Source organism: Hyphomicrobium sp. (genome assembly GCF_041659645.1).
Lineage (GTDB): Bacteria > Pseudomonadota > Alphaproteobacteria > Rhizobiales > Hyphomicrobiaceae > Hyphomicrobium_B.
In genome coordinates this window covers 170,974-228,644 of record NZ_JBAZXX010000005.1, presented here as the reverse complement: position 1 = coordinate 228,644, position 57,671 = coordinate 170,974, and the positions used below count along the sequence as shown (strand labels likewise).

The window sequence follows — 57,671 nt, the reverse complement described above, 5'->3', positions numbered from 1 at the left end:
TCGCGAAAAGCTTCGCTCATGATTCGGAACGCTTGCGCCGCCTTTTCGAGCGATCTCACGTTGTTTCTCTCCGTCCATCGAAGCAAAACCGCGTTTTGATGTTTTGTCCTCTTCCGCCATCGCTACTCACTTTTTGTTTGCATGGTCCTTTCGCCTCGCGGCAAAAGTCGCTGTCAGGCAGCAACCATTTCGAACCGAGCCTGGCCACTGCTTAGTCAACAGTCCCACAGGAATGCGGTTCCGGCCCTTTTTCGCTAAGTCCGGACCGGCACAAGCATACGCGTCCGCTGGAAACGGCTGGAAAGCAAAGCGAGGGATCGGCGAAGGGAACGAAACGCATCATCATGCGTAAAAGGCGGCCGAGTCGAATATTCAGCCGGCTCGGGCGACGCACTCAGTCGGTACTCGCGTCACCACCAGATTCCTCCGCCCGCCGTTCCTCGCGCTACCTTGCCCGACGAACGGCGGCATCAGAGGATCGTTAATCGCTCCTAGACGTCCATGCTGTCGTCGTCGGTCCACGCGTCGTCGTCATCGTCCTGCGCGTCCTGCATCCGATCGAGTTCTGCATCGTCGGCCGCGAGATCTTTTTTATCCTGATCGGCGTCATCGCGCGCGTCCTGCGCTTCATCTTGCAGACGATCGATCGTCGACTGGTCGCTCGTGCCGCCAGACGCGTAGGCGCTGTTTCCACCACCAAAGAGACTGCGGATGCCATCAGCAAGGAAGACGCCACCGGCAACGCCCGCAGCCGTCGTCAGCGCCGACGATAGAAATCCTCCGGCCCCGCCGCCTGCTCGCGCCTGAGAAGACCACGGGCCACTCGGAACCGATGCGGGCTCCGCCATACGCTGCTGCGGCGTCTCGCTACCAAACCGGCCGCCCGCCGACGGGACTGATCCGCCCGAGAGGAAGCTTCCCCCACGCGACGCAGACTGCTGCGGGCGAGACGCGGCCTCTTCGAGTTCGCTCATACGAGCCTCTGCCCGCTCCAGGGCCTGCTGCTGGATGATCACCGTCTGAGCGAGATAATACGGGGCGTCCGGCGACCGGCGAATGAGATCGCTGATAAGCGCCTGCGCATCCGGATCCTTGCCTCCAGCGCCACCGAAATTGCGCAGGCGTGCAAACAAGTCTTCGATAAGTTGCTGTTCTTCCCTGTTCATGGGATTCGCCTCCGCTAAAGCTCGCCGCAAATGGCTGAGCATTGTGCAACGCCCAAGATGTAGGAAATGGACCGCGCAAGTGACATGGGGAGCCGGTTACATTTCCGTCACTTTTTCTTTCCGATCCAGACATCCGGCGGACGGCGAACCTAACGGACGAGAAATGGCGCGCTGATGAACGGCGCGGCGAAAATTCAAAACGTGACGAAAGGCCCGGCCGGACCGAACAGCCACCGGCCCGATGGAACCCAATAAAAGCGGCGCGGCGGACGACATGAAGCCGCGGCATCGGCCATTCGTCATAGACCGTGGCGCACCTGGCATGGCGCAACCCGCGGGCACCTCCATAACCACGTTTCAGCCGGTACCAAGCTTCTCAGGTACAGAATGGTCGTATATTGAATCAGCGTCCTCTTTCTTCAATCTGGGAGCGCTAAAATGGATAAAGCCGCCATCACGTTGTGGTTCCTTCTCACCATCGTGATCTGCTTGACGGTATTTCACATGGCCGACGGACAGTTCTGAGCCCGCGCCATCGCCACCGCGACGCAAATAAAGAAGCGGCGGACTTTGCAGTCCGCCGCATCAAGTTTCGGGATGGGTCGTAGAGGCAGAGATCAGTCTAGAATTTCACCTTCACACCGCCATAGGCAGCGAACGGTATAGCCGGAACGACAGTGCGCGGATTGTCGCCGAGGTTGACGTTGGCGACACCGGCAGGGCCCTCCGCGTCCTCGACGCTATAATAGGTTCCATACAGCGAGTAGTCCTTGTCGAGCAGGTTCTCGAACAAGCCGTAGATCTGCACGTGATCGGTGATGTCGTAAGACGTGTGCAGGTTGACCTTGGCATACCCCGCTAGCGGACTGTTGAGGTTCGCTTCGTCGCCGAAGAAGATTTGATCGCTTGCAGCCACTAAGTCGGTTCCGACTTTCCACTTTGGCGTCATCCAATAGTCGAAACCGGCTTTGAAGGTATGAGCAGGGATGCCAGGAAGGCGATCGCCTTTGTGAACCAAGAAGCAATTGCCGGGACCATCGCCACCACCGCCATCGGCACCACACGGGACGTTACCCTCCAGAGGATTATTCGGTGATGGGAAGATGGCATTCGTATCGAAGGTCGCGTCCGTATAAGTGTAGTTGGCGTAAGCAAACAGCCGTTGCGACCGGTACGAGATGTTCGCTTCGACACCCTGGCGCAGCGTCTTGCCAACATTTTGGAAGTAGCCGTGACCGGTCTCTGTCGACGCCGCGTCGAAAATATCGTCGGTATTGAGAGTGCGGAACAAGCCAACGCCCCAATTCCATTCCGTCCGATCCCAATTTTTGATCGTACCACGGAAGCCCGTTTCCCAAGTATGCGACACCACCTGTTTCAACGGCGGATCCGCAGTCAGGAAGCTTTCGATCAAGCACGGTTTTTCAGGGTCGGAGCAGGCAAGTTCAGCTGCAGTCGGCGCGCGATTGGCTTCCGAATACCCGCCGTACCAGTTGAGGCCTGGGTTGAACTTGTAGGTCAGACCCGCCGACGGATTGAAGCGGTTATACTTGTTCGTCGCATTGAGATCGTCATTCTCCGGGCTTCCGGTATTCTCGATTTGAATTCGGGCGTAGTTGTAACGGCCGCCAACCGTCAACGCCAACTCATCGGTGATATCGAATGTGTTCGTGAAGAATGCGCCGAAATAATCGTTGGTCGTCGTTAGCGAGCGTGGATTAAAGTCCGTAGACCCCGTCAGAATAATGCCTTGACCGTCAACGACGAACTTAGGTTGGAAAACGCCGAGCTCGCTCTCGGCCGTATAAGCTACGCGCCCATGATCGTAGCTGACGCCCGCGATGAACTGATTGTTGTGTCCGAAGAGTTTGGCTTTCTCTTCCCCCTGCAGCGTGACGCCCTCGCTATCCGCGTTCTGCGACGTCTGATCGATCGAACCATAAACCGCGTCAGGATCGAATGGGATCGAATTGCCGTTCTTTGCATTCGATACCGGATCGCCACCCGAGCAAAGCGTCCCGTCTCCGCAATCGCTCGGATCGTCAAATAGATTGCCGTCGAGATGCTTCTGATTGAAGTGGCGATAATACGTGACGCCGGAGAATGTCAGCGTGTCGGTTGCCCGCACTTTGCCGTTCACCGAGTACATCTGCATCGTATTTTCGGTCGTCTGCGGCGACGTAAACGTCAGGCTCCGGTTGATATCGAGCAGCGATTCCGGAGCCGCGGCCGTGACGCCGACATTGTTGTCCGCACCGGTGAAGTTGAAGTGGAACTCGGCGTTGTCGCCCTTCACGCCCAAATCGAAGTAGCCACGGCGAACCTCGGCTTCGGAGAAATCGCGGAAGCCGTCGTCGTTGATCGCTTCGAACGCGCCGTAAGCCGCCCAGTTACCGCTGCGGTATCCGGCTTCGGTCGAAACCTGCTTGCGCCCGAACGACCCGAACATCGTGTCGACATCCCACCCCTGGAAGTTGAAGCCGTCCTTCATATCGATGACGACTGCACCGCCCAAAGCATTCAAGCCGAACACGGGGTTTCCAACCACCACGGCAACATTGTTGATCGCGTTGGACGGCAGGAAGTCCCAGTTGACGATATCGCCGAACGATTCGTTGATGCGCACGCCGTTCTGGTAGACCGCTAGGCCCTGTGGAACGCCGTTAACGGGCGATGCCTCAAAGCCGCGAAACTGAATACTGGTTTGAAACTGGTTGCCCTGAAGATCGTCGAGGATCAGGCCCGGCACCTGCGTTTGCAGCGCCTCCTGAAGCATCCCAGTGTTGCCTCTCATCAGAGCTGCCGAATTCATCTGATAGACGCTGCCGGGAACTTTCTCGACGGGGATCGTGCCGCCAAGCGGGGACATCTTTACGGTATTGGCTTCAACCGGCTCGGCAAACTGCGGCGGTTCGGCTGACGGCTCAACGGCGACAGCGGCCGCCGGCTTGGGTTTCGGCTTGTTGGCCTGCTTGACAGGCTTCGGCGTGGGCGTTGGTTGCTGGGTAACTTGGACATCCGGGAGTTTTTGGCTCTGCGACGGGGTGCTTGCCGCCCCGCCTGCTGGCGGGTTGGTCGTCTCCGGCGGCGTTTGCGTTTGTGTTCCGCCCGCGTCCTGCGCGAATGCCAAATGCGAACCGCCTGCCGCCAATAGTGCAACAGCCGCAGCCGAAGCCAGTAACTGACGCATCATCCCCCGGTTTCCTTTTCCGCGCGCTCCAATTCGATGCCGTCGCTCGAATTGAAACGCGATCATTCCCAATGGTCTCGACTCGGACCATGTCCCCAAGACCAGCAAAATGGAATTTGACGCAGGGGGTCAATCCAATGACCGGCCTGACTTTTTCCCGAACGTGACGTTCCAACGCCCCCGTGACATTGTGGCAACGCAATCGGGAAAATTCGGGAAAAAATCCCGATCACAGCGGGAAGACTGGCGCAGCCCTAATGAACAGGGAGATCGATTCGGGACCCCACAGGGCACCAAAACCTCGGGCGTGAGGCGCCGACGGCATTCGCGGATCTTTGAACTGTGGATTTAGCTCGATTTTCCCAGATCGGAGCGCGAAAACGTCGAAAACGGCGACGCCCCCTTGAACGGAGCAGCCGCGCTCTCCGCCGCCCGGTCGTAGCAGGCAAGACGATCCGAGTTTCCGGCAATGTGAGCGCAGAGAGCAGACCCGTCATTCCGCTTCTGAGGAAAGAACAATCCGAGCGAAAGACCGGAAGCCACGCACACGGCGATTATTGCCGTGAAAATCAACGCCGATTTCCCAACATCCTTGTCCGACAGACCGACGTTTTCCGTGACCGCCTTAGACGCGGCGAAACGCCGAACCTCGTCGAACTCTGTTCCCGTCCACCGCGCGCCGGCCTGACCAGCGAAATCGGTTTCTGTTCCTGCTTTGCCGGTGTCCTCAATCACGACCGACGCCTCCATCACGAGCCACGTCCTGAGATTAGGAAGCTCCCCATAGGGATTCTATGTGGCTCGGCACTGAATGATATAAGAAATGGGCCTCCCCTCGCGACGCGACTCGGGAAAGCCCAGGTACTTTTCTCAGAGCGGCATAATCTTGGAAGCCACGGAAAAGTTCACTCCGCGGGCATCACCTTCTCATCTCCAGAGAGAGTCGCCATCGTCTCGAAGACGCCGTCACGCCTGACAAATGCGTGGAACAGCGCCGCTGCGATATGCATCAAAACCAGAGCAAAGAATGCGAACGCGAGATAGTAATGGGCATTCCACAGGAGCGCATGAAGACTGTCACTCTGCGGCAGGATCGGTGGCAGCCGCCAGCCGCCAAACACCACAATCGGATACTCCGCTGCCGACATCATCGCCCAGCCGATCAGCGGCATGCCGATCATCAGCGCATAGAGAGCGTAATGCGAAAGCCGCGCAGCGATCTTCATCGGCTCGGGCAAATCCAAAGGCAACGGTGGCGCGCCGTGCCGCAACCTTACGACCAAGCGGATCAGCGCGAGCGCAAGAATGGCGATGCCAAGCGACTTATGAATTGAAACCAGCGACAAATATTTCGGCATGATGGTCGAGACCATCCCGACGCCGATGAATAACATCGCAATGATGCAGATCGCCATGAGCCAGTGCAGCAGACGCTGCAACGGATTGAAGCGTTGGTGGGCTTGGGTCATTGCTTGTCTCCCGGAGCTGTGTGCGGATAATCCTTGGCTTCAGCCGTCCGAAGATCATACGACTTCGCATACGCCGCAGACCGCGCCGCAGGAAATGGATCGTCCGAAGTCGTGATACCGGTCGGCAGAATGGTCGGATCGAAGTTGATGTCGCGGCACGGACCGTCCCGCTCCTGTTCTATTTTCTCGACGGTTAGCGTACCGGCCTCGATTTTTCGCCGATCGGCCGGCCATTCCTTGCTCGGATCGGCAGTCGGATCGTTCGGATCAGCCATGGTCAGCATAAGCTTCCAATGCTGCGGCGCCGACGCGACACGCTTGGTAATGTCCTCCTCGAGGAAATTCGGATCGCGCTTTTTGAGTTCGTCTTGCGAAACGGGAACGGCTTGCGCTTCCGGCAAGAGCGACCAGCGAACAGTGTGCTGAACGCCATCCTTGCCAGTCATGACGAAGCTATTGAGGCTGTTGTACGGCTCCTCGGCGTAACTGCCGGTCCACGGCGCGCTTCCCGCCCAGGCGGCGAAATTCCCGAATTCTGGATTGGCCGCGATGAACTTTTTCATCGCATCGGGTTCCTTGCTCTTCGAAACCTCCAGCAGACCGTAAAAGGCTTGCGGCGTCGAAACGGGAAAGAACGGCGCATTGATCATCGCGCTGCGCCAGACCTGTCCGTCGGGAGTTTTAAATTGCAGGCCAAGACCGCGCACGCGCACGGTCGCATCTTCTACATCCGGGTTTGGCGTACCGAGATTGAAGCGTCCGAGCACGGGATACTGACCTTGAGCGAAGACAGCAGCTTTTGAAACTTCGGCTCCCGCACCGTTCGACTCGAACATGCCGGTGAAGCAAATGCCCTTGGCGTGGTTGCGCCGGTGCCCGAGTGCCGGGCCGCCCGGCGGAGCGAACGCCGCGACCAACTTATCCGGGGTAAGACACTTCGGCGAAAACCATCCGGCCGTGTAGGCGAACGTGGCGGCGGAGGCACCTATGATGATGGCAATCAAAGCCAATGAGCCGTAGGGCGGCGCGCGGGGAGTGTCTGGCATAGAGAGACCTCGCTGTGACGTGAGAACCAGCTGCTTGGGATGAAAATATTCTTCATCCTGGAACAGGCATAGCCGTTTAGAGCGAATGTAATCTTTCGCCAATCGATCGGAAATTTCGAATTCGCACGATTTACCGATTTTAACGTGCGGAGCGCCCTGCCTTCGCGCCGTTTCCGAAATCGGGATGAGCGACCTTTACTCCGTCGCGGAAAGGAGCGCGGCAAACCTCGAAGTTCGCTATTTTTTGACCTGAAGGAGCGCCTCACGGATGCAGCCCTCGACGGACCCCACGGCTTCTTCAATATCGAAACGTGAGATCCCCTCGCGCCACGCGTCGTGGAGACACTTCGCTTCAAGCGCCGGAATATCTTCCGCACTCGCGACACGTCCCACGACATGCCAGCGCAGCCAATCCGTCAGAAACTTTGTCGTCTTCGTCGACATCGAAGTCCGGTCACGAACAGAGCTGAGATATTCGGCATCCGGGATCGCACCGCGGCGAGGCCACGAAGCATCTCCGCGCCGATCGTCGAGCGAGGAATAATTCGCGCTTACGCGCGCGTTCGAACCCGGACGGGACTTCGTGTGTTTCTTCGGCGTCGTGCAACGATCCATCCGCAACCTGCAAACCGTTGTGCCGTAACTATTTCAATTGCTGATCAAGACGGCGGCTGCGCTAATGGCTGATCATCCAAGGGCGGGCCGCCGGAAAGCTCTTCATCGCGGCCGGACCGTTCTCTGCGGCCTTCGACTTTTTCCCACCGGAGCAACATCCGCACCCCGGAGCGTGACTCGCTGATTTCCGTGGCTCGTGCGACGATCGCTCGTTGGTCTCTGCCGCCACACGCCGCGCGCGGCTCATTCCCGAAATCGCGGGCGCCGTCAGGATAACGCGCTCCGCTTCCGACCCGCAGCCAGGGCAATCATGCGGCAGCTCGAACTCAGCCATAGAGCGCAGCACCGCGAATGTTCCGCAACTCGGACAGTCATAATCATAAATCGGCATGGGCGGTTCCCCTAAACCTCGGTTGGCCGCATCGGCCAACCGAAAACGCGTGAACTTCGCAAATGTCTTACAGGTCGAGCGCAATCGGCATCTGGATCGAACCGTCGATGTATTTCGTCGGGCCGGCGGCAGACGGATTGATGTCGAATTCGAAAATCTTGGTCGGCAGCCACAGCGTCGCGCAGGCGTTGGGAATATCGACGACGCCGGAAATGTGCCCTTGCACCGGAGCAGTGCCGAGGATCGAATAGGCCTGGGCGCCCGAGTAGCCGAACTTCTTTAGATATTCGATGGCGTTGAGGCAGGCCTGCCGGTACGCAACATGCACATCGAGATAGTGCTGCTTGCCCTCTTCGTCGACAGAAATGCCTTCGAAGATGAGATAGTCGTCGTACTTCGGCGTAATCACCGACGGCTTGAAGATCGGATTCTTGATACCGTACTTCGACATGCCATCTTTGATGATGTCGACTTTGAGATGCAGCCAGCCGGCCATTTCGATGGCGCCGCAGAACGTGATCTCGCCGTCGCCCTGGCTGAAGTGAAGATCGCCCATCGAAAGACCGCCGCCCGGAACGTAGACGGGGAAGAAGACCTTCGAGCCTCGCGACAGATCCTTGATATCGCAGTTGCCGCCATGCTCGCGCGGCGGAACGGTGCGCACGGCTTCCGCCGCGGCCTTATCCTTTGCATCGCCCTTGAGGCGGCCCATGTGCGCGGTCGGCGCGAACGGCACGGTTCCGACTGGCGGCACGGCGTCCTTGTGCGCCTCGACGAATGGAATTTCGCGGTCGTTCCACGTCTTCAGCAGATTAGGGTCCGGCAAGCAGCCGATCAGGCCCGGATGGATGAGCCCCGGAAAGCGCACGCCCGGAATATGGCGCGACTTCGTGAACATGCCCTCAAACTCCCAGATCGACTTCTGTGCCGACGGATAATGTTCCGTCAGGAAACCGCCGCCGTTATTCTTCGAGAAAAAGCCGTTGAAGCCCCAATTGCTCTCGGGCTTTGCGCCGATATCGAGGATCTCGACCACGAGCAGATCGCCAGGCTCCGCGCCCTTGACGCCCACCGGCCCCGAAAGGAAGTGGACGATCGTGAGATCGATATCGCGAACGTCCGAAGCATCATCGTTGTTCTTGATGAAGCCGCCCGTCCAATCGTAGGTCTCGATAATGAAGTCGTCGCCGGGTTCGGTCCAGGCGACAATCGGAATGTCCGGATGCCAACGGTTATGGACCATATCGTTCTCATACGCGGACTTCGATAGGTCTACTTTTATGAGCGTTTCGGTCATTCCAACTGCCCCTTCTCGTTTCGGATACGGAATTCGAATTCAGACTGAGAGATATTTCGAAACCTTGGCTTCATCGATCGCGGCGCGCGGTTCGTCGTGGACGATTTCCCCATTCTCGACGACCAGAACTCGGTCGGCGACGTCGAGCGCGAAGCTCAACACCTGTTCCGACACGACGATCGAAAGTCCGCGCTCGTCGCGAACACGTCTCAATGTGCGTGCCATTTCGCGGATGATTGACGGCTGGATGCCTTCCGTCGGTTCGTCGAGCAGCAGAACCTTCGGCTTGGTTGCAAGCGCGCGCGCGATCGCGAGCTGCTGCTGCTGGCCGCCTGATAGATTGCCCCCACGCCTGTCCTTCATTTCCAGAAGAACTGGGAACAACTCGTAAATGTCCGTCGAAACGGCTTTGTCGCCGTGCGCGACAAGTCCCGTCTCGATGTTCTCCTTGACCGTCATGGTCGAAAAAATCATTCGCCCTTGCGGAACGTACGCAAGACCCTGAGCGACCCGATCATAACTTTTGAACTTGGTGATATCCGTGCCGTTCATCGTCACCGACCCCGACTTGGTCGGCAGAATGCCCATCAACGCCTTCATCAGCGTCGTCTTGCCCATACCGTTGCGGCCCATGATCGCGACGATCTCATTCTTCGCGACCGATAGGTTGAGCCCGTGCAGAACTTCGCTTTGGCCGTAGGCGACGTGAAAATCCGCGATATTCAGCATCCGTTCGCCCTCCTAGTGGCCGAGATAAACTTCGATGACCTTGGGGTCGTTCTTGACCGTTTCCATCGATCCTTCGGAGAGAATTTTGCCTTGGTGCAGAACGATCACCTTGTGCGCGATGTCCTCGACGAACTTCATGTCGTGCTCGATCACAAGAACCGAACGACCTTTGATGATCGTGTGCAGCAGTTCCGCGGTCTTCATGCGCTCGCTGACGCTCATGCCGGCCACCGGCTCGTCGAGCATCAAGAGTTCTGGATCCTGGATCAGCAACATGCCGATCTCGAGCCATTGCTTCTGGCCATGACTGAGCAGTTCCGCGCTCGTCTCAAGTTTGTCTTTAAGGAAGATCATCTCGGCGATTTCCTCGACACGCTCGCGAACGGCCGCGTCGCGCTTGAACGTCAGCGCGCCGAACACCGTCCGGCCTCGCGGATAGGAAATTTCGAGATTCTCGAACACCGTGAGGTCGTCATAGATCGATGGCGTTTGAAATTTGCGCCCGACGCCCGCTTGCACGATCGCGTTTTCCGTAAGCTTCGTAAGCTCCTTGCCGCGAAACTCGATTGAGCCTGAGGTGGCCTTCGTCTTCCCGCATATCAAATCGAGCACCGTGGTCTTGCCCGCCCCGTTCGGACCGATGATCACGCGGATTTCGTCCGGGTCGAGGTAAAACGACAAATCATTGACGGCCTTAAATCCGTCGAAGGACACCGTCAGTCCGCTGACGGCGAGGAGAAACTCTTTAGGTTGCGTACCGATCTCCATGTCGTTCTCCTATTCTGCCGGAGCGCCGTCGATGAGCACGCCGCGGACCGATACGGATTTGCTCTTCCGGCCCGCGAGGATGCGATCGACGTGAGGCTGTACGTAATCCCGCCACGCTCCGCCAAGCCCGTTCGGAAGCAACATGACGACCGCGATGAAAAGCGCACCGAAGGCGAGCTGCCAGAGTTCCGGGAATGATTCCGACAAGCTGGTCTTGGCATAGTTGACAAGCAGCGTTCCGTAGACCGCGCCGAAGATCGACAAGCGCCCGCCGACGGCGGCGTAGATCACCATCTCGATGGAGGGCACGATGCCGACGAACGACGGCGACATGAATCCGACTTCGAGCGTGAATAGGGCGCCGCCGATCGACGCGAACACGGCCGCGAGGCAGAAAGAGAAAATCTTGAAGTTCGCGACGCTATACCCGGAGAACCGAACCCGGTCCTCTTTTTCCCTCATCGCGACCATGATCCGGCCGAGCTTCGAGTGCTTCACGAACAGAGCGATGAGGATGCAGGCAAACAGGCACGCGACCTCGACGAAGTAGAGTACGACCTTGGAGTGGTCGGTGCGGATATCCCAACCCATCAGCGTGCGTAGATCGGTGATGCCGTTGATGCCGCCGGTATATCCTTGCTGACCGACGATCAAGATCGTCATGATCGCCGCGATCGCCTGAGTGATTATCGCGAAATACACGCCGCTGACTCGGCGCTTAAACATCGCCGCGCCGATGATGAAGGCGAAGATGGCGGGCACGAACAATACCGCGAGAATGGCAAAGGTCAGGCTATGGAAGGGCTGCCAGAGCAGCGGCAGCGACGTGATTTGATTCCAATCCATGAAGTCCGGGATGCCGGGCGTCGACTGGATCTTCGTGTTCTCGATACTCGATGCTTCGAGCTTGAGATACATCGCCATGCAGTAGCCGCCGAGGCCGAAAAAAACGCCCTGACCAAGGCTTAGAATGCCGCCGTATCCCCAGCACAACACCAGTCCGAGTGCGACGAAAGAATAGGTCAGATACTTGGCGACGAGGTTGAGCCGGAAGTTGTCGAGGCCCAGCGGCAGGATCACAACGAGAAGCAGTGCCAGAACCAGCAGACCCAAGAACTCGGCACGATTAAAAAAACGAGGATTGGAGTTCATTTATCGTATTCCCCGCGCGTGGTTGCTGAGCGATGAGACGGCGATCATTTGCGAACCTTGAGGGCAAACAGACCCTGCGGCCGCAGCATGAGAATTCCGACCACCGCAAGGAGCGTGATGACCTGCGCCATCGAGCCCGACAGGAAAAATTCGAGAGTTGAGCGTGTCTGCGAGATCGTAAAGGCCGATGCGATCGTCCCAAGCAGGCTGGCCGCGCCGCCAAACACGACGACGAGGAACGTATCGACGATATAGAGCTGGCCAGACGTCGGGCCTGTCGAGCCGATCATGGTGAAGGCGCTGCCGGCTACACCCGCAATTCCGCAGCCAAGTCCGAACGTATAGCGGTCGACCTTCTCGGTATTGATGCCGACGGCGCCGGCCATGACGCGGTTCTGCACGACGGCGCGAACCTGCCGTCCCCAACGGGAGAAGTAGAGGATATAGGCAACGGCAATCGTGATGAGCAACGTCAACGCCATCACGAACATGCCGTTGATCGGAATCTGAATGCTGTCGGTGGCCTGCCAGGAACCCATCATCCACTCGGGCAGCTCGACACCGACTTCACGCGCACCAAACACCGTGCGGTAAACCTGCTGCAGGATGAGGCTGAGCCCCCACGTCGCCAGCAATGTATCGAGCGGACGCTTATAGAGGTGTCGTATCAGCGCCCATTCGACCAGCATCCCCAGCGCACCGGTCACGATAAACGCCAGGATCATGGCTATGAAAAAGTAGATGCTGAAAAGCGCAGGTAGATGATCGTGGAAAAACGTCGACGTCAGCCAGGTCACGTAGGCGCCGAGGATCATGAACTCGCCATGCGCCATGTTGATAACGCCCATCTGGCCGAAGATAATGGCCAGTCCGAGCGCCATGAGCACAAAAACCGAAAACAGGATCAATCCCGCGAAGCCTTGCATCACGAAGATCGAACCGAGGTCGCTGAACGAGTAATCGCCGAACATTGCGCGCTCCGGAGTTGCCGACGTTGACGACTTCGCGCCGCGAAACTACGAGCGGCGCGAAGCACTCAGGCGATGCAGGCCATTGGGCCCGCCGGAAGGGCCTTACTGGTAGCCCTTCGGGAACGGATTGGGCTCGATGAGCTCAGGCGTCTCGTAGACGACTTCAAACTGACCATCGGTCTTCGCGAGGCCGATACGCGATCGGCTCCAAAGATGGTGGTTCGGGTGAATCTTGACGTAGCCTTCCGGAGCGCCCTTGAACTCGATCCCAGGCGAAGCCGCCGCGATCTTGTCGACATCAAACGACCCGGCCTTCTCGGCCGTCAGTTTCCACAGGTTCGGACCGAGATACGCCGCCTGGGTAACGTCGCCGATCACCGTCTTGTCGCCCCACATCTTGTGGAATGCCGCGACAAACGCTTCGTTGTTCGGGTTCTTGAGAGACTCGAAATACTTCATCGAAGCATAGGCGCCCGCAATGTTCTCGCCGCCGATGCCGTCGATCTCGTCTTCCGTAACTGAAATCGTTAGCAGCAACTGCTTGTCGAGGTTGATGCCGGCCGCCTTGAGCTGCTTATAGAAGGCGACGTTCGATCCGCCGACGACGTCCATGAAGATCACGTCGGGCTTCTTCAGCTTGATCTTGTTGATGACCGAGTTGAACTGCGTCGCGCCGAGCGGGAAGTACTCCTCGCCGACGACCTTGCAACCCTGCAGATGCCCTTCGATATGCTTGCGGGCAATCTTGTTCGACGTGCGCGGCCAGATATAATCCGAACCGATCATGAAGAAGGTCTTGGCGCCCTTGGTCTTGTGGATCCAATCGAGGCTGGCCAGAATCTGCTGGGTAGCCTCCTGGCCGGTGTAGATCACGTTCTTCGACTGCTCGAGACCTTCATAGAAGGTCGGGTAGTAGAGCATGCCGTTGTACTGCTCGAGAACCGGCAGCACTGCCTTGCGCGATGCCGACGTCCAGCAACCGAAGATCGCCGCGACGTGGTCGTTGACCAGAAGTTTTTTGGCTTTTTCGGCAAATGTCGGCCAATCGCTGGCGCCATCTTCCTGAATGATCTTGATCTTGCGGCCAAGAATGCCGCCGGCATCGTTGATCTGCTGGATCGCGAGCTTCTCCGCCTCGACCGACCCCGTCTCGCTGATCGCCATGGTGCCGGTAACCGAATGCAGGATGCCGACGGTCACTTCGGTATCCGTGACGGCTAGGCCTGTCGTATTGATCGCCGACGTCGCCGGCACGTCTGCGAATGCTGCGCGCGGCAGGAGCCCCGCAAACGGCGCCGCGGCCATACCCAACAGGAGGCCGCGCCGAAGCCGCGATTGAGGTCCTTCATCTTCCGTCGCCATCAAGATCCTCCGTTCGAACTGCCCACCCCGGACATCGTTCGAACATTGGAACCGCATTTTGCGGCGCAGCACATACGTCAGTTAACGTATATGGTGCGTCGCACCAGCTGCGTAGGGTCATACGCGCGCGATTTAATCCGGGCGCGCGAATCCGCGGAAGCACCGCAGGCCAACCTCATGATTGAAATCGTTTTAAATCGAACCGGGCAGAAGATAGGATAAGCCGCAGCCACAATTTTGCGACGCAATATGGTTACCAAAGGGGGAGGCAGTTTGAGTGAATGACTAACCGGCTCCGGATCGTTCCTGTTCGCCGCAGCTATAACCAGTGGGTCGCCAACGAAACGCTGGAAGATTACGCGCTTCGTTTCACCGCAAAGCGGGCTCGCCGGTGGACGGCTGCGCGCGTCGCCAACACTGCATTCGGAACCGTGTCCTTCCTTGCGCTGGAGGCGATAGGCGGCGCCATCACGATCAGCTACGGCTTTTCAAACGCCCTCGTTGCCGTGCTAGCCGTCTCGACGCTGATCTTCCTCACTGGACTGCCGATTGCCTACTACGCCGCCCGCGACGGCCTCGACATCGACCTGCTGACACGCGGTGCCGGCTTTGGATACATCGGCTCGACGATAACCTCGCTCATCTACGCGTCGTTCACGTTCATATTCTTCGCCATCGAAGCGGCCATCATGGCCCTGGCGCTAAGCGTATGCTTCGGCTTTCCCCTGTGGGTGGGCTATATCATCAGCGCCGTTGTCGTCATCCCAATCGTTACGCACGGCATTACCTGGATCAGCCGATTTCACCTCTGGACCCAACCCTTCTGGATCCTGCTGCAGCTTACTCCCCCGATCATCATCGTTTTGCAGCATCGCGAGAATTTCGATGCCTGGGTCGGCTTTCAAGGCAGTCTCGTTCCCGGCACCAGCTTCAACCTGCTTGGCGTCGGCGCCGCTGGATCTGTGGTCTTCGCCCTGATCGCCCAAATCGGTGAGCAGGTCGACATTCTGCGCTTCATGCCCCCGAAAGAGAAATCCGGCCGTTTGGCGTGGTGGACCGCGCTCCTGATTTCAGGTCCCGGCTGGATCGTTCCCGGCGCCATCAAAATCATGATCGGATCGTTTCTGGCGGTGTTGTGCCTGCGCAATGGCATTCCGTTGGCGCAGGCGGGCGAACCGATGCAAATGTATCAGGTGGCCTTCGGCTACGTGACGACATCGCCGCAAGTCGCTCTCGCCCTCGCCGGCACCTTTGTCGTGCTGTGCCAGATGAAGATCAACGTCACCAACGCCTATGCCGGATCGATCGCTTGGTCGAACTTCTTTTCGCGGCTGACGCATGCTCATCCCGGCCGCATCGTCTGGCTGTTTTTCAACGTCGCAATTGCACTCCTGCTGATGCAGGCCGGAATTTACAAAACCCTCGAACACACGTTGGGGCTCTATTCCGTGGTCGCCGTCGCGTGGCTCGGCGCCATCGTCGCCGATCTGTGCATCAATAAGCCGCTGGGCCTCAGCCCGAAGCGGATCGAGTTCAAGCGCGCCCACCTCTACGACATCAACCCGGTCGGGGTCGGCTCGATGCTGATCGCGACGATCGCCGCCATACTGTCCTACGGCGGAACTTTCGGCATCTATGCCCAATCGCTCGCGTCGCTCGTCGCGTTGGTCGTCGCCCTCATAACCGCGCCGATCATCGCGTATGCGACCAAAGGAAAATATTATCTCGCACGTAAGCCGAGGGCGGCATGGGATCAGAAGTCGTCGATCCGCTGCATCATCTGCGAACACGAGTTCGAGCCTGAAGACATGGCCCACTGCCCCGTCTACTCAGGCCCCATCTGCTCGCTCTGCTGTTCCATCGATGCCCGCTGTCGCGACGGCTGCAAACCACACGGCCGCTTCCAGGTGCAACTCGTCAACCTCCTGCGCGCCGCCCTGCCCCGACATCTGGTGACGGGCCTCAACTCGCGCACCGGCCATTTCTTCGGTGTCTTCACCCTCTTCTGCAGCATACTCGGCTTGGTCCTGCTTCTCGTCCATTACCTCGCAACGACCGCCGTTCCCCACGACGCGAGCGCAATTGCCGGCACCCTCTGGGCCACGTTCCTCATCCTCGCGATTATCGCCGGCGTCGCCAGTTGGCTGTTTGTGCTGGCACAGGAGAGCCGCAAGATCGCGCAGGACGAATCCGCGCGCCAAACGACACTGCTGACGCGCGAAATCGAAGCCCACAAACGCACCGACCGTGCGCTTCATAAGGCCAAGGAAGTGGCCGAAGCCGCAAACCTCGCGAAAAGCCGGTACGTCGTTGCCATCAACCATGAGCTTCGCACCCCGCTCAATGCCGTGCTCGGCTACGCCCAGCTTCTCGACGTCGACAATGCATTGCACGCCAAGGCCCACAAGGGTGTCCGCGTCATCCGCCGCAGCGCCGAGCACCTCTCCGGCTTGATCGACGGCCTGCTCGACATCTCGAAGGTCGAGGCGGGACGGCTCGAACTCTCTCTGAGCGAGGTCCGCATTCGCGAATTCCTTGATCAACTCGCGGATATGTTTCGCCTGCAGGCCAATTCCAAGGGGATTGAATTCGTCTTTGAAGGAGCGACATCGCTACCGCCCGTCGTCCGCACCGACGAAAAGCGTCTTCGGCAGGTCTTGATCAATCTCCTCTCGAATGCGGTCAAATTCACGGACACGGGCCGCGTCGCGCTTCGCGTCGCCTATCGCAGTCAGGTCGCGGAATTCGAAATCGAAGACACCGGCATCGGCATTATGCCCGGCGACATCGAACGCGTTTTCGAACCATTCGAGCGCGGCGAGATCATGCGCGCGAAACTGCTGCCCGGGATGGGCTTGGGTCTCACGATCACGAAATTGCTCGTCGAGATCATGGGCGGAGAAATTTCGGTGAAGAGCATTCCCGGTATGGGCAGTTCGTTCCGGATAAAGCTCATGCTGGCGCACGTCGCGGATGCGCGGCCACTTCCAAAGCTGCAAGAACGCATCGTCGGCTATCTCGGCAAGCGCAAGCTGATCTTGGTCGTCGACGACGACAGCGACCATCGCGAATTGATCCGCGAAGTGCTGGAGCCGATCGGATTTTCCGTCATCTCCGCGCCGGACGGCCCGTCTGCCCTCACCATTGCGGAAGAATGTGCGCCCGACCTTTTCATTCTCGACATCTCGATGCCAGGGATGCGCGGCTGGGACGTCGCCCGGCACCTACGCGAGACTGGCCACACCGCGCCGGTGCTGATGATGTCAGCCAACATCGGCGAACAGCCACTGATGATCAACGATCCACCCGATCACGACGGCGCGTTATCGAAACCCGTCGATATGCAAAAACTGCTCGGTCTCATTCGCAAATTGCTGAACCTCCGCGTCGTGACGTCGAACAACGCCCCGGAGTACACCGTCTCACCGTTGCCAATCCGCGACGCCACCCTGCCAGCCGCAAGACATATCGAGGAGCTCACGAGCCTTGGGGAAATCGGTTTCGTATCCGGCATCGAGTCCAAGCTTGACGATCTGGAGGCCGCCGGAGACGGCTCCAGCATCTTCATTGCCGCAGCGCGCGAACGCATCCGCGCCTTCGATCTCCGCGGTTTCATGGCGCTCCTCGAACGGCCGGTCGAGCCCGAGCACGCCGATGAGTGAGGCCGAGGCGAGAACGGTCGTACTGGTCGTTGACGATAGTCCCGACACTCTCGCAATGCTTACGGCCGCATTGGAGCAGATTGGCGCCCTCGTCCTAATTGCGACCGACGGTGAAAGCGCAATGACCACCGTCACACGGATAGTTCCGGATATCATTCTGCTCGACGCCGTCATGCCGAACATGGACGGCTTCGAAACCTGCAGGCGCATGAAAAGGCTACCGACGCTCGCGGACGTGCCGATCATTTTCATGACGGGCCTCAGGGACACCGACCGTATTGTCGAAGGCCTCGAAGCTGGCGGCGTCGACTACGTGACCAAGCCCGTCGTCATCGAAGAGCTCCTGGCTCGTATTCGCGTCCACATCGGCAATGCCAGGCTTTCGAGAAGCGCCCGCGCCGCGCTCGACACGACCGGCCGCTACCTCTTTGCAACGGACTCGTTGGGTCGCGTCTTGTGGTCCACGCCGCAGGCTAGCAAACTTCTCGCCACCGTCTTCGAAGACTTCGACGACCGGAACTTCACGTTTCCACCGGTCGTCGTGAAATGGCTCGCTGCCCGGACCGAGAGCGGCATAGACCAGCTCACCAGCACCCTGACCATTGGACCCGAGCAAAAAATGCTCAGCCTTTCATTTATCGGGCGCATGACCGGAGACGAGCGGCTCTTACGCGTCGCGGAAGAAAGTTCGTCGGGCGACGCGGGGTTCCTAAAGGAGAGATTGGGGCTGACGACGCGCGAAGCAGAAGTCTTGCTTTGGATAGCGCGCGGCAAATCCAACCGCGACATCGGCCAGATCCTCGGCATGAGTCCGCGCACCGTGAACAAACATCTTGAGCAGATCTACGTTAAGCTCGGCGTTGAAAATCGCGCGGCCGCAGCCGCAATCGCTGTCCGGCACCTGCCCTAAGAGCAATGAGAATGCCGCGCATAACGTTGAGCCCCAGCGTACCGCATTCAATCCCGCGGCTACTGCGCCGCGCTTTCGCCTGACTTGGCCTCGAGCGCATCGACGCCCATCACACGATATACGATCGTCGATATGGCCCAGCTTGCGATGAAGATGCCGACGACCGCAAATCCGAAGTTCGCCAGATTGTCGTTCAACGCGCTGACGAAAGCCCAGAAACCTTCCGTCAAGCCGAGCTTGTCGCCGATCAAGCCCAACGCTTCGATGCCGCCGATAAAGATCGCAACGACAACCGAAGCCGACGTGATCGTTAGATTGTACCAGAGCTTTCGGATCGGATTGACGAACGCCCAGCCATAAGCTCGCGTCATCAGCACGCTATCCAATGTATCCATCAGCGACATGCCGGCCGTAAACAGGGCCGGGAAAACCAGGATCGTCCAGAACGACATTCCCTGAGCTGCTTGTGCCGCCGATATCCCGAGAAGACCGATTTCCGTGGCGGTATCGAAACCGAGGCCGAACAGGAAGCCGACCGGATACATGTGCCACGACCGCGATACGACCTGAAACAGCGGTCGTAGAAAGCGCGAGAATACGCCGCTTCCAGCAAGCAAAGCATCGAGGTCTGCGTCCGCAATCTTTTCACCGCGCCTTGCCCGGCGAAAAGCCGCCCAGACATCCCTCAGAATGAAAAGATTGATGATGCCGATAACAAGAAGGAATACAGCCGACACCGTTGTTCCGATCACGCCGCCGATATCGTGAAACTGTTCAAGCGTTCCCTGCATGGCGGCGGCCGTCGCCGCAATAACGATCGACGCGACAATGACAATGCTCGAGTGCCCGAGCGAAAAGAAAAAACCGACCGAATAGGGCTGCTTGCCGTCTCGCATCAACTTTCGGACGACGTTATCGATGGCCGCAATATGGTCGGCGTCGAACGCATGCCGAAGCCCGAATACATAAGCCAGAATGGCCGTGCCCATCAGAGTGGGGCGGTCGGAAAAAGCAACGAATGCCCATGCCCAGGCGCCGATGTTCGCCGCAATCAGCAACGCGTACATCGTCACTGATTTCGCTTTGCCGTCGGTAGGTCGGTCGTCGAAAGGATTTGCAAGCATGTCACATCCCCACCGAAGCTGATGATTTTCCCGCATCGAGCCCGCCGGCGCGAATCAGGAACTGCACCACGTCTTCAGTACCCTTGCCATCCTTGATGTTCGTAAACACGTATGGACGTTCGCCGCGCATCCGCTTCGTATCCCGCTCCATGACGGCAAGGTTGGCTCCGACATAGGGCGCAAGATCAATTTTGTTGATGACGAGAAGATCGGACCGCGTGATGCCCGGTCCACCCTTGCGCGGGATTTTCTCGCCCTGCGCGACGTCGATGACATAGATCGTAATGTCGGCAAGTTCCGGAGAAAATGTCGCCGCCAGATTATCGCCTCCCGACTCGATCAGCACAAGATCGGCATTCGGAAACTTGCCGCGCATTTCCGCAATCGCCATCAGATTGAGCGAGCAATCCTCTCGTATCGCCGTGTGCGGACAACCGCCTGTCTCAACGCCCATGATACGCTCGGCAGGCAACGCGCCTGCGCGCGTCAGGATCAACGCGTCTTCCTTGGTGTAGATGTCGTTCGTGATTGCAATGATATCGAGAGTGGAGCGAAAGCGCTTGCACAGTGCTTCCATCAACGCCGTCTTTCCAGCTCCGACCGGGCCGCCAATCCCGACGCGCAGAGGACCGTGATCCGAATTCGTCATGAGCGAAAAAGCCTTGAATATTGCGTTTCGTGCCGAAGCGAAGCGATGTCCGATTGAAACGCCGCGCCGCCGATATCGTCGAGAGTAGCAGCTTCTGTCGACAGGGCCAGTCTTCCAACCCCAGGAAGAAGCGCGGCGATCGCGCGCTGCCCATCGGTGTGCCCGATGACGCTTAAGCGGATAATCGCCGACACGAGATTCTGCACCTGAGCCAGTACGTACGATCGCAGCATATCTCTCGATGAGACGCCATGCGCGGCGCACGTCAATCCGACTGCAACGGGATACGCAACGTCGCCTTGCAACGCATCCACTCCCCAATCGAACGTCGGTTCGCGCCACGCTTGCCGAATGATCGCGACAAACGCATTGCCTTGTGCGGTCGTCTCCAAATGCCGTTCCCTCGACCCCGCCGTGGCGAGTGCCAATGCATTAACCTCGCGAAGACCATGCGCATCGCGTGACGTCGTCGCACGCCACGCGTAGATCGCGAAGATCGCATCGTTACGCGGCGCGCCATGCTCCAAAAGAGCGTCGAGCCAAGAGATCACTGTCGCAACGTCGTGAACGTGCCCGGCATGGACGGCCCATTCCAGCCCATGGCTAAACGCGAAACTCCCAACCGGAAACGCTGGCGACAGCCAGATCAACAGCCGCGCCGCCGCATCCGCCGAGCGCACCTCAGCTTCTTCCGGATTGGCTTCGCCCCGCACGCTAGCCGAAATCGAACGGCCAAGCCGCTCGTCCTTCACATCTTCCGATTCATCATCCATGATCGTGATCTTGTTCGTCATCGTGGTGATGATGGCGGCCGGCGCCAGCGTAAGCCCCGTCCTCCGGATCGAATGGCGCATCGATCAACTTGACGGACGCCCCCAGCAGCCGAACCATGTCCTCGATGACGTGATCGCGACGGATCAGAATACGACCCGGCAATAGCATGACCGGCAGATGGCGATTGCCAAGATGCCACGCGATCCGCACGAGATCTGCATCCGTCGGCGCGTTAATTTCCGCAAGCGGCTCCTTTGCGGCGACAACACGGACCCGCCTCCCGTCCTCCAGTAGCAGCGTATCGCCCTGCTTGATCCGGCGTGCGCGCGGCAAGTCGAGAAGGAATTCAAGACCGCCCGCGCCCGTCATGGCGAGGCGCCGCCGATGCCGGTTATCGAAATCGAGGGTAACCTCGTCGTCGATCAATCCGTGACGCGCACCCCGCGGCTCACATACTGTTGCTCGAAGCATCCGTCGCCTCAGAAAAGAAAATATCGCTGCGCCATCGGCAGTTCTTTGGCCGGCTCGCAGACAAGAAGCTCGCCCTCCGCCGTCACCCGATAAGTTTCGCTGTCGATCTCGATATGCGGCGTCGCGCCGTTGTGAATCATACTTGCCTTCGATATCCCGCCGCGCACATTTTCAACCGCTACCATCTTCTTCTCGACCTTGAGCCGATCCCCTAATCCTTTGTCGAGAGACGTCTGCGAAACGAAGATCAGCGAGCTTTGCGTCAACGACTTTCCGAATGCCGCGAACATCGGACGGTAATGAACCGGCTGCGGCGTCGGGATCGAAGCATTCGGATCACCCATGGCCGCCAGTGCAATCGATCCGGCCTTCAGGACGAGATCGGGCTTCACGCCGAAGAACGCGGGCGACCAGACCACGAGATCCGCGAGCTTCCCGACTTCCACCGAGCCGATGTGCCGCGAGACGCCATGCGCGATTGCCGGATTGATGGTGTACTTCGCGATATAGCGCTTCGCCCGTTGATTATCGTTATCGCCATCGCCCGGAAGCGAACCACGCTGCTTCTTCATCTTGTCGGCCGTTTGCCACGTGCGAATGATCACCTCGCCGATACGGCCCATGGCCTGACTGTCTGACGACATCATCGAGAGCGCGCCGAGATCGTGGAGAATATCCTCGGCTGCAATCGTCTCCTTGCGAATGCGGCTTTCCGCGAACGCCAGATCTTCCGGGATCGATGAATCGAGATGATGGCAGACCATCAGCATGTCGAGGTGTTCGTCGAGCGTATTCACAGTGAACGGCTTCGTCGGGTTGGTCGACGACGGCAAGACATTAGAAAAACCGGCGATCTTCATGATGTCCGGCGCGTGTCCGCCACCCGCACCCTCGGTATGGAATGCGTGGATCGTGCGGCCCTTGAACGCCGCAATCGTATCCTCGACGAACCCGCTTTCGTTCAGCGTATCCGAATGGATCATCACCTGAACATCGTGCTGATCGGCAACGGATAAGCAGCAGTCGATCGCGGCGGGCGTCGTCCCCCAGTCTTCATGTAGCTTCAGCGCGCAAGCTCCGGCTTCGACTTGCTCCACCAATGCTGTCGGCAACGACGCATTGCCTTTACCCGCGAAGCCGAGGTTCATCGGAAATGCGTCGGCCGCTTCGATCATGCGCTGGAGATGCCAAGGCCCCGGCGTACACGTCGTCGCGTTCGTGCCGGTCGCCGGCCCGGTGCCGCCGCCGAGCATCGACGTGATGCCTGCGGCTAGAGCTTCGTCGATCTGTTGCGGGCAAATGAAATGAATGTGCGTATCGAACGCACCCGCCGTAACGATCTTGCCTTCGCCTGCGATGACCTCCGTGCCCGGCCCGACGATGATCGTCACGCCCGGCTGCACATCGGGATTGCCCGCTTTGCCGATCCCCGCGATCAGGCCGTCTTTCAATCCGATATCGGCTTTGACGATGCCCCAGTGATCGACGATCAAGGCGTTTGTGATGACGGTATCGACGGCGCCATCCGCACGCGACACCTGCGATTGGCCCATGCCATCGCGAATAACCTTGCCGCCGCCGAACTTCACCTCTTCGCCATAGATCGTGAAATCCTTCTCGACCTCGACGATGAGCGACGTGTCGGCCAAGCGAACCTTGTCGCCAGTCGTCGGGCCGAACATGTCGGCGTAAGCGGCGCGAGAAATCCGGCTGGCCATCAGAGTTTTCCCATCACGTCTTGGCGGAATCCATAAACAGTGCGGCTGCCCGAATACGGTACCAGCGTCACGTCCCGCGTCTGGCCCGGCTCGAACCGCACCGCCGTTCCCGCTGCAATATCGAGACGCATGCCGCGCGCCTTCTCGCGTTCGAATTCGAGCGCCGGATTGGTTTCGAAAAAGTGGTAGTGGCTACCCACTTGGATCGGACGGTCACCCGTGTTCGCAACTTTGAGCGTCACCGTCGGCGCACCTGCATTGAGTTCGATGTCGCCATCCGGTGTGATGAATTCGCCCGCCACCACCGTCGGCGTCCGGCTGACGCCCCTGATCGGCTCATGAACCGTGACGAGCTTAGTGCCGTCGGGAAATGTTGCTTCGACCTGCACGTCGTGAATCATTCCGGCGATGCCGTCCATCACTTGATCGGGCGAAAGCACGCGCGCACCAAGTTGCATCAACTCGGCGACGGACTTCCCATCTCGTGCGCCCTCGACGACGGCATCGGTGATGAGAGCGATGGCCTCCGGGTAGTTGAGCTTGACGCCGCGCTCCAGCCGCCGTCTCGCGACATTCGCGGCCATCGCAATGAACAGTTTATCTTTCTCGCGAGGCGTTAGCAGCATCTCGATCCTCTATGCTAAATCGACCAGACTCTTGGCAACGCGGCTCGCGACAAGCGCCGCAAGACCTCCGCAACCGCATTTCGAACGTCCAATGGCTCACGCGCTGCAAATCGCACGACAAGCATGCCGTTCCACGCGCTTGCTCCGCCATCGATCACCTTCGCATCGAGAACGGTGCGCACGGATTGCAGGCTCTTTTCGGCTTTCGAAGACAAATAAACGAGCGTCGCGATAGCGCAGACGCCATTCCCGACCGCTGCCTTCTGCACGATATCCGAAATCTCGCCTTCGAGCCGGACATCGTCGGCAAATACCAACGAACCGCCACGACGAATGCGCCAGCGATCGCGAAACACACCGGCACCCAATCGCTCTCCGCGTGCGACCCGCCCAAACACCGTGATCTCAACGGCAATGACCGACGCGCTTTCGCTCATGTCGATATGAAGCGAGCGGCTCAATCCGCTGCCGTTGAACAGGATCGTCTCTTGCGGCATCCAGAGGAGGTTCGCGCCGTCGCCGACATCGATCTTCGCCGCGACCACCGCAGGCTTATCATCGGCTCGATAAATTTTCTCGGCCGATTGCGTCGTCAGGCAGACGTTGGACTTGCGGCCCAGCGCGAACGAAAGATGCGCTTCATCGCCGCCCGCCAAGCCGCCCGCCGTATTCAGCACGACCGCTTCACAACGGTCATCGGAATTCGGAATTCTAAGGCGCAGGCCGCCGGTCTCGAAGGTATCGATCAGCCGCGTCTTGCGTCCCGCACGCTCGAACACACCGCGAACTTCGGCGCGTGCACGCACGTAAGAGGGAATTTCCGGTCGGCTAGACTGAGACGCGTTGACGAACATCTGGCGATTGCAACTCTACTTGGCCACCGGACATCACGATAGATCCCCGCTCCATAACCGCAAAGCGGTCCGCAAGCTCTCGCGCGAAATCGAAATACTGCTCGACCAGGATGATGGCCATCTCGCCCTTGTTACGCAAATAGGAAATCGCGCGTCCGATATCCTTGATGACTGACGGCTGGATACCCTCTGTCGGCTCGTCAAGAACGAGCAGCCGCGGCTTCGTGACCAGCGCCCGGCCGATCGCGAGTTGCTGCTGCTGCCCGCCGGAGAGATCCCCGCCTCGGCGATGAAGCATGGTTTTCAAGACCGGAAACAACGTGAAGATTTCATCCGATATCTTCCGGTCGCCGCCCTTGAGCGGCGCGAAGCCCGTTTCAAGGTTCTCGCGCACCGTCAACAACGGGAAAATCTCGCGCCCCTGAGGCACGAATGCGATGCCGCGCCGGCAACGCTCATAGGGCGCGAGCTTGGAAATGTCCGCGTCCTCCCAAACGATTTTGCCCGATTGAATGGGATGCCGCCCGACGACGGCGCGCATCAGGGACGTCTTGCCGACGCCGTTCCGTCCAAGAACGCAGGTGATCTGCCCCGCTTTGGCATCAAGGCTGACGCCACGAAGCGCCTTGCCCGCACCGTAAGAAAGATCGATGTTTTCAACACTGAGCATCGGTCGCTCCCATCATCGGCCAAGATAAACTTCAATCACGCGCTCGTTCGCAGTGACCTGATCGAGCGGACCCTCTGCCAGAACCGAGCCCTCGTGCAAAACCGTGACACGCACGCCAAGCGCGCGGACGAAATCCATGTCATGTTCAACGACAACCACCGAATGATCTTTGGCGATGTCGCGCAGGAGATCGGCGGTTTGCACGGTCTCGGCGTCGGTCATGCCCGCGACTGGCTCGTCCACGAGCAGCAGCTTTGGGTCTTGACCGAGCAGCATGCCGATTTCAAGCCATTGCTTCTGACCGTGCGATAACGCGCCCGCTTGCCGCTTGCGATGCGGACCGAGTTTCGTGACTTCGAGAATCTCGTCGATACGCTCCATGTTCGCGGCACTCGTGTGCCAAAACAGCGTCGGCACGACGCGCCGGTCGGTCTTGAGCGACAGCAGAAGATTATCCTCGACCGTATGCTGCTCGAAGACGGTCGGCTTCTGGAACTTCCGGCCGATGCCGAGATTGGCGATGTTCGCTTCGTCCATCTTGGTAAGGTCAACACGGCCCCCATCGAACAGCACGTCCCCGGTGTCCGGCCGCGTTTTGCCGGTGATGATATCCATCATCGTGGTTTTCCCGGCGCCGTTCGGTCCGATGATCGCGCGCATTTCTCCCGGAGCGATCTCGAGCGAGAGATTGTTGATGGCGCGAAACCCGTCGAAGCTCACGCTGACTCCGTCGAGATAAAGCAGCGACTGCGAAACCTTGTGATCTTCAGCGTAGCGCATGATCGGTCGACCTAGTTAGCGGGCTGAGATGGAGATTCGGCTTCGAGTGACGGATCGAGCTCTTCGTCCTTGGCCCGCTTGAACTTAAGCTCGGACAAAGTTCCCAAGACACCCCTCGGCATGAACACCGTAACGAGGATGAAAATGCCGCCGAGAGCGAAAAGCCAGTACGGCGCCAGCATACCTGTCGTGAAAATCGTCTTCAGGTAATTGATGAGAACGCCGCCGAACGCCGCCCCGACGAGCGTTGCCCGGCCACCAGCGGCCACCCAAATCACCATTTCGATGGAATTTGCTGGCTGGAATTCGCTCGGATTGATGATGCCGACTTGCGGTACGTACAGCGCGCCAGCGACGCCCGCCATCATCGCCGACACTGTGAAGATGAATGTCTTATAAGCCTCGACCCTATACCCCATGAACCGCGTCCGGCTCTCGGCGTCGCGAATGCAAATCAGGATTTTTCCGAGCTTCGATCCGACAATCGCTTTCGCGATGATGTAGCCGAGCATCAACGCGATCGCCGAAAGGGAAAAAAGAACGGCGCGCGTCCCCGGTGCTTGTACCGAAAAACCCGCGATATCCTTGAAGTCGGTCAGACCATTGTTTCCGCCGAAGCCCATGTCGTTTCGGAAGAACGCAAGCCAGAGCGCATACGTCAGCATTTGCGTGATAATTGACAGGTACACGCCCGTGACACGCGAGCGGAAAGCAAACCAGCCAAAGACGAACGCGAGTGCGCCCGGCACCAACACGACCATCAGAAGCGCGAACGGTAAGCTGCTGAACCCGTACCAATACCACGGCAGATCATGCCAGTTCAGAAAGACCATGAAATCGGGAAGGTTCGGGTTGGCGTAGGCGCCCCTCGCCCCAATTTGGCGCATGAGATACATGCCCATCGCATAGCCGCCGAGCGCGAAGAAAGCTGCATGGCCGAGCGAAAGAATACCGCAGTAGCCCCAGATGAGATCGAGCGACAGCGCCACGAGCGCGAAGCAAAGATACTTTCCGAACAGCGCGACGCTCGTCGTCGAGACATGAAAAAACGACGTCTCCGGCACCACGAGATGAAGTACCGGCACGATGACGGCGAGCGCGGCGAGAATGCCGAGAAAGATCGGGCCGGTCCACCCATCCGAGAAAAGCGTGTTGCGTGTAATCATGCCTCGATCGCCCTGCCCTTCAAGGCGAAGAGGCCTCGCGGACGTTTTTGAATGAACAGAATGATCAATACGAGAAGGATGATCTTGCCGAGCACTGCGCCGGCCGTCGGCTCCAAAAGTTTATTGGCAACGCCGAGTGTCAAAGCGCCGACGAGCGTTCCCCAGAGATTGCCGACGCCGCCGAAGATCACGACGAGGAAGCTGTCGATGATGTAACCCTGACCGAGATTGGGCGAGACATTGTCGATCTGCGACAGCGCGACGCCCGCAAGTCCAGCAATGGCCGATCCGAGCCCGAAGGTCAAAGCATCGACGGCTCCCGTCCGAATGCCCATCGAACTCGCCATTCGGCGGTTCTGAGTAACGGCGCGCATTTGAAGACCGAGGCTCGTATATTTCAACGCCAGCAGAAGCGCCGTGAAAATCAGCCCCGCGAAAACGATGATCCAGAGCCGGTTCCACGTGATCGCCAGTTGCCCAATCGAGAATGTTCCCGACATGAACGACGGCGCGCCGACATCCTGATTGGTCGGCCCGAAAATCGTACGCACGGCCTGCTGCAAAACAAGGCTCACGCCCCATGTCGCCAGCAGCGTATCGAGCGGCCGCCCGTAGAGAAAGCGTATGACCGTGCGCTCGATCAGAACCCCAACCAAACCCGACACCAGGAATGCGAGCGGGATCGCGAATGCCAATGAATAATCGAAGAGCTGCGGCGCCCAGGACCGAATGATTTCCTGCACCACAAAAGTCGTGTACGCCCCGAGCATGACCATCTCGCCGTGCGCCATATTGATGACGCCCATGACGCCGAACGTAATGGCAAGGCCGATCGCCGCCAGCAGCAGAACCGAACTCAGCGATAATCCGTACCACAGGTTCTGCACGAAATTCCAAATCGTCACCTTGAACTCGACGGACTGCACCGCGCTGTCGGCAGCCTGCCGGATATCTCCCGGCGCATTCGCGGGCACCGACTGTAGAAGAACCAGCGCCTCCTGACCGCCTCGCGCCTTCAACGCCGCAATCGCCGGGAACGCGAGAGCCCTATCGTTCGGCGCCGATGTCAGGACAATCGCGGCTTTCGCCTCTTCAAGCGCCTGCTTGACGTCCCCATCATGTTCGCTCGCTAGCGCCGCATCGAGCGCCCCCAGTTTGCTCGCATCCCGCGATTTGAAAATCGAAGCGGCGGCTTCGAGCCGCTTGGACTTATCAGGCGATTTGAGCATCAGCGCCCCGAGGGCCGTATCGATCGTACCCCTGAGCCTGTTGTTCAGACGAACGGCCTTCGCATCTGCAGCGGGCGAGGCAATCGGCTGTCCCGTTGCGGCATCGAAATACTTGTCCGACAGATCCTTGTAGAAAACCACTTTCGTCGACGGACTGAAGTAAAGTCGACGTGCAGATGCGGCTTCGAGAATGGCCTTGGCCGTCGGCGCTCCGGAAACTGCAATTTCCGATATCGCCGCCTCGGATTCGGAAAAACTGTCAGCAGCAAATCGCGCCAGCGCTGTCGCAGGAAACGCAGCTTCATCAGCCCGCGCAACCGCACCCAGCAGGCCGAAGAAAATTGCAAAAGCGAAAAAAAATCGAATTTGAAAGAACATTACTTTTCCCTTTTTGGGAGGGAAACGATGCCGGAGCTTCCGCGCTCCGGCATCATCACGACTCTAGCTCATGACTTTACTGTGCGCCGCACGTCTTGGTGACGGTATTATAATTTCCGCACTTCAGAGTAACCCAATCGGATACGAGGTCCTTGGAACCCGGGAGGAAGTCCGACCACGCATCGCCGGGGACGAGATCCTTCGTCTGCCAAACGACGTCGAACTGACCGTCATCGCGAATTTCGCCTATCATGACCGGTTTCGTGATGTGATGGTTCGGCAGCATCTTCGCGATGCCGCCCGTAAGGTTGGCCTGCTCGATACCCGGAAGCGCAGCGATGACCTTATCCGGATCCGTCGACCCCGCCTTCTCGACAGCCTTCACCCACATGTTGAAGCCGATGTAGTGCGCTTCCATGGGATCGTTCGTAACGCGCTTCGGATTCTTCGTGAAGGCGTGCCACTTCTCGATGAACTCTTTGTTCGCGGGCGTATCGACGGACATGAAATAGTTCCAAGCGGCGAGATGGCCGACGAGATTCTTGGTATCGATGCCCGCAAGTTCTTCCTCGCCGACCGAGAAAGCGACAACCGGGATGTCGGTCGCCGAAACGCCCTGGTTCGCAAGTTCCTTATAGAAGGGCACGTTGGCGTCGCCGTTGATCGTCGAAACCACCGCCGTCTTCTTGCCGGCCGACCCGAACTTCTTGATGTCCGACACGATCGTCTGCCAGTCGGAGTGACCGAACGGCGTGTAGTTGATCATGATGTCTTCTTTGGCGACGCCCTTGCCGAGCAGGTACGCCTCAAGGATCTTGTTCGTCGTCCGGGGATAGACGTAGTCGGTGCCCGCAAGAACCCACCGCTTAACGTCGCCGCCGTCCTTACTCATCAGATAGTCGACAGCAGGAATGGCCTGCTGGTTTGGCGCGGCGCCGGTATAAAACACGTTTCGCTCGCTCTCCTCACCCTCATATTGCACCGGGTAGAAAAGGATCGAGTCCAGCTCCTTGAACACGGGAAGCACCGATTTCCGCGACACCGATGTCCAGCATCCAAAAACGACGGAGACCTTGTCCTGCGCGATCAACTCGCGGGCCTTCTCCGCGAAGAGAGGCCAATTGGATGCCGGATCGACGACGACAGCTTCGAGCTTCTTGCCGAGCAAGCCGCCCTTTTTGTTCTGCTCGTCGATCAACATGAGCATGGCGTCTTTCAGCGTCGTCTCGCTGATCGCCATCGTGCCCGATAAAGAATGAAGGATGCCGACTTTGATGGTGTCTTCGGCGTGTGCGGAAGCGGCAAAACCCGCAGCCAGCACCATACCCGCAAGAAATTTTCCGAGGCTACGATACAATGCACGAATGTTCATTGAGTAACTCCGTTATGAATACGCCAAAAAATGGAAGGAGACATGCGAACCTCCCGGGAGAAGGGATGAAGGCGCATGTCTCCAGACCCAGAAATTAAGTCCGTCTTAGAACTGAAGCTGAATGCCACCTATAAATCTGTTGATGTCTTCGTGACCGGCATTGTCGACATTCTGTTTGGAATAGAGAGCGGACAGCCGCGCGTCGTGTCCTTTGAGGATGTAGTTCGTACCAACCGAATATTCGCTGATATCCGGACCGTGATCCTGATCGAATTCCTGATAGCGGAACACGGGCTGGAATTTGCCTGGGCCGATTTTCTGGTTGATCAGGTAGCTCGTCAGAAGCATGTAGCTGTTGCCGTCGGCTAGCCCGTTGCCGACCAGATCGCCATCGATATTCTTCGCGCTCGTGTTGACGCCGCCGGTATCATAAATGTAGTAGGCGCCCTCAAGCGTGAAGACGTCTCCACCGAAGACCTTCTTCTGCATCAGGGCGTCGACGTTGAAGCCCGAGAAATCGCCCGAATTCACACCATCGGTGGCCGCGTCCTTTTGGAACTGACCGACGACTGCCAAAGAAAGGATTTCTTTCTCGCCGTAGTAATCGCTCGACGTGTAGTAACCGGACTCTTTATCCCAGAAGTCATATTGCAGACGACCTGCGAACAGCGGACCGCTCGCATCGGGATTGCTGCAACTGTTGTCGCCGGCCGTGCAGCCCTGAAAACCGCCAAGCTCATACTTGAACTTGCCGATATCACCCCACACCGCGCCACCGTTGTCGCGGCCAGCGAAGATCGCGGGATAGGCGCTGACGAATGGGTATTCCCAGGTGCCGAGGTAGTACGGACCGTCGAGGTTCGCTCGATCGCTCGGCGCCAACATACGGCCCGCCCAAACGTTGAAAGATGGCGTGAACTCGATCCGAAGAATGGCGTCCAGAGTCCGGATCCGCGAAATGTCGTTATCATTCGGATCGTGGTCGATTTCGGTGTTGTACGTGAACCCTATAATCTTCGTGAACTGTCCGTTCGCGTAGATACGCGCGCTGTTCAGCGAAAATTCGTTACTTTCATTGGCATCGGGATCGTGGATGTACTGCGCCCTGAGCCCGGCACCGATGCTGACCCACGAGTCATCGTCCCAAAGCTGAAACTTCTCTCCTGCAAAAGCGGCAGAACCACTTCCGAGAACCAACGCGCAGGTGGCGGCAGCCAATCCTCGCTGAATACGTGTCATAAGAAAATTCCCCCGGAATTCGACGAGAAGCCAAAGCCCAAAAATTCGAAGCAGAGCAAACACGACGCGAACTTGAGACGGTTGTGTGCAACTGCAGCATCATGACTCTAGTCACGATTTCGAAAATTCCGAAGCAAATCCAGGGACTTGGATGCGCGATTTCGCGCCAGAACATGCTCAACTTTCCGCCACCGCAAAAATGCACGCTGGCAAAAGACGAAAATTATTCGAATTCAGATGGATGCACGATTTTTATAATGTCGAAGCCGAAGACAGGACGTGCAACGCTGATCAAAGTCGGGGCATATGTCCGCTGGCTGATTAAACATCGAGTTGGAAATTCGCACCGCTGCCGTGGTCGATTTGTGACACGCTAACATCGCGCTTCGGTCGTCGAATGTCACAGATCACGAATCATCCGCGCCGACGAATAAGTTTCACCCTCACTCATCCAGATCGACGTCCGGCTGGTTCAAAAAGACGAGCACGGCCAGCACCGACACATAGAACCGGAACGCGCCCTGCTGCCCATTCCAGGCCTGCGATTCCCACATCGCGAACCATTCACCGCCCACGACCATAAAGCCGAAAAACCAGATGAGAAACGCGAGGGTCGCCGCCGCGACTGCGTAGCTCTTGGCCGCGTTGAATATCGAAGCCGGCGCCTCCCGAACGCGCCAGAGCGCGGCGGATCCGGCGATAAACAGAATGCCCGCTAAGCCCTCTGCCGCGATGATCGCCGTATAGGCGAGCTGCCAGAGCTCGGGACTGGAAATCGCCCGGTACTTAAGCCCGCTGTCGGGTAACGTGGTGTCCATGCTCAAGACATGTTGCACGAACACATAGTTGGTCGCGTAGTCCGTAATGTTATTGAACGTGACCAATAGGCAAAACAGGCCGAGCACGAAACACATGACGATCTTGGCGTAGCGCGTGACCCGCATGGCGAAACTCGATGTTCCCGATGACGTGCCGGATCATACCGCAACCCAAACCGGCGCAATGCCTTATCACGATTTGAGCCATTCGCCGAAGCCGTCTTCACGCCGCTCTAGATTTCCAGACCTCGTAGCGGATACGCGCGATTTTGTAGGCATCCGGAATTGAGAGCGCCCACACGAACAGGCCGCCCGCTGCACGGCCGACGAACGACTGTTCCGGCGTCGACAGATGCCAAGTCAGGATCGCGAGCAGCAGAGTGAAGAACGCGAAGCGTAGCCCGCGTTCCGGTTCGCCGATCGCGACGTGCCCCGCGCCGGGAAGAAGAATAGCGATGCCGAGAACGAGATAAGGATTGAGCGGCGGACGCCCGATGACAGAGTTCATGCGGCCCTCATTTTCCATCGTTCGTCGAGCGATGAACTGAGTTCGTCGAGATCGGAAAACAAACGGGCGAGCGTCCCAGGATCGACGCCCGCGTTCTCAAAACGGCATTGCCGAAAAAGTAAGTGCTCGCCGCGATGCCCTTCGGCCGCTTGCCAGATCAGGCGAACCCCCTTGCGCGTTACAGCCGCTTCCTTGGCGCGGGGATCGGAGAATATCCGCCGTAACGCCGATGACGACGCGTCGAGCGCATGTTGCGAATCCGGCCGATCTCCCTTCGCGACGATCTCCGTCGTCACGCCAGCCGGAGGCTCCAGAATGACGGAATGATGCCCCGTCAACGAATAGAATTCCGTTCCGCTCGGGCGAACGAGCAGCGAAAATTCCGGATGCGCCGGCCGCGCCTCAAGGCGTGTGAGCTTCAGCCAAAGTTGAGGCAGCCTGCGGATCGTCATGGTGTCGGGAAGAAGTTCGACCCGGATGAAACGGCCGTCGTGAAAGCCTTCCAACGTCGGGAACCCGTCACCGCCATGAGTAATGTCCGAACCCGAGAGTAAATCCGCGCAACGGTCCAGCAACGTCCGGCGTGCCGCCGTGACCTTTGCGTGTTCGCGCATCGCAACCGCCGCCGTGGTCGCCAGTCCGATGCCCGCGAGAGCAAGAGATAGGGTCATGCGAACTCCTCTGAATGAGAACGAGAACGGCGCGCCTTACCGGCCGCCGTTCTCCGCTTTTTACCTCAATAGCCGACCGGACGCGGCCACTGCATCGTGAACTGATCGCCACGCCGCACATATTGATAGCGGTGGAAATGGAACCACAGCGACGCGACGACGAAGAAGATCAGCATCGCGACAAGCTGCGTTCCATATCCGAGAAACACCGCAAAATAAGTTGCAGAACAAAGGATCAGCAGAACGATCGCGGGTAGCGGATGGAAGGGATGGATATAGCCCCGTTTGATCGTCCCCAGAGGCCACTTCCTCCGGAAAAGGATGACGTTGAAGGACATGTACGTGTAACCAAGCAATCCCGACAAAATCGAGAACGTGATCACCTGATCGAGCGGCGCGAAGTAAGCAAAGACAAGCGCCACCGGAACGAGGAACACGATCGAACGATACGGCGTGCGATTTTTCGGATGTACCGCGCCGAACCATGTCGGCAAGTAGCGGTCCCGGCCCATCGAGAACCATGCCCGCGACGCATCGTTGATGCAGCCGTTGGCCGATGCCAGCGTCGAGAAAACAGTTCCGACGAACAGCAGAACCATCAACGGCATCGAACTCGTCAGCCGCGCGGCGTCGAACAGCGGCGTTACGGCTTGGCCGAGATATTCCCAAGGCATCAGCCCGGAACAGACGTACCAAGTCATGGTCGCCGCAATCAGCAGCGTCATGATGCCGGTCATCGTCCCGAGCGGCAGCGAACGCGCCGGGGAACGAACTTCTTCCGCGGCTTGGCACGTACCTTCGATGCCGAGGTAATACCAGAGACCGAAGTGCAGCGAGGCGAGAACTCCGAGCCAGCCATAAGGAAGACCGGCGTTGAGCATGTCTTTATGGTTGAGCAGTTCGTGCGACCACGGTTTGACCGCCGCGAACAGAATGACGATCGCGATGAAAGCGATGGCCGTTAGAACCAGATTGACCGTCAACGTCGCATAGACGCCACGATAGTTGAGCCACGCCAGAAACACGATTGTCAGCACGATGAAAGGCTTGTCGTGGACATCCGAGAAGCCCGCCATCGTCCCCACGGCTTGCACCAGATAGCCGAGCGTGATCGCGTTGGCGGCTTCGAGCATCGTGTAGGCAAACACGAGATAGAGTCCGACATTGAACGCCATCAGCGGCCCAACGATGTGTTTTGCCTGAGCGTATTGACCACCGGCCGCCGCGACGGTCGATGTAACCTCGGAATCGATCATCGCGACGCAGGTATAGAGAAGGCCGGCCACCCAGCAGGCGATCAGTGCGGCGATCATGCCGCCTTTGCCGACCGCGAAGTTCCACCCCATGTACTCGCCGACAAGAACGATGCCGACACCGAGCGCCCAAACGTGCCCCGGCCCCAACACGCGAAGCAGCGAGATCTTCTCGCCATGAACGGCTGTTGTCTGGCTCATTTGTGCCCCCCTTGATGCGTCGGATCGATCACGAGCGTGTCGTCGATCTCGCCTTCCTTCGATGAGGTCAGAAGATCCTCGTCGTACGATTTGTCCGTCTTGATCATATCGAAGAGCATCCACAGGCCGAGAATGGCCGAGAGCGCCCAAGCGACGTATTCCAAAAGCTGGAAACTATTCATTGGCTGCCCTCACTTCTTTCCGAACCGTTCGTCGATGACTTCGCGATATTCGCTGCGTGAGAAAATGAATAGCAGCGCGAAGTATCCGACAATGACGATTGCGGTGATGGCGAGTTCGGCCACGTTGAAGCTGTAATCGAACCGCGACGTTATGATCGATGCCGCAGTGTCCGGCGTGAAACCGAGCTTCTCCCATTGCACTTGCTGCGCGGCGTTCTGACCGAGGCCGGCCCACGTGGATTTATCGGCTACCGCAAGGTCGATCTTACCGCCGCCGGCGAGCTTCAAATAAAGCGGCACGAACAGCGCAACGAGCACGAGGATCAGAAGAAAAACGCTATCGACGAATTGACCGAAGGCTGATTGCTTCGGCGGGTCATAATGTGATTTAGCCACGGTCCACCTATGCCTTTTTTTGCATTATTATTTTTTGAGATCGAGATAGTGCAGATCTAATCCGTAGATCTCGTCGCGCTCTTCGCTGAGATGAAAAATCATCGCGAGTATCGACGCCGTATTGAAAAGAATGACGAGGCCGCCGGAGATCATCAGAACCCATATGACTTCTGATGAGCCCGCATAGTCTTTCACTTCGTAGAAGACGAACGCGTACAGCAGCCAGAGCACGACGATCGCGGTGAGCGACCACAAACGATCGCCGGCGAACTTGCTCGCGATGCGCGGATCCGAGGACATTTTTTGCATTTTTTCTCCCTTGATCGCCGCCTCGGAGCCTTCAAAAGGGACAATCTCGAGCCGCTCAAATCGGCGAGCGTTCGATGCAAATACCCTTCGTCGCGCCCCTCGGATTGAGCGATTGGTACGGTTTCTCCCTGCGACAATAGTGACGCAGGGAGCTTGCTCGCCGTCAACATTTTTTCGTTAGACGAAACAAAGATTCGATGGTGCGACGCCTATATTCATGCCGCAGAGCGGCAAAGCCTCTCGTGGAAAATCAGAGCGTTATGCAAAGTGCGCCGCAACGAATGCGGGCCCGACGGCGTCAGGCGGCACGCGGCCGGATAGGCTCATGCCAGGAGAGTTACAACTCATCCCCGGGGCGACGAGACGGCCGATGTCTGATGCCAACGACTAAAAAAAGTCAGGCAAATCATCCAATTTGTCTCTATTCGGATCGATTTTAAGAACTCATTCATAGTATATGACAGTCTTAATTTATTTCTCGGCGATAGCCTTAACGCACCTCGAAATTGTTCGCGTGGGTGCAAATGTCCTCCAGACCAGCTGAACGTCCATCGCTCGTTACCAGCGGCGCGAAAGTGCTGTTGGCCCAGAGGCCTTCCGAAATCTCACCGGAGAGCGACGCCGAGGCTCGCGAAGACGCGGATTTCACCGCCGCCTCTCAACTCGCATATCTCGAAGCGGCAGTGACGGAATGGCATTCGCCAGCCCAGCTTCGCACGCCCACGCCGAACCGCGAGCCGGAGACCAAGGTCCCGGAAGCGCCGCCGACCACGGCTCCCGTTCGCGGCGGCCGTCGTCCGCTGATGTCGATCACCACTCTCAAGTCTCTCGTCGCTATCGCGATCGCCGTTGCGCTCGGATGGATGCCCGTCCAGCGGCTTCTCGCGACAACCAGCGCGGAAGCCGTCGTCAACGCCCGGATCATCACCATCAGAGCACCGATTGAAGGCGAAGTATCGTTGGCGCACGACGGAACGGACATCGGCAGTCCGCTTCAGACCGATCAGACAATTCTCACCATCCGTAATCCTCGCGCGGACACCGCCCAACTCGCAAATTTGATGCGCGAGCGCGACCAGTTGCGCACGAACGTCGCGGCGCTCGCGGCCAAGAGCAAACTTCTTAAGAGCAGCCTTATCGAACTCGACGCTCAGCAAGAGCGCTTCCGCCTCGGGCGCATCCAGCAAATCGAGCAGCGCGTGCGGGAGGCGGACGCCGACATCGCCTCGGCGCAAGCGCAATACTCGGTGGCCTTCGAAGCGCAGAAACGAGCCTCGTCCTTGCGGCGGACGGATGCCGTCAGTCAGGCTTTCCTCGATAAGGCCGAAGGCGACGAACGCGTCACGAAGCAAGCCATTCTCGCGCAGATCGAGCGTAAAAAAGGCATCCTCGTCGAACTTGATGCGGCGAAGAAAGGCACGTTCGTCGGCGATAGCTATAACGACACGCCGCAATCCGCCCAGCGCAAAATGGAAGTCTCGATCGAGTTGTCGGACGCCGAGGCGCGCCTAGCCGGAAACCGCACGGAACTTGCCGCGATCGACACTGCGATCGCCACAGCACAGACACGCCAGAACGAATTGTCTCTGGCCGACATTCGTTCGACCGTGAACGGACGCGTGTGGGAAATGTTGACCGCACCCGGCGAGCACGTCAACGCCGGTCAGAATTTGATGAAGGTCCTCGATTGCGGGAGCGCGATCGTCACCGCAAGCGTCAGCGAAACGACCTACGAAAGATTGGCGATCGGCCAATCCGCAACCTTTACGCCGCGCGACGGCGGCGCAATCGTGAAAGGCATCGTCGTCGGGCTCAATGGCCTCGCCGCCGTCGAGTCGAACACGGCCATCCAACAGAGTGCGCTCTCGCGTGAGCCCTATCACGTCAGCCTCAAATTTCCCGAACTCTCGAATGCCTTCGATTGCAGGGTCGGACGATCCGGCATCGTAAAATTCGGCGACGGCGGCAGCGTCTTCGCCGGCAGTATCTATTGACGAGCGCACCATGATATCAGCGGCGGGAATGGGTTACTTGGATGCGCTGCTCCCGGCCATCATCGTCGCACTGCTCGCGATCGCGGTGCTACCTTGGGTCAACCGCAGCAACACCGTCGTTCGCGCCTGCGCCGTACTTGTCGGGATTGCGCTCGGCTGGCGCTATATGTCGTGGCGAATTTTCGAGACCATTCCGTCCGCGGATCACCCGGTCGACTTCGCCACCGGCGTGATCTTTACCGTCGTCGAAACCTTGACCATGATCGGCGCGACGGTCTCGCAGTTGTTCTTGACGCGAACCCGCAATCGAACGGCCGAGGCAAATCGCAATGTCGAACGGCTGCTCGCCAATCCAAAGTTGCCGAAAGTCGACGTCCTGATCTGCACCTATAACGAAGACGAGGACATTCTAGAGCGCACCATCATCGGGTCCCTCGCGCTTTCATATCCGAACTTCCGGGTCTGGGTGTGTGACGACGGCCGCCGCCCATGGCTGAAAGAGCTCTGCACGCGTCACGGCGTCGGCTACCTCACACGCAGCGACAATGCCCATGCCAAGGCTGGCAATATCAATGCCGCGCTGAAGAGACTCGCGCTCCTCAAGGAAAAGCCGGATTTCATATCGATCCTTGACGCCGACTTCGTGCCCCTCCCCCAATTCTTGACCCGCGCCGTGTCGCTGGCGCTCGATGCCGATGTCGGCGTCGTGCAGACACCACAGCATTTTTTCAATCCCGACCCCATTCAAAGCAATCTGGCATTGACTCGCGTCTGGCCAGACGAACAGCGCTTTTTCTTCGACATCGTCATGGCCTCGAAAGATGCATGGAACGCCGCCTTTTGCTGCGGAACATCCTCTGTTATTCGCTTCGACGCGCTGCAAAGCGTTGGCGGATTTCCGACCGACTCCGTCACCGAAGATTATCTCGTATCCCTCCGGCTGCGGGAAAAAGGCTTTCGCACCGTCTACCTGAACGAAGCCCTTTCGCTTGGGTTAGCGCCGGAAGGTCTCGCGGAATATAGCGGTCAGCGCAGCCGTTGGGCGCTCGGCTTTATCCAGATTTGCCGCGGCCCGAGCGGACCTTTGAAACTCGGCAATGGATTGCCCCTCGTTGACCGCATCATGCTCTGCGAAACGTTTCTCCATTGGTCGGCCACCCACCTCTTTCGCTTGCTCGGCGTTGTCGTACCTGTCCTCTACCTATTGTTCGGCATTGAAGCCGTCCACGCCAATGTCATCGAGGCCATTTGGTATTTGGCGCCATTTCTCGTCGCTCAGTGCGCCATCTTCACCTGGCTGACCGAGGGCCGCGTGCTTCCGCTGATGACGGATCTCTACCAGATGCTCTGCTCGACGGACGTCTTGAAGGCCGTCGCCTCCGGCCTGTTGCGGCCTCAGGAACAAAAATTCAAGGTGACGGCCAAAGGCGGCGATCGCAGCAAGCAATTCTTTCAATGGCCGCTGCTCATGATTTTCGGCACGCTGCTGACACTGACGATGCTCGGCATCGCCAATACCTTTCTCATCGATCAATCGCGTCCGCTCGCGGAGTCGAGCGCCATCGCTCTGTTCTGGAGTTGGTATAACATCGTCGTGCTGACGCTGTGTTGCTACGTGTGCAGCGAGCAGCAGCAACGCCGCGCCGGTCAACGGTTCGATGTTCGGGTTCCGGTGAGGCTTGCCGCGCCCGGTTCCCTCTCCCAATACGAGGCGTCGGATATATCGGTCAGCGGTATGCATCTCCTCGGACAACCGCCCCTCCCGATCGGAAGCCCGGTTACTGTCCGCTTCGCCGGTATGAACGTCAAAGCCCATATCCGCCGGACGACCGGGAACGGCTTTGGGCTGGAATTCGAACTGACGGCGCAGACGAAGCCGCCGCTGCTCCAGTTCTTGTTCTCCGGCAAAGCCTCAACCGCCGTCAGTCAAATCAAGCCGCATCTCGTCGCCAAGGCGTTGGCCTTGCGCGTATTCCGATAGCTCGCGCATTTCAGCCCTCTGTTGAAGCCCCTGAACGACAAGCAGCCATAAATCGCGATCGGGCGCGACAACGGCACTTGTGCGATTGCCTTTACCGCCATTCGATTTCTGGACTAGTCTCAAACAGAGCGTTCCCTGTTTCAATGGCTTGCGATCGAACGCGCCCTGAATGCTTCCCGTGAGGTCGACGTCAATGGCAACGCAAGCAATCGTCAAAACGACATGTCCCCGGGATTGCTACGACGCATGCGGCATGCTCGTTAAAATGGCAGCCGATGGCGCGATTTCAATCGTCGGCGATCCCGACCACGACATGAGCAAGGGCAAGTTGTGCGGCAAATGCTCGATCGCCTACAACGGTGTTTGGCGCAGCAAATCCGATCGTCTTTCGATGCCCTTGAAGCGCATCGGGCCGAAAGGCTCAGGACAGTTTGCGGAAGTTTCCTGGGACGCCGCGCTCGCTGAAATCGCCGAGCGCGTGCAAGGCATCGTCGAGACCGACGGCGGCCAGGCCATCCTCCAGACGCATTACACCGGAACGTGCTCTCTGATCGCCGGATTATTCCCTCTTCGCTTCTTCAACCGCATCGGGGCGACGGAAGTCGACCCCGACACGGTTTGCAACAAGGCGGGACACGTCGCACTTCAGCTTGCCTTCGGCGAATCCACGCGCGGCTTCGATCCCCGCACCATCAACTCCAGCAAATCCGTTTTGATCTGGGGCGCGAACCCTTCCGCCTCCGCGCCGCATGTCCACGAACATTGGGTGTTGGGCAGCGGCATCCCGACCATTGTCGTCGATCCGATCCGGCATTTGACCGCCGAGGCCGCCGACATTCATCTCCAGCTCTTTCCCGGGACCGACGCCGCCCTCGCGTTCGCGATGCTCGCCGTCATCAAATCGGCCGGAAAGCTCGATCGGGATTTTCTCGATGCTCACTGCATCGGCTGGGATGATATCGAATCCCAGTTCGATGAGTGTACGCTGCCTTGGGCCGAAGCGATTACCGGCGTTCCCGCGGCGCTTATCGAGCAGGCCGCCCTGCTTTATGCCGACGGGCCGTCGCTTCTTTGGATGGGCCAAGGCTTCCAGCGTCAGACGCTCGGGGGCAACGCCATGCGCTCGGTCGCGTTGTTGCCGCCGGCCACGGGCAACATCGGCAAGCGCGGCGCGGGCTTCTTGTATCTCAACGGCTGGGATGCGCGCGGTGTCGATGCTGGATATCTTTCAGCCTCTCACCTCAATGCCGATCCCCAATCCGTCAGCCACATGGACCTCGCCGCACGGCTTGAGAGTGTCGAGACGAAAGCGCTCTTTACCTGGAATAACAATATCGCCGCTTCGAGCCCCGAGCAAACGCGCCTGCGAAAGGCTTTGACGCGCGAAGACCTTCTCCAGGTGACCGTCGACCTTTTCCAGACTGACACGGCGGATTACGCGGATTTCGTCTTGCCGGCCGCAAGCTTCCTCGAATTCGACGATGTGGTGATGTCGTACTTCAGCCATTCGCTTTCCGCCCAGGTCGCCGCACTCCCGCCGCAAGGAGAAGCGCTTTCCAATCAGGAAATCTTCCGCCGCCTCTCGCGTGCGATGAACCTGACGGATCCCGAACTCCACGAATCCGACGACGCCATCATCGAAACAATTCTCGATCAGGCGTGCCCCGGACTGGACTTCAAAACTCTGGCCGCCAAGGGCACGATGCACGTACCCGCCATCCCGACGGTGCAGTTTTCAGCCCACGACTACAAAACGCCGTCGGGAAAAATCGAGATGACCGGCGAGCCCTACGTTCAATCCGGACTGCCTTCCGCCCCTGGCCCCGCCGCGGAGCGAAGGCCCGCACTCGGCGAATATCGCATGCTCTCACCGGCATCCGAGTGGCTGATGAACAGCAGCTACGCCAACGACGCCAAGATCGGCCGAAGGCTCAAGCTCTGCGAAGCATGGCTCAGCCCTGCCGACGCCGAGACGATGGGAATAGCCGATGGCAGCCGCCTCGAAGTTCGCAGCAAGACCGGCGCTATCGAATTGAGCGTCGGCGTTTCCCCGGCCGTTCCCGCGGGCGTGCTTCTCGCACCGAAAGGACAATGGCCGAAAGCTTCGGCGTCCGGCGCCAACATCAATGTCCTCAATCCCGGCGATAAATCCGACCTCGCGCAAAGCTGTGCGGTCCACAGCATCAACGTCACGCTGACGAAGCCGCCAGCAACGCCCCGTTGAACAACAGTAGAAAAAGAGGCCTAAGCGTCTTCTTCAATTGCCGTCTGCGCGATCTCGGTCGCTCCGCCGTTGAAGCGCGCAGCGATGATGTGCCCTGCCGCAACCGCCAAGACGCAAAGCACGACTGACAGCGCAATATTCGCCGCCGCCCGATTGATCGCTCCGGCGCGGATCAGATCAAGGGTCTGCAGGCTGAATGACGAGAACGTCGTAAAGCCTCCGCACATCCCGACCATCACGAACAAACGCAGATCATCACTCACCGGATAGCGGCCATGGGCCAGCGTCAGAGTCCCGAAAAATCCGATAACGAATGATCCGGCGATGTTGATAATGATCGTCCCCCACGGCAATGAGCCGCTGATGGGAAGGGCAAGAAACGATATGACGTAGCGAAGCAGTGTCCCAATGGCGCCACCGAGCATGACGACAAGGCAACTGGAAAAGTTCATGAGCGACTCGCTTTTAGCAACGGATCGACGCCGCTTTCATACAGATGCGGCGCCTTCAGGAGTCATCAGCCACCACGGCGGTTAGCGGGGAACCCCATCTCCTCGCTCAATTAGATACATGAATTCTTCGGCGCGCCAAACATCTCGCGACTGCGCCACGGACGCGTAGCCGCCAGGTTTGCAATTGCCCAAACGGCCTTTCCTTACAAATAATTGATCTGCAAACCGGGCCGCAGCCTCTTATCCGGCCGCAATGCCGCGCTTCGCTTTCGAAGATGTAAGGTTCTGGCAACCCTCCTGAAATGTGTCGGGCTCCACCGTCCAAGGGACATCGCCGATCCCCGTTTCACCGGCGACGGCAACTCCTGCCGTGCGAACAGAGACCTAAGGCGATTGCAATGAAGAACGACACGCGCTCGCGCATGAGCGCGATCTGGCAGTTGACGACGCCCTATTTCCTGTCGACCGAGAGAAGCACGCTCCGCATCGGTTCATTCCTGAAATGGAAAGTCGCCGAAAGATGGATCGGCGGTGGCCTGCTGCTACTGGTCCTCGCCATAGAGTTTGGCCAAGTCGGACTTTCGATCCTGCTCAATAGCTGGAACGCCGAATTCTACAACGCGTTGCAGATGAAGAATGTCGACGCCTTCTGGCACCAGCTTGCGGTCTTTTCCGCAATCGCCGCCGCCTTCATAGTCTCGTCGGCCTACCAGCTTTACCTCAATCAATGGCTACAGATCAGATGGCGACGGTGGATGACCGAGCGCTATATCCGGAAGTGGCTCGATAATGGCACGCATTATCGCGTGCGCCTTCGTGGCGACGCGGCGGACAACCCCGATCAGCGCATCGCCGAAGACATCGCACTTTACGTCAACAGCACCCTGTCGCTCGGCGTCGGTTTTCTGTCCGCACTGTCGAGCATTATCTCGTTCAGCATTATCCTTTGGGGGATATCGGCCGAAGTGCCGCTGGAAATCGCCGGATATCACATAGCTGGGCACGGCTATCTCGTTTGGATCGCGGCCGCCTTTGCGCTGATAGCCAGCGTCGGGGCGCATCTCATCGGCCGAACTCTGGCAAGACTCAACTTCAGCCGTCAGCGGCGGGAAGCCGATCTGCGCTTCGCGCTGATTCATCTGCGGGAAAATTCCGAGCAAGTTGCGTTGCTGCGCGGCGAGGACGCCGAGTTCAACATCTTACGCAACCGCTTTTCCGATATCGTCACCAATTGGTACGACATCATGCGCCGCCAGAAGTTTCTGACGTTTTTCACGACCGGATACAATCAAGCCGCCGTCGTGTTGCCGTTTCTGATCATGGCGCCGCACTATTTCGCAGGCGCCATCATGCTTGGGGTCATGACTCAGACCGCGGGCGCATTCGGCCAAGTTCAGTCTTCGATGTCCTTCTTCGTCAACGCCTACACCGACCTGGCCGAATGGATCGCCATCGCCGACCGGCTCTCGGGGTTTTACGACCAGATGCAATCGGCGGTCGACGCCGCATCCGGCTCCGCCCTATCGACCCGCGACGCCGTTGCAGGCAGCGTCCTCGGTCTTGCCGGTGTTTCACTCTCGACACCGGCCGGAAAGACGCTTCTGAAGTCCGTCGATCTCGATTTGAAGCCTGGAGAATCGGTGCTGTTGACGGCGCCGTCGGGCGCAGGAAAGACGACTCTGCTGCGCGCGATCCTCGGCTTCTGGCCGGACGCCGAAGGCGAAGTGCTCACTCAATCCGGCGCCCGCCTCGTTGTCCTCCCGCAAAAGCCCTATTTCCCGCTTGGTTCTCTCAATGCCGTGCTCACCTATCCGGGCGGCGATCCTATGCCTTCGCCGGAGGAGATTTCGAGGGTTCTGAAACGCATGGGCCTTGGGCATTTGCAATCCGCGCTCGGAGAGACGCGCCGCTGGGACGAAATTCTTTCCCCTGGCGAGCAACAACGGATCGCGTTGGCCCGCGCCGTTCTTCGCAAGCCCGATATCCTTTTGCTCGATGAAGCTTCCTCCGCGCTCGACGAAGCGACGGAAGCGCAGACACACCGTATATTGCGAGCCGAACTGCCCAACACCGCGATCCTCTCGATCGGGCATCGCTCGTCGCTGCTGGCGCTCCATGATCGCGTCGTCCGTCTAACGCCGAGGGACGACAGCGACGAGCGAGCAATCGCGCTTCCGAGCAGAACCGCCGCCGCGAGCTGACGCTTCGCGGAAGATAGTTTTCCGATTTGTAAGGCGCGTGCTCGCACGAAGGCGTGATCGTGCCATTGCATGGCCGTGTCTGAGAACCATGTCGAAGGCAGCCCGTCGCGGACGGTGCTCAGCGTGCTCAGTCTGAGACCAACGCGACCATGATGGGAGATGAGACAATGTCGGTACAAAGAATATTTGGCATGTTTGCCGTCGTGCAGCTCACATCGCTCCTCTTCACGGAAATCGCAATCGCGGCGCTGCATTAGCCTCGGCATTTTGTCTTCGAGCGCTCTACACCGCCGGGCACGATATCCGATCCGATAGATCGGCAATGGCCACGGTAGTCGGCGCTAGCGGCGCAAGGCAAAGTCATTCGATGGCGGCGATTTCGCGCCGCAAACCCTGACGATTGCTCAGCGCGCGGTTGCCCGGAGTGGCCGGAATACGCGCAGCAATTGAGCGACGCTCGTAAATATTCCTTAAGTTTAAGACTTGGAAACCATCTTCTGTGCATCCTCTCGCCGAGGCTGATCCGGGCGGGATAACGGCTCATCTACGCACCATTGACGGAACCCGAGACCGGCACCCAAGTGCCGGCCCCGGTACGGTGCTGGTTGACTGCTCCCCGCTGCGTGACCAGCGCCGGGCGGCGAGGCGATAGTCGCCTCGCCCGCTGCGTGGCAAATCTTATGCACATGTCGTTGAAAAAGGGTTCGCGGCACCGAAAGTCCGCCTCGGCGTTCCACTAAGTCGTAGCGCGCCACAGTTCCAAACCCAATCAGGCTATTTCACAACCGGCTTCGGCTGATCCTGTTGGCCATCATCGCGAGATCCTTCGCGGTCACGCGCGGACGCGCCGATAGGTTCTGTCCACTCCATCGCAGATGAGCAACCCGCCGATGTTGCCATCGGCGGGTTCCAAATACCTCCTGGCCGAGAACGGCGCTGCTAGCCGTGGCCGTGATTTTTGAATCTCACGTGCTTGTTGATCCAGTTGATGATGATGTCGGCGACCTGCAGGTTGTTGTTGTCCTGCATGAACATGTGGCTGTTGCCGTGGATGCCGAGGTCGGGCAGCGCAACGAACGTCATGTCGCCGCCCGCTTGTTTGATCTGCTTCTGCATCGTGACGCAGGTAGCCGGCGGTTGCGCCGTCGTGAAGTGATCGCCCACCATGATCAGGATGGGGATGTTCTTGAGGACCTTGATGTTCGCTGCGGTCAGATTGGAGAAACAGCCGGTTTCGAGCTGAATGATTCCTTTGACGTTGGTCGAACCGGGTCTCAACGCAGCCATTGTCGGATAGCCGCTCGACTGCGAGTGACCGACGAGGATGGCTCCGCCCAATTGATTTGCGAGCAGTGCCATGTTGTCGGGTGAGTTGAACGGTGCGTTCGGGTCGCTCGGCGTGCAGTTGCCGTCGGCGCAAGTCGGCGAAGAGGCCTCGCTCAACGTGGAATTCAGGTCAGGGATGACCTGCTTGTAGAAATCCAGCGTCGCGTTTTTGCCAACGCCCACCGTTTGCATCGGGAAGCGCTCGTCCTTGAAGGGGGTCTTCGTATCGAAGTCGCCCCAGCGGAACACAGACCAGGCAAACTTGTCGGTGGCGATCAGGATCGCCGGGTTCTTGCTACCAGGCAGATCACCGGTCAGCACCTTTTGGTAATTCAAGGCATCGAAGCCGGAACGACCGCGACCGACCTGCTCGCCCATGTAGGTCTTGAAGCCCTTGCGCGTGAAATACTCATACCACCCCATGCGGCCATCGGGTGTCGTCTCCCACGTCTTGGACGTCAAACAGCAACCGTGCACGAAGACAATCGGATACTGATCGATGTTGTTCTGCGGAATTTGGTACTGGACGTACATTTGGTTGATCATCGAGTTCCCTGAATCGGCCGAGAACGTCGACGGCGAGATATATTTGGGATCGATGACGTGGGTGCTCCCGCCCACGAAGAAGCTTCCTTCGCCTTTGAGTGTGAGCGGCGGCGAAGATTTGAGATCGGAAAGTTCTTGTGCTGCGGCGATTGCGGGTACGAACGCAAGCGATAAAAGCGCGGCGCCTCCGGCTGCTATTTTTCTCACCAAACGGCGTTTTTGTTTTTGCATGGCTCTCCTCCTTAGAGAGCACGCAATCTAAGAGTCTTCGAAACGACATTCTTGGTATCGAGCGAACTGGTTGGGCGCTCAGAGCCCAGAGTCGAATGCAGCAAACGGGTGCCCGCTTAAATTCAACCTAAGCAGACACCCCTTCGCACCCAACCTAGTACGTGAAGGTTGGGTCCCAGAAGTCGCATTTATAATCGGCTCTGAACTGAGAAACCGTGGTCGTCGACAGCGGGATATCTTGCACGAAATACTTACCATTGGCGTCGGCCGTAAGCTTCGGCCACGGCGAGTTACCTGAGCCATTGGGATTGCCGGACTTCGCGAAGTTCGTCCATGCCGCCACCAGCTGGTCCGAGAGATGGGTCTCCTTGCCGTTCAGCTCGCGCGGCGCGCCTGACTCCTGGTCGAGGTTCACGCCGAGGTTGCCGCCGTGGTAGCCCGGAAACAAAAGCTGGATGTCGATGGTATGCGATGCCAAGGGCTTGAAGCCGGGCATTTTCGGGAAGTAATACGGCAAATCCCGATATGTGAAGTCATAGGCGTAGGTCTGCACCTGCGGCGCGATCTTCTGCAAAACGTGAAGCTCTCGACACTTCGCCGGGTCCGTCAGCGCTCGCTCAAACGCGATCATCGGATCGTTGTCGTAATCAGAGAGCGGGTACTTGGCAGCCGCTCCCGCCGGAAATTTTCCTCCGTTGCACCAGTTGCAGCCCGGAGTCCCTTCGGCCACAGCGGTCGCGTACTGTGCTGCCGTCATCGGCACCTGCGGCGGTCCGGAGAAGTATTCGGAAATACCCGTTAGGAACGTCATCTCGTCCTTTGTCGCGCCGCCCATGACCGGCATCTTGTTGAACCTTCCCGTTGTCCAGGCTTGTTCCGGCGTAACCGGGATGATCGTGCCATCGACGAACGGGCTCGCGGTCGTGTAGGGACCATCCGCGTTGGGCGTCCCCTGAAGCTGCAAAATCCGAGCAGCCGAAAGAGTGCGTAGACATTTCGCAGTCGCAGCGTTCGAGCCAGAACATCCTGCGGCCGTCGCGAAATTGGTGCCTCTCGTCAACGCGTCCGAAGCTGAGGGAAGAAACGAAAAGAACCCAGGTGAGCTTTGGTAGATAGCCCGATTGAACAGTCCGGCGCTCAATGGCGACAGTACCTGCGAAGCCGTATCATAAGCGCCCGCGGATTGGCCGCCGAGCGTAACTCTGGTCGGATCGCCACCGAACGATGCGATGTTACGCTGGACCCAACGGAGCACGGCCTGCTGATCAAGGGTCCCATAGTTGCCCCAGAGGTGGCCTTCCGAATTGATCGCAGGATTTGAAAAGGTGCCGAATAGTCCGAGGCGGTAATTCATGGTGACGACAACGGTCTCGGTGCCGTTCGGACCGCCCGTGGCGAGCTTGCTGCCGTCGTAGTCGTTGGATTCGCCGTCGACATTGCCGCCGCCGTGAATCCAGACGATAACCGGCTTTTTATTGCGCCCGCTCCCGGTCGTGAAGACGTTGAGGTAGAGACAGTCTTCGTTGACGCTTGCCGGGCCGGCGAAGGCTCCAAGCTCCGTCACCTGCGGACAGGTCGGGGCGTACTGCGTCGCATCCAAACTAGTCTTCCAGCGCTTCACTGCCTGCGGCGGTTGCCAGCGGAGATTTCCGACGGGGGGCGCCGCATATGGAATGCCAAGAAAGATATTGACGCCGTTCTTCGTGGAGCCGTGAACAGGACCCTCAGTGGTGGTGACGGTCGGGCCGCTCTTACTGCTCTCGTCATTGCCTTGGTCATGGGCGCACGCAGGTAATGTGGTCAGTCCTGCTGCGAGCAGCGAGCAGGCAAAAATGCTTAGGCGCAACGATCGGCGCCGTGCGCTTAGGCTCGACGTGCATTGCATGGTTTCTCTCCCGGGAGTCATTGTCATTATCATTTTTTCTCATCGACGAGCCTGAATTGCTCGCCTCTTGCGAGGTCCGGATTGGAGCGCACATGGGCCGGATTAACTTTGCGCACGGGGAACGCGAAAGGGATTTGGGTGAACAAACGAAAGACGCCGCGAAATCCAACGGCATACCAGAAATGCAAAGCCCGCCCGGATCGAGGTCCGGACGGGATCAACTTTGTGCTATCAGCTATCGCTTCTCAATATCCGCGGATCGGATTCCAATAAGCGCATTTGTGATCGGCCGCGTAGGCATCTGCAGCGTAGACCGACGACGTAGGAACGTTCTGCGAGTAGAAACTCTGCGCATCCGCCGTGAATTTCGGCCACGGAGAGTTGCCGGAGCCGTTGGGATTGCCGGTCTTCGCGAAGTTCGTCCACGCTGCCACCAACTGATCGGAAAGAGCGATTTCCTGACCGCTGATCTCGCGTGGCTGTCCCGTCGTCTGATCGATATTCACGCCCAAGATTCCGCCGTGATAGCCGGGGAACAGGAACTGAATATCGCTAGTATGGGTCGCGAGCGGTATGTAGCCCGGCATTTGCGGGAAGTGATACGGCGCCTTCTGGTAGTTGAACTCGTAAGCGTAGACTGGCACCAACGACGCCAATTCCTTGACGACGTGGAGGGTGAGGCATGCCTGCGGGTCAGAGCCGTATGCGTTGTACGCAAGATTCGGACTGCCATAGTTGGCAAGCGGGTACTGATCAAGCGCTGCACCTGTGACTTTCGCCAAGTACTGATCCGAGGTCATCGGTGCTTGCGGCGATGAGAAGTACTCGTTGATGCCGACGGTGAAGTTACCTTCGTCATGGACGTCGCCCGTCATGATCGGCATCTTGTTGAAGTTGCCGGTCTTCCATGCGTCGTCTGGTTGTGACGGAATGACGTTCCCATCCACCGTCACCTGAGCGAGATAGGCTGTCGTGGTGTTCGGCGTACCTTGGAGCTGCAGTACGCGAGCAGCGGAAAGCTTACGCAAGCACTTCGCGGCAGCAGCGTCCGAACCCGCGCATCCTGATGCAACGCCAAAGTTGGTGCCACGAGTCAGCGTCGTAGCCGCCGTCAGCCATGTGGTCGCCGGGTAGCTCTGCAGGATTGCCCGCTGGAACAACCCTTTGGCATACGGAGATATCAAGTTCGCCTGGGTGTTGTAGGCACCTGCCGACTGACCACCGAGCGTGACGTTGCTGGGATCGCCGCCGAAGGCTGCGATATTGCGCTGAACCCATCTGAGCACGGCTTGCTGATCGAGAATGCCGTAGTTGACGTTGAGGTGCTTCTCCGCGTTGATCGCAGGGTTGGAGAAGAAGCCCAAAATGCCGATGCGGTAGTTCAACGTCACGACGACGGTATCCTGGCCGTTCGGCCCGCCGGTCGCAAGCTTGCTGCCGTCGTAGTCGTTCGACTCGCCGTCCTCGTTAGCGCCGCCATAGATCCAGACCAGAACCGGCTTCTTGGTGCGGTCCTTGCCCGTCGTGAAGACGTTCAGATAGAGGCAGTCCTCGTTGATGCTTGTTGGGCCGGCGAAGGCGCCAAGCTCCGTCACCTGCGGGCAGGTAGGACCGAATTCCGTTGCATCTAGCGTTGACCGCCACTTCTGCACCGGCTGCGGTGGCTGCCAGCGCAGATCGCCAACCGGCGGAGCGGCGTACGGAATGCCAAGGAAGATATTGACACCGTTCTTGGTGTAACCGCGAACCTGACCCTCGACCGTGTTCACCGTCGGGGGATTGCTGTCATTGTCGTGATGGTGACCGGAGTAGTTGAAGTCATGGCCCCAGAACGGGAAGTAGAAGGGGCCAAAGTTGAAATTCGAATTGCTGTGGGCCAACGCCGGCCCGACTGCCAGTCCCGCTGCTAACAGCGAGCAGACAAAAGCACCTTTGCGCCACGACCGCAGTCGGGCGCCGTCACGAAACACACCTCGCATGGACATTCCTCTCCGAAATCTCGTTTTTTTATGCTTCTCATTGACGTGCGTTTGCCGCCTCGTCTCCTTTGTGAGGACAGGCACTTAAATCTCATTGGAGAGGTTTCGTACTTTGCGCAGAGCGAACATTGATTTGCTGAGAGTGCACCTCTCGAGAGTTTATCCGGGCGTGGTTAGCAGCGCGGACGTGAACCAACCGAAGATAAAAAACGCCGCCCAGGCGAGCCTCGGCGGCCAAGAATGATCGATCGATGGTGGGTGGCCGCGTCCATGGTGGGCGCGGCCACGTTCTCGTTTTTAGGGGCCGTAATAAAGAACGGTATCCCAGAAGTCGCACTTATACGCGGCTCTGTATTGGGTCCGGTTCGTCGTTGAAAGCGGAATGTCTTCGACGAGATATTTCGGATTTGCCCCGGCTGCGTAGCTCGGCCATGGCGAATTGCCCGAACCGTTCGGATTGCCCGACCAAGCGAAGTTCGTCCATGCCGCAACCAGCTGATCGGAGAGCTTGCTCTCTTGGGTATTGAGTTCACGTGGCTGCCCGGTCGTTTGATCCAGGTTCACACCCAGATTGCTGCCATGCCATTTGTCGAACAGGAACTGGATGTCGATCGTATGCGCCGCGTTCGGCTTGAACCCCGCCATTTTCGGGAAGTAATATGGCGCGTCTTGGTACGTAAAGTCATAGGCGAAGGTCGGAATTTGCGGCGCCCAGAGGTTCAGGACATGATCTGCTTGGCACTTCTGAGTATCCGTGGTCACACGATCGTAGGCGGCCGGCGGGCTGCTGTAAGCCGATAGCGGATAGTGCGAGAGCACGGCATCGACTGTTCCGGCAGGATAGGCCGGTGGCGCACCGCCTGGGCCGGAATTTCCGGAATATGTCTTCGTGACCGCAGCTGTGTATTGATCGGCCGTCATCGGGACCGGCGGCGGACCTGAGAAATACTCGGTGATACCGATCCCGAAGTTGCCCTCGTCTTTCACGCGGCCGCCCATTGCCGGCATTTTGTTGAACCTACCGGTCGTCCAGGCTTTTTCCGGAGCGATCGGTATGACGGTGCCATCGACGAACGGCCCGGTGATGTAGGGGCCATTGGCGTTCGGCGTGCCCTGAAGCTGAAGTATGCGCTCAGTCGAGAGGCCTCGCAGGCAATCCGCCGCCTTGCTGTTCGACCCTGTCGGACAGCCTGCTGCTGTCGCAAAAGCCTGACCATTCGTCTTCGCGGTATCCGCCGAAGGAAGCGTAGGGAGCGGGCCGCTCTCATAGATGGCTCGGCTAAACAAGCCCGAGCTTAGCGGGGAGAGTACGTTAGCACCGGTGTCGGTCGCGCCTGCGGATTGGCCGCCCACGGCAACCCGGTTTGGATCACCGCCGAAAGCAGCGATATTGCGCTGGACCCAACGGAGCACGGCCTGGATATCCATGATGCCGTAATTGCCCCAGAGATGACCTTCCTGGTTCAACGCCGGATGCGATAGGTAGCCGAACAGGCCCATGCGATAGTTGAGCGTAACAACAACCGTGTCGTGCCCGTCAGGGCCGCCCGTCGCGAGTTTGCTCGCGTCGTAGTCGTTTGATTCGCCGTCGACATTGCCGCCGCCGTGAATCCAAACGATCACACCTTTCTTCTTTGAAGAGTTACCCTTTGACGTGAAGACGTTGAGATAGAGGCAATCTTCGTTGACGCTCGTTGGGCCGGCGAATGCGCCAAGCTCCGTCACCTGCGGGCACGTGTTGCCGAACTGAGTGGCGTCCAGCGTGCTCTTCCAGCGTTTTACCGGCTGCGGCGGCTGCCATCGCAATTTATCGACGGGCGGCGCCGCATAAGGAATGCCCAAGAACACATTGACACCGTTCTTGGTTGTTCCGCGAACGGCACCGTCGGTGAGATTGACGACCGGCCCCGAGTTGTTTTGGCTGTCATTATTATTCGCGAGCGAGGGAGTTGACGCCAATCCCGCTGCCAGCAACGAGCATGCAGCAAGGACTTGACGCGACCGCCTGGGTCCCGCCTCAAAAAAGATAGTACGCTCCATTATTTGGCTCCTGAATTTTTTTCTTTATTTCGGTGGCTCGCGCTCAAGCGATATCCGCGAGCAGCCGCATTAAGACCGGCCTCGATTATGCGAGCTACGGTGGGAGCGAACCAATTTGGTGATGGAGGAATTGATGGCGTTTTTTATTTCCAGGTGCGAGGCTGCAATTCCCGCCACCTCGAAGTCTCAATGAGAGCATTGAGAAACGCATCGCTTATTCAATAGAATATTTTAATTTCCTAAAACTTTAGCCGGTACTGCCGCGGCGAGCACCCGAATTTCTTCTTGAACGCTCTTATAAACGTCGAGAGATCGTTGAAGCCCCACCGGTAAGCCAACGCAAAGATCGGTTGATGGCGACAAGCTTGCGAAATGAGATCCTGCCGCACGAGATCGAGACGCTTGGCCATTACGTACGTACTAAATGTCGTGCCCTTCCCCGAAAATTGCTTGTGCACGTAGCGAACTGAAATGCCGAGATGATCGGCTGCCGAACTCGGGGATAGTGTGGCGTCGCCGATACTCGATTCTATGAAGAGCATAAGCTCGCGCATATAGTAATTGGACGCTAGACCGATCTTGTCCGCATGCTCGCTTCGGTCACTTGCGTGGCCTGCCGCCACCGGCAAGAGCGCGACACACGTCTCCTGAAGAGCTCGCAATTCCTCGGCCGAAGTCGTGAGCATATTTTGCGTCAAAAATGTCAAGCAGCTGGATAATGGGCTTATCATGTGCTCAGCGGTAATTACGACATTATCCACAATAGCGCCGGAATTCCTGGCTTGAGCCAATTTCGTCTTTGGAATACGAAATGCTAGATCCTCATAGGAGCCATCATTCACTTCGAGAATCCTAACTGGCAATGCGCTATCGTATAATACTATATCTCCGCATTTCGCAGTTGTTGTGTGCCCACCCTGCTCGACGTGCAATTCCCCAGAAATCACGTAATTCGCGTATAGACAGTCGATAGATGACTTGGCTAGCTCGACGCTTCTTCGAATTGCAACAACCGGAGACATTCTAACTCTGGCAATCGAGCCAATTTCCGAGGTCGCGCACGCCATTCGGGCTTCGAATTCCACGTCTGACTTATAATCGATCAGCCACGGCATAAAGGCGCCGGATATTGCTTCGCGAAATGCGGAGAATCCACCGCTGCGAGAACAATATTCGGTGTCACAGATATCCAAATCTGAGGATGGCGAAAGGCGTATATCCCCAATGGCTCCCTTCATTGGCGTTTCTCTCCTGTCGCAGACTCTTGATTGCGGTCTGCGTTTTAGGTCCAATTTCCGCTTGGACTCGTATTTAATCCGCATACGTACATTTTTTGGCTTTGCAGATATTATATGAAATATTAGACCAAGGCGTCGCGGGACGGAAGCTTTTCCCGGCGGCACGCGGCATATTTTTGCTTCGAACATCTGAAATATAGCGCTCGCCTCATCCCTCTGGGGAATCTATATTTTTCTTACTTTAGCTGCGCTGCAAAAAGTGAATCGCGAATGGATTTGCGCTTCGTTTTTAGAGATTGCGCCTTTTCCCCATCCATTGCGGAGGCCGATAGACGATCTTTTTGGCCGTCCAATTGTCCGCGGCCTGCCTCTTCTTTTCGCTCCCTGGAGAAAATCGTAATTCGTGGAAATCATCGTTCGGATTAAAATGGGAGTGGCAATTGGGCGACCCCGATAGCATTTTGGTCTTCGCCGGGCGAAATATGAGATCAATTTATTGCACATACGGTAGTGTGCGGACATTCGCATTGTGCAGGAATCGGTTAAGCACTGTAGGAGAAGGCCGAGCCATGCTTCGCTATTTTTCCTTGGTGGCACTGAATTGGCGCCGTAGGCGGGAGGTTGGATTGCGAAAAAGAAGTAGAAGTCTCTCGGTGGTAGCCGTACTTTGCGCGGCTGCCTGCTCTCTATCCTCATCCGGCGGACAGGCCGGCCCGTTGGGCTTGGGGATGAGTGATGGCTCCTCGGGAACCTCGCTGGTGCAGAAGGCCCACGGCTTCCATTGCCGGCCGATGTACGGGTGGGATCCTCGTCTCGGCATTTATCACGTCCATCGCCATGAAGGTATCTGCCGAGATTATCAGCGGTGCCTGCGCGTCATGTATCGCTGCGATCTGGTCATGGGACGAGGCTGGGAACCCTGGTCATACGAGCGGTGGGGATTCGATAACTGGCGATACGACAAATGCATGCTCGATGCAGGTTGCTATTGAAGCGAAGTCCCGTCGTGAGCGATTGTCCTTCGAATGTGGATCTGTCAATGAACGGACCAGCGTGGCCTCATCGATTTTTTAGGTTTCGAAACGGCCTTCGGGTTATCCCGATGAGTGCGGTATCAATTTTCCTGCTCGGACATTCGACGCTCCACGCAGAGGGGGTAACCATCGATGGCGATCACCCGGCGCAGGGTATCCATATGAACGTCGACAAAGTTTCTATTGGAGCGGTGCTTCAGGCTCTGCACGATAAGTACGGGATCGAAGTTTCAGGCATGAACGACGACATTTCCAGCGATCCGATCTCCATAACGCTGAGTGGAAGCCTACCAAACATCCTCGAAAGATTGTTGCGCAATCAAAATTACATGATCGTGCGATCGCAAAAGAATATCACCGGCGTCGAGAAGGTTCTCATCTCCGCGGCCAGCGCCCCAGATACTTCGAAGAGTCCGCCGCCGAACGACACCGCCAACAAGCAACAACCGCCCATGCCGTGAAGTCGTAACGAAATTCGTTTTTCAAGGGCAGGCGGTGCCGTCCGAACCACTGCAGTCCTTCTTGAATCGTACGGTTTGAGACGTATCTTCGTCCCGCTTAAGGATGACCGATTCCCTTTCGACTGCGGTCACGGACCATCCGCCGACCATATCGCCAACTTGAACGCGGACGTCCGCTCCAGTGCCCTCACTGCGCATGAGCGCAATCGTCCGCTTGCGATTGAGAATGACTCCGAGCAGCCGATAATCCGGCGGGGGCTGCGGCTTGGCGGCCGCTTTCGCCATCGCCTGCGGCGGAGGCCGCTTCCGACTTGGCGCGAACAATGGCCTATCCACCCAATTTTCCAACGTTGCCTTGTCAAAGGAGGCAAGAGGATTGCCGTTGAAAAGCGGGTCGACGGTTGCAGCAGGCGGCGCCGGTCCGACACCGGATGCCTGCTTGCTATTCGCCTCATTGGCCGGTGCGGAACTCTCCGCTTTTGAAACGGTGACGGCAGCTTTTACGGGAAACAGCAGGTTCTGATTGTCGAGCCAAACGAGTGCCGCAAGCGCGAGAGAGATAAAAATCAGGAGATGCGGACGATACTTCTCCAACATATCAGGACCCTCCGCTCTGAACGGCGAAGCCGCTTACTTGCAGCGTTACGTCGAGCGGGCCGAGATAATGCGGTTCGGGCGGGCGAAAATCGTCGTGAATGGCTCGTACGATGATGTCATCGATAAAGATAAGCGGCGTTCCGGTTTCCAGACTATGGACAATATCCCGGAGGCCATCCGTACCGACATTGATCGACAGGCTCACCGAGATCCGCATGAGATTGCCGTCCTCCTTCGGCGGCAAAATCTGGATGCTCGAAGCCGTGCCGCCATTCGCGGTAACGAGCCCATTGACTAAGCTCTGCAAGTGCGCGCCTGCGACACCCGTTTTATCTCCCTCGAGCAGCAGGCTTTTGTCCTGTCCAAGTGCGGCTAGATCGGCATGCTCCTTTTTCAATTCGCTCTCTCGAGCGATTTTCGCGCGTAGCTCAGGCAGCAACTGCTGCCTTTCCGCGATTTGGGCTTCCAGCGTCTCGATCTGGAAAAACGGTGCAGCAGCAATCGCCGTAAGAGTCCCTAGGACAACGATCAGAATCGCAATGGCTACGTATGCGCGCGGTGGGCTCGACGATATATTCATTGGCTGTTCTCCGCATGCTGCGGCGCGCCCTGGACTTTCCCAACGATCGAGAATGTTCCAAGTGTCTGCCCGTCCTCACGCGTCGTTGGTGCTGCGAAGCGAACATCTTCAAACTCGGGACTGCTTTCGAGTGTGCCGATCAAACCCGTTGGGTCCGCGGATTTTCCAACGATACGGGCTTCGTTGTCGTGGATTTCGAGCTCGTCGAGGTAAGCCGTGTCCGGGAGCGAGCGGCTGAGCGCTTCGACTAATGTCATGACTGGAGGATAGTCGATCTTGCGTTTTGCGAGGCGCTCGCGCTGTTCTTTGAATTTGGTATTTTCGTCATTGAGCCGCTTGACCTCTTCCACCCGCGATGTCACCGCCGCGATTTTCCCGTCCAGCTCACTGTATTGCGCCTCAAGATCCCACACCTGATAGACTCCAAAAGCCCAGATCGCCAAGCTGCAGAGAACTAGTGCGCCGAGCACAGCATTGAGCCTCGTTGCCGTCTTGCCGATCGGATCCGCGTCGAGTTGCATCAACTCGGCAAGCGATGCCGTTTCGGGCGTCGGAGCGAAGTCGACAGCGCACGGCGAAAGCCCGACTGCGCGAGCGCTCTCGAGCGCGGTATCAATGATCGTCTTCGTCGTGGCGATGATGTCTGTGTTGATTTGGTCCGGTGACGTCGCATTCGCACCGGCTACGCGATAGCTGTAGCACGTATTCTCGTGCGGCCACGCGACGATCGTCTCGATCTTGTTTTCCACGACCGAGTCCATCAGATCGGCAGCGGCTTTCGGAACT

The 57,671-nt window shown here is 58.2% G+C and carries 50 protein-coding genes and 1 riboswitch (2 of these 51 only partly in view); of the genes, 7 read left to right on the top strand and 43 right to left on the bottom strand.

Annotation, left to right across the window (positions count from 1 at the left end):
• From WC811_RS19010 to urtA (WC811_RS18945), 14 genes are all read right to left on the bottom strand, one after another.
• Positions 1-120, bottom strand: partial view of a general stress protein gene (locus WC811_RS19010; protein ID WP_372646998.1) — the 5' portion only. The gene continues 114 nt to the left of window position 1, outside the view; 120 of the gene's 234 nt are visible here — the first part of the coding sequence; the start codon lies at positions 118-120; its stop codon lies beyond the left edge, outside the window.
• A gap of 371 nt (positions 121-491) precedes the next feature.
• Complete coding sequence (locus WC811_RS19005) at positions 492-1,166, bottom strand: DUF2076 domain-containing protein (protein ID WP_372646996.1); 675 nt, start codon at positions 1,164-1,166, stop codon at positions 492-494.
• 622 nt (positions 1,167-1,788) lie between these two features.
• Positions 1,789-4,359, bottom strand: a complete 2,571-nt coding sequence (locus WC811_RS19000) for a TonB-dependent receptor domain-containing protein (RefSeq protein ID WP_372646995.1) — start codon at positions 4,357-4,359, stop codon at positions 1,789-1,791.
• Positions 4,360-4,704: 345 nt separating this feature from the next.
• Entirely contained in the window at positions 4,705-5,091 is a 387-nt protein-coding gene (locus tag WC811_RS18995; RefSeq protein ID WP_372646994.1) for a hypothetical protein, read from the bottom strand.
• Positions 5,092-5,261: 170 nt separating this feature from the next.
• Positions 5,262-5,825 carry a cytochrome b gene (locus tag WC811_RS18990; RefSeq protein WP_372646992.1) on the bottom strand — a complete coding sequence of 188 codons (564 nt, stop codon included), beginning with the start codon at positions 5,823-5,825 and terminating at the stop codon, positions 5,262-5,264.
• The gene (locus tag WC811_RS18985) at positions 5,822-6,871 is read right to left on the bottom strand and encodes a catalase family peroxidase (RefSeq protein WP_372646991.1); all 1,050 of its coding nucleotides are present in this window, start codon (positions 6,869-6,871) and stop codon (positions 5,822-5,824) included. Before WC811_RS18985 ends, WC811_RS18990 begins: the two co-directional genes overlap by 4 nt.
• Positions 6,872-7,108: 237 nt before the next feature.
• Positions 7,109-7,486, bottom strand: a complete 378-nt coding sequence (locus tag WC811_RS18980; RefSeq protein ID WP_372646990.1) for a hypothetical protein — start codon at positions 7,484-7,486, stop codon at positions 7,109-7,111.
• A gap of 61 nt (positions 7,487-7,547) precedes the next feature.
• Positions 7,548-7,877 carry an FmdB family zinc ribbon protein gene (locus tag WC811_RS18975; RefSeq protein WP_372646989.1) on the bottom strand — a complete coding sequence of 110 codons (330 nt, stop codon included), beginning with the start codon at positions 7,875-7,877 and terminating at the stop codon, positions 7,548-7,550.
• 67 nt (positions 7,878-7,944) lie between these two features.
• A complete protein-coding gene (gene fmdA / locus WC811_RS18970) occupies positions 7,945-9,174 on the bottom strand; it encodes a formamidase (RefSeq protein WP_372646987.1) in 1,230 nt (409 codons plus the stop codon).
• 39 nt (positions 9,175-9,213) lie between these two features.
• Positions 9,214-9,903, bottom strand: a complete 690-nt coding sequence (gene urtE, locus WC811_RS18965; RefSeq protein WP_372646985.1) for an urea ABC transporter ATP-binding subunit UrtE — start codon at positions 9,901-9,903, stop codon at positions 9,214-9,216.
• A 12-nt stretch (positions 9,904-9,915) separates the two neighbouring features.
• Positions 9,916-10,671, bottom strand: coding sequence for an urea ABC transporter ATP-binding protein UrtD (gene urtD / locus WC811_RS18960; RefSeq protein ID WP_372646984.1), 756 nt, complete (start codon positions 10,669-10,671; stop codon positions 9,916-9,918).
• A 9-nt stretch (positions 10,672-10,680) separates the two neighbouring features.
• On the bottom strand, positions 10,681-11,823 hold the full coding sequence (gene urtC, locus WC811_RS18955; protein ID WP_372646983.1) for an urea ABC transporter permease subunit UrtC: 1,143 nt from the start codon (positions 11,821-11,823) through the stop codon (positions 10,681-10,683).
• A gap of 44 nt (positions 11,824-11,867) precedes the next feature.
• Positions 11,868-12,794, bottom strand: a complete 927-nt coding sequence (urtB, locus tag WC811_RS18950) for an urea ABC transporter permease subunit UrtB (RefSeq protein WP_372646982.1) — start codon at positions 12,792-12,794, stop codon at positions 11,868-11,870.
• A 102-nt stretch (positions 12,795-12,896) separates the two neighbouring features.
• Entirely contained in the window at positions 12,897-14,156 is a 1,260-nt protein-coding gene (urtA, locus tag WC811_RS18945) for an urea ABC transporter substrate-binding protein (protein WP_372646981.1), read from the bottom strand.
• Positions 14,157-14,437: 281 nt separating this feature from the next.
• Here urtA (WC811_RS18945) and WC811_RS18940 point away from each other — a divergent pair, with 281 nt between their 5' ends.
• Positions 14,438-17,818: an ATP-binding protein gene (locus WC811_RS18940; RefSeq protein ID WP_372646980.1), complete on the top strand. Its 3,381-nt coding sequence runs from the start codon at positions 14,438-14,440 to the stop codon at positions 17,816-17,818.
• A complete protein-coding gene (locus tag WC811_RS18935; protein WP_372646978.1) occupies positions 17,811-18,728 on the top strand; it encodes a response regulator in 918 nt (305 codons plus the stop codon). The genes WC811_RS18940 and WC811_RS18935 overlap by 8 nt, the downstream gene beginning before the upstream one ends.
• 59 nt (positions 18,729-18,787) lie before the next feature.
• On the opposite strand, the gene WC811_RS18930 is transcribed toward WC811_RS18935, so the two are convergent.
• The 20 genes from WC811_RS18930 to WC811_RS18835 all read right to left on the bottom strand — a co-directional run bounded on the left by WC811_RS18930 (position 18,788) and on the right by WC811_RS18835 (position 36,116).
• On the bottom strand, positions 18,788-19,852 hold the full coding sequence (locus WC811_RS18930; RefSeq protein WP_372646976.1) for a HoxN/HupN/NixA family nickel/cobalt transporter: 1,065 nt from the start codon (positions 19,850-19,852) through the stop codon (positions 18,788-18,790).
• A gap of 1 nt (position 19,853) precedes the next feature.
• Complete coding sequence (gene ureG / locus WC811_RS18925) at positions 19,854-20,501, bottom strand: urease accessory protein UreG (protein WP_372646975.1); 648 nt, start codon at positions 20,499-20,501, stop codon at positions 19,854-19,856.
• Positions 20,498-21,355, bottom strand: a complete 858-nt coding sequence (locus WC811_RS18920; RefSeq protein WP_372646974.1) for an urease accessory protein UreF — start codon at positions 21,353-21,355, stop codon at positions 20,498-20,500. Before WC811_RS18920 ends, ureG begins: the two co-directional genes overlap by 4 nt.
• Positions 21,267-21,746 carry an urease accessory protein UreE gene (gene ureE / locus WC811_RS18915; RefSeq protein WP_372646973.1) on the bottom strand — a complete coding sequence of 160 codons (480 nt, stop codon included), beginning with the start codon at positions 21,744-21,746 and terminating at the stop codon, positions 21,267-21,269. The genes WC811_RS18920 and ureE overlap by 89 nt, the downstream gene beginning before the upstream one ends.
• Before the next feature lie 8 nt (positions 21,747-21,754).
• Complete coding sequence (gene ureC, locus WC811_RS18910) at positions 21,755-23,464, bottom strand: urease subunit alpha (RefSeq protein WP_372646972.1); 1,710 nt, start codon at positions 23,462-23,464, stop codon at positions 21,755-21,757.
• Positions 23,464-24,090 (bottom strand): urease subunit gamma, encoded by a 627-nt coding sequence (locus WC811_RS18905; RefSeq protein WP_372646971.1) that lies wholly within the window; start codon positions 24,088-24,090, stop codon positions 23,464-23,466. The genes ureC and WC811_RS18905 overlap by 1 nt, the downstream gene beginning before the upstream one ends.
• Positions 24,091-24,104: 14 nt before the next feature.
• Positions 24,105-24,896, bottom strand: coding sequence for an urease accessory protein UreD (locus WC811_RS18900; RefSeq protein WP_372646970.1), 792 nt, complete (start codon positions 24,894-24,896; stop codon positions 24,105-24,107).
• A 22-nt stretch (positions 24,897-24,918) separates the two neighbouring features.
• The gene (urtE, locus tag WC811_RS18895; protein ID WP_372646968.1) at positions 24,919-25,614 is read right to left on the bottom strand and encodes an urea ABC transporter ATP-binding subunit UrtE; all 696 of its coding nucleotides are present in this window, start codon (positions 25,612-25,614) and stop codon (positions 24,919-24,921) included.
• A 12-nt stretch (positions 25,615-25,626) separates the two neighbouring features.
• A complete protein-coding gene (gene urtD, locus WC811_RS18890) occupies positions 25,627-26,394 on the bottom strand; it encodes an urea ABC transporter ATP-binding protein UrtD (protein WP_372646966.1) in 768 nt (255 codons plus the stop codon).
• Positions 26,395-26,405: 11 nt separating this feature from the next.
• Positions 26,406-27,560, bottom strand: coding sequence for an urea ABC transporter permease subunit UrtC (gene urtC, locus WC811_RS18885; protein ID WP_372646965.1), 1,155 nt, complete (start codon positions 27,558-27,560; stop codon positions 26,406-26,408).
• Positions 27,557-29,167, bottom strand: a complete 1,611-nt coding sequence (gene urtB, locus WC811_RS18880) for an urea ABC transporter permease subunit UrtB (protein ID WP_372646963.1) — start codon at positions 29,165-29,167, stop codon at positions 27,557-27,559. Before urtB (WC811_RS18880) ends, urtC (WC811_RS18885) begins: the two co-directional genes overlap by 4 nt.
• 76 nt (positions 29,168-29,243) lie before the next feature.
• Positions 29,244-30,491: an urea ABC transporter substrate-binding protein gene (urtA, locus tag WC811_RS18875; RefSeq protein WP_372647135.1), complete on the bottom strand. Its 1,248-nt coding sequence runs from the start codon at positions 30,489-30,491 to the stop codon at positions 29,244-29,246.
• Positions 30,492-30,644: 153 nt separating this feature from the next.
• Positions 30,645-31,778 (bottom strand): porin, encoded by a 1,134-nt coding sequence (locus WC811_RS18870; protein WP_372646962.1) that lies wholly within the window; start codon positions 31,776-31,778, stop codon positions 30,645-30,647.
• A gap of 443 nt (positions 31,779-32,221) precedes the next feature.
• Complete coding sequence (locus WC811_RS18865) at positions 32,222-32,722, bottom strand: DUF2165 family protein (protein ID WP_372646961.1); 501 nt, start codon at positions 32,720-32,722, stop codon at positions 32,222-32,224.
• Between the two features lie 97 nt (positions 32,723-32,819).
• Complete coding sequence (locus tag WC811_RS18860; RefSeq protein ID WP_372646960.1) at positions 32,820-33,104, bottom strand: hypothetical protein; 285 nt, start codon at positions 33,102-33,104, stop codon at positions 32,820-32,822.
• A complete protein-coding gene (locus WC811_RS18855) occupies positions 33,101-33,775 on the bottom strand; it encodes a hypothetical protein (protein WP_372646959.1) in 675 nt (224 codons plus the stop codon). The genes WC811_RS18860 and WC811_RS18855 overlap by 4 nt, the downstream gene beginning before the upstream one ends.
• A gap of 65 nt (positions 33,776-33,840) precedes the next feature.
• Entirely contained in the window at positions 33,841-35,229 is a 1,389-nt protein-coding gene (locus WC811_RS18850) for an APC family permease (RefSeq protein ID WP_372646958.1), read from the bottom strand.
• Entirely contained in the window at positions 35,226-35,411 is a 186-nt protein-coding gene (locus WC811_RS18845) for a hypothetical protein (RefSeq protein ID WP_372646957.1), read from the bottom strand. Before WC811_RS18845 ends, WC811_RS18850 begins: the two co-directional genes overlap by 4 nt.
• Before the next feature lie 9 nt (positions 35,412-35,420).
• Positions 35,421-35,807: a hypothetical protein gene (locus tag WC811_RS18840; protein WP_372646955.1), complete on the bottom strand. Its 387-nt coding sequence runs from the start codon at positions 35,805-35,807 to the stop codon at positions 35,421-35,423.
• A gap of 27 nt (positions 35,808-35,834) precedes the next feature.
• Positions 35,835-36,116, bottom strand: a complete 282-nt coding sequence (locus WC811_RS18835) for a hypothetical protein (protein WP_372646954.1) — start codon at positions 36,114-36,116, stop codon at positions 35,835-35,837.
• A gap of 524 nt (positions 36,117-36,640) precedes the next feature.
• On the opposite strand from WC811_RS18835, the gene WC811_RS18830 reads away from it, so the two are divergent.
• The 3 genes from WC811_RS18830 (at position 36,641) to WC811_RS18820 (ending at position 42,315) form a co-directional block, all read left to right on the top strand.
• On the top strand, positions 36,641-38,110 hold the full coding sequence (locus tag WC811_RS18830) for an HlyD family secretion protein (RefSeq protein ID WP_372646953.1): 1,470 nt from the start codon (positions 36,641-36,643) through the stop codon (positions 38,108-38,110).
• Between the two features lie 28 nt (positions 38,111-38,138).
• Entirely contained in the window at positions 38,139-40,091 is a 1,953-nt protein-coding gene (locus tag WC811_RS18825; RefSeq protein ID WP_372646951.1) for a glycosyltransferase, read from the top strand.
• 169 nt (positions 40,092-40,260) lie between these two features.
• Positions 40,261-42,315, top strand: coding sequence for a molybdopterin-dependent oxidoreductase (locus WC811_RS18820; protein WP_372646949.1), 2,055 nt, complete (start codon positions 40,261-40,263; stop codon positions 42,313-42,315).
• Between the two features lie 20 nt (positions 42,316-42,335).
• Here the strand turns inward: WC811_RS18820 and crcB are convergent, their stop codons facing one another.
• Positions 42,336-42,767: a fluoride efflux transporter CrcB gene (crcB, locus tag WC811_RS18815; protein ID WP_372646947.1), complete on the bottom strand. Its 432-nt coding sequence runs from the start codon at positions 42,765-42,767 to the stop codon at positions 42,336-42,338.
• A gap of 49 nt (positions 42,768-42,816) precedes the next feature.
• Positions 42,817-42,878, bottom strand: a riboswitch (Fluoride riboswitch).
• A gap of 287 nt (positions 42,879-43,165) precedes the next feature.
• Here crcB and WC811_RS18810 point away from each other — a divergent pair.
• Positions 43,166-44,968, top strand: a complete 1,803-nt coding sequence (locus WC811_RS18810) for an ABC transporter ATP-binding protein/permease (protein WP_372646946.1) — start codon at positions 43,166-43,168, stop codon at positions 44,966-44,968.
• A 939-nt stretch (positions 44,969-45,907) separates the two neighbouring features.
• Here the strand turns inward: WC811_RS18810 and WC811_RS18805 are convergent.
• From WC811_RS18805 to WC811_RS18785, 5 genes are all read right to left on the bottom strand, one after another.
• A complete protein-coding gene (locus tag WC811_RS18805) occupies positions 45,908-47,071 on the bottom strand; it encodes a hypothetical protein (protein WP_372646945.1) in 1,164 nt (387 codons plus the stop codon).
• Positions 47,072-47,225: 154 nt separating this feature from the next.
• A complete protein-coding gene (locus WC811_RS18800; protein WP_372646944.1) occupies positions 47,226-48,983 on the bottom strand; it encodes a carboxylesterase/lipase family protein in 1,758 nt (585 codons plus the stop codon).
• Positions 48,984-49,201: 218 nt separating this feature from the next.
• Positions 49,202-50,941, bottom strand: coding sequence for a carboxylesterase/lipase family protein (locus tag WC811_RS18795; RefSeq protein WP_372646943.1), 1,740 nt, complete (start codon positions 50,939-50,941; stop codon positions 49,202-49,204).
• Between the two features lie 291 nt (positions 50,942-51,232).
• Positions 51,233-52,975 (bottom strand): carboxylesterase/lipase family protein, encoded by a 1,743-nt coding sequence (locus tag WC811_RS18790; RefSeq protein ID WP_372646942.1) that lies wholly within the window; start codon positions 52,973-52,975, stop codon positions 51,233-51,235.
• Positions 52,976-53,214: 239 nt separating this feature from the next.
• A complete protein-coding gene (locus tag WC811_RS18785; protein ID WP_372646941.1) occupies positions 53,215-54,213 on the bottom strand; it encodes a helix-turn-helix domain-containing protein in 999 nt (332 codons plus the stop codon).
• A 1,102-nt stretch (positions 54,214-55,315) separates the two neighbouring features.
• Here WC811_RS18785 and WC811_RS18780 point away from each other — a divergent pair.
• A complete protein-coding gene (locus WC811_RS18780; protein ID WP_372646939.1) occupies positions 55,316-55,708 on the top strand; it encodes a hypothetical protein in 393 nt (130 codons plus the stop codon).
• 21 nt (positions 55,709-55,729) lie between these two features.
• Here the strand turns inward: WC811_RS18780 and WC811_RS18775 are convergent, their stop codons facing one another.
• The 3 genes in view from WC811_RS18775 to WC811_RS18765 are tightly spaced (at most 1 nt apart) and all read right to left on the bottom strand, a layout consistent with a single transcriptional unit that may run on beyond the window.
• A complete protein-coding gene (locus tag WC811_RS18775; RefSeq protein ID WP_372646938.1) occupies positions 55,730-56,305 on the bottom strand; it encodes a hypothetical protein in 576 nt (191 codons plus the stop codon).
• A gap of 1 nt (position 56,306) precedes the next feature.
• Positions 56,307-56,885 (bottom strand): type II secretion system protein GspM, encoded by a 579-nt coding sequence (gspM, locus tag WC811_RS18770; RefSeq protein ID WP_372646937.1) that lies wholly within the window; start codon positions 56,883-56,885, stop codon positions 56,307-56,309.
• On the bottom strand, positions 56,882-57,671 hold the 3' portion of the coding sequence (locus WC811_RS18765) for a PilN domain-containing protein (RefSeq protein WP_372646936.1). The gene runs 314 nt beyond the window's last position; 790 of the gene's 1,104 nt are visible here — the last part of the coding sequence; its start codon lies off the right edge, out of view; its stop codon occupies positions 56,882-56,884. The genes gspM and WC811_RS18765 overlap by 4 nt, the downstream gene beginning before the upstream one ends.

Coding starts and splice junctions, on each gene's coding strand:
- WC811_RS18930 (WP_372646976.1), bottom strand. CDS start 19,852: ATGCTTGCAAATCCTTTCGACGACCGACCTACCGACGGCAAAGCGAAA.
- urtB (WP_372646982.1), bottom strand. CDS start 12,794: ATGTTCGGCGATTACTCGTTCAGCGACCTCGGTTCGATCTTCGTGATG.
- urtA (WP_372646981.1), bottom strand. CDS start 14,156: ATGGCGACGGAAGATGAAGGACCTCAATCGCGGCTTCGGCGCGGCCTC.
- WC811_RS18985 (WP_372646991.1), bottom strand. CDS start 6,871: ATGCCAGACACTCCCCGCGCGCCGCCCTACGGCTCATTGGCTTTGATT.
- ureG (WP_372646975.1), bottom strand. CDS start 20,501: ATGACGAATTCGGATCACGGTCCTCTGCGCGTCGGGATTGGCGGCCCG.
- ureE (WP_372646973.1), bottom strand. CDS start 21,746: ATGCTTCGAGCAACAGTATGTGAGCCGCGGGGTGCGCGTCACGGATTG.
- WC811_RS18975 (WP_372646989.1), bottom strand. CDS start 7,877: ATGCCGATTTATGATTATGACTGTCCGAGTTGCGGAACATTCGCGGTG.
- WC811_RS18980 (WP_372646990.1), bottom strand. CDS start 7,486: ATGGATCGTTGCACGACGCCGAAGAAACACACGAAGTCCCGTCCGGGT.
- WC811_RS18870 (WP_372646962.1), bottom strand. CDS start 31,778: ATGACACGTATTCAGCGAGGATTGGCTGCCGCCACCTGCGCGTTGGTT.
- WC811_RS18825 (WP_372646951.1), top strand. CDS start 38,139: ATGGGTTACTTGGATGCGCTGCTCCCGGCCATCATCGTCGCACTGCTC.
- WC811_RS18835 (WP_372646954.1), bottom strand. CDS start 36,116: ATGCAAAAAATGTCCTCGGATCCGCGCATCGCGAGCAAGTTCGCCGGC.
- WC811_RS18850 (WP_372646958.1), bottom strand. CDS start 35,229: ATGAGCCAGACAACAGCCGTTCATGGCGAGAAGATCTCGCTGCTTCGC.
- ureC (WP_372646972.1), bottom strand. CDS start 23,464: ATGGCCAGCCGGATTTCTCGCGCCGCTTACGCCGACATGTTCGGCCCG.
- crcB (WP_372646947.1), bottom strand. CDS start 42,767: ATGAACTTTTCCAGTTGCCTTGTCGTCATGCTCGGTGGCGCCATTGGG.
- gspM (WP_372646937.1), bottom strand. CDS start 56,885: ATGAATATATCGTCGAGCCCACCGCGCGCATACGTAGCCATTGCGATT.
- urtD (WP_372646966.1), bottom strand. CDS start 26,394: ATGCGCTACGCTGAAGATCACAAGGTTTCGCAGTCGCTGCTTTATCTC.
- WC811_RS18860 (WP_372646960.1), bottom strand. CDS start 33,104: ATGAACTCTGTCATCGGGCGTCCGCCGCTCAATCCTTATCTCGTTCTC.
- WC811_RS18790 (WP_372646942.1), bottom strand. CDS start 52,975: ATGGAGCGTACTATCTTTTTTGAGGCGGGACCCAGGCGGTCGCGTCAA.
- urtA (WP_372647135.1), bottom strand. CDS start 30,491: ATGGTGCTGGCTGCGGGTTTTGCCGCTTCCGCACACGCCGAAGACACC.
- WC811_RS18905 (WP_372646971.1), bottom strand. CDS start 24,090: ATGCTGCTAACGCCTCGCGAGAAAGATAAACTGTTCATTGCGATGGCC.
- WC811_RS18820 (WP_372646949.1), top strand. CDS start 40,261: ATGCTTCCCGTGAGGTCGACGTCAATGGCAACGCAAGCAATCGTCAAA.
- urtC (WP_372646983.1), bottom strand. CDS start 11,823: ATGAACTCCAATCCTCGTTTTTTTAATCGTGCCGAGTTCTTGGGTCTG.
- urtE (WP_372646985.1), bottom strand. CDS start 9,903: ATGCTGAATATCGCGGATTTTCACGTCGCCTACGGCCAAAGCGAAGTT.
- WC811_RS18805 (WP_372646945.1), bottom strand. CDS start 47,071: ATGCAAAAACAAAAACGCCGTTTGGTGAGAAAAATAGCAGCCGGAGGC.
- WC811_RS18780 (WP_372646939.1), top strand. CDS start 55,316: ATGAGTGCGGTATCAATTTTCCTGCTCGGACATTCGACGCTCCACGCA.
- urtD (WP_372646984.1), bottom strand. CDS start 10,671: ATGGAGATCGGTACGCAACCTAAAGAGTTTCTCCTCGCCGTCAGCGGA.
- WC811_RS18935 (WP_372646978.1), top strand. CDS start 17,811: ATGAGTGAGGCCGAGGCGAGAACGGTCGTACTGGTCGTTGACGATAGT.
- WC811_RS19005 (WP_372646996.1), bottom strand. CDS start 1,166: ATGAACAGGGAAGAACAGCAACTTATCGAAGACTTGTTTGCACGCCTG.
- WC811_RS18810 (WP_372646946.1), top strand. CDS start 43,166: ATGAAGAACGACACGCGCTCGCGCATGAGCGCGATCTGGCAGTTGACG.
- WC811_RS18775 (WP_372646938.1), bottom strand. CDS start 56,305: ATGTTGGAGAAGTATCGTCCGCATCTCCTGATTTTTATCTCTCTCGCG.
- WC811_RS18845 (WP_372646957.1), bottom strand. CDS start 35,411: ATGAATAGTTTCCAGCTTTTGGAATACGTCGCTTGGGCGCTCTCGGCC.
- WC811_RS18795 (WP_372646943.1), bottom strand. CDS start 50,941: ATGTCCATGCGAGGTGTGTTTCGTGACGGCGCCCGACTGCGGTCGTGG.
- urtE (WP_372646968.1), bottom strand. CDS start 25,614: ATGCTCAGTGTTGAAAACATCGATCTTTCTTACGGTGCGGGCAAGGCG.
- urtB (WP_372646963.1), bottom strand. CDS start 29,167: ATGTTCTTTCAAATTCGATTTTTTTTCGCTTTTGCAATTTTCTTCGGC.
- WC811_RS18800 (WP_372646944.1), bottom strand. CDS start 48,983: ATGACAATGACTCCCGGGAGAGAAACCATGCAATGCACGTCGAGCCTA.
- WC811_RS18830 (WP_372646953.1), top strand. CDS start 36,641: ATGTCCTCCAGACCAGCTGAACGTCCATCGCTCGTTACCAGCGGCGCG.
- WC811_RS18990 (WP_372646992.1), bottom strand. CDS start 5,825: ATGACCCAAGCCCACCAACGCTTCAATCCGTTGCAGCGTCTGCTGCAC.
- WC811_RS18940 (WP_372646980.1), top strand. CDS start 14,438: ATGACTAACCGGCTCCGGATCGTTCCTGTTCGCCGCAGCTATAACCAG.
- WC811_RS18785 (WP_372646941.1), bottom strand. CDS start 54,213: ATGAAGGGAGCCATTGGGGATATACGCCTTTCGCCATCCTCAGATTTG.
- urtC (WP_372646965.1), bottom strand. CDS start 27,560: ATGATTACACGCAACACGCTTTTCTCGGATGGGTGGACCGGCCCGATC.
- fmdA (WP_372646987.1), bottom strand. CDS start 9,174: ATGACCGAAACGCTCATAAAAGTAGACCTATCGAAGTCCGCGTATGAG.
- WC811_RS18865 (WP_372646961.1), bottom strand. CDS start 32,722: ATGCGGGTCACGCGCTACGCCAAGATCGTCATGTGTTTCGTGCTCGGC.
- WC811_RS18920 (WP_372646974.1), bottom strand. CDS start 21,355: ATGCGCCATTCGATCCGGAGGACGGGGCTTACGCTGGCGCCGGCCGCC.
- WC811_RS19000 (WP_372646995.1), bottom strand. CDS start 4,359: ATGATGCGTCAGTTACTGGCTTCGGCTGCGGCTGTTGCACTATTGGCG.
- WC811_RS18855 (WP_372646959.1), bottom strand. CDS start 33,775: ATGACCCTATCTCTTGCTCTCGCGGGCATCGGACTGGCGACCACGGCG.